Consider the following 56842-nt stretch of genomic DNA (forward strand, 5'->3'; position numbering starts at 1 on the left):
GCACCCGGAACTTTCTTTGAAAGAAAACTGCATTCATCTTTGATTCCGGCTCTTTATTCTTTCAAAATGTCAATGTTATAATTTGAAATGGGAATCAGATTGCTGCACTTGTCGGAATACTAATGGGCACAGTCTTGATAAATATGATATAGCGGGGTTGCAAAGTGAGCATTTCATTTATTTTATTTGGATTTTTTTTCGTTTTAAATATACTGTTGGCCGTCATCATGATTTTCAAAGAAAGACGCGATGCCAGCGCTTCATGGGCTTGGCTCTTGGTTCTTTTTTTTATTCCCATTTTAGGGTTTATTTTATACCTGTTATTCGGCCATAACCTGAGACGCAAGCATCTGTTTCAATGGGAAGACCGTAAAAAAATCGGGATAGAAAAGCTGCTGAAGTCTCAGCTGAAAGATCTGAAGTCGAGGCAATTCCAATTTAACAACAGAGCGACTGTGGATAATAAAGACCTCATCTATATGCTTGTCATGAACAACCACGCAGTCTTTACAGAGGATAATTCGGTGGAGATTTTGACGGACGGGCGCGATAAGTTCAAACGCTTAATGAAGGACATTTCCAATGCAAAAGATCACATTCACCTTCAATACTATATTTATAAAGGTGATGAACTGGGGAAAAAATTGCGCGATGCCTTAGTGAAAAAAGCACGGGAAGGCGTAAAAGTCAGAGTGTTATATGATGAACTCGGTTCAAGATCACTCAGAAAAAAATTCTTCAAACCGCTGCGGGACGCCGGCGGCCATGTGGAAGTCTTTTTTCCTTCCAGGCTTCGTCCGATTAATTTGCGGCTCAATTATCGGAATCACCGCAAGCTCGTCATCATTGACGGCGAAACCGGCTATGTCGGCGGCTTTAACGTCGGAGATGAATATCTCGGCCTGAATCCGAAATTCGGCTACTGGCGCGATACGCACCTCAGGCTTCAAGGCACGGCGGTGCACGCTATTCAGACACGGTTTATCCTCGATTGGAATCAAGCCTCCCATCATCATACGCTCACATACGTTCCGAATCATTTTCCGGAATGCGAGCCGAAGGGCAATGTCGGGATGCAGATTGTCACGAGCGGACCGGATTCAGAATGGGAACAAATTAAAAACGGCTATATCAAGATGATCTCAACGGCCAAACGGTCGATCCTGATTCAGACGCCTTACTTTATTCCTGACTCAAGTCTTTTAGATGCCCTCAGGATCGCCTGTCTGTCAGGCATCGACGTCAAAATCATGATTCCGAACAAGCCGGATCACGCTTTCGTTTACTGGGCGACTTTATCTTACATCGGCGATCTTTTGAAAGCCGGAGCCTCAGTCTACATTTACGATAACGGCTTTATTCATGCAAAAACGATTGTTGTTGATGATGAGACGGCTTCAGTCGGTACGGCGAATATCGACGTCAGAAGCTTCAGACTTAATTTTGAAGTCAACGCCTTTATTTATGACGTCACCATTGCGAAAAAACTCATTTCCTCATTTAAAGAAGATCTGCTCGTCTCCAGAAAATATACGTATGAAGAATATCAGGAGCGTTCGCTGCGGATCCGCATTAAAGAATCGATTTCAAGACTTCTTTCGCCGATTTTGTAATTCCCGGGGTGTTTCTCGGGAATTTTCTGATACAAAACGGACACGGCACGAAAAAACACATTTTATATTCAAAAGAATGACCCAATAGTGTATAAATGAAAAGTGAGTATTTTTTTGTAAAGGAGTGCCATAGTTTGAAACCTGAATCAGTGAATCGTTCGCTTATTGCTATTTCAAAATGGGGAAAAGCGACAGGTATTTTATTTATTATCGTGGGTGCGTTTGCGGCGCTGTCGGGCGCGTTTTTCTTTTTAATCGGAGCCATTCCCGGCGTTCTGCAGATCATTGCCGGCATTTTTCTGATGCGCTCGGCAAATGAAGCGGGACAGATGGCGGAGCAGTTCAATGAACTGACAGAGGAACATATGCTGGAGAATTATGCAAAGTTCGTGAAAATGCAGGGGATCTACCTGATTGTGACGGTCGGCTTGTCCGTTCTCGGTATCGTTCTCTTCATTGTCCTCATGACGCTCGGCATCGTGGACGGCGTGTTTAATAATATTGATGCCAATACATATTAAAAAGGAAAATCCCGGCGCATCCGCCCGGGATTTTTTCTTATTCCGCTTCTTCGATAACGGTAAAGCGTTCGTTTTTGTGCTTCGGATTATCCAATTCGTTCAATACGACGATGGCATAATGGCGCAGCTGATGCAGCTGTCTGCAAATATTCCTTCAGACATTCCGGCTTCAGCTCAAAAAAGTTTATTCAAATAAAAACTTTTCCTCAGAGTTTCAACTGAAATCACTCAATTGTTCGACTGTTCCTGATCAGGTTTAGAAGCAAGAATTGTGATTCTGCAAAATAAGGATAAAAGCCCTGATGGAACAAGACCACTCATCATACAGTTTTTTGGGTCTTTGTAATTAAATTACAATTGTTCTTAATATTCACTCATGTATTCATGCTATTATATTGAAAGGAACGATCAAAAGCGTTGGCGTTCGTTAAATATTTACGAGTGCTGCCTCATGTCAAAGTCAGAAAAAATAGTATAGGAGGTAACATATGTTTAAGTTTAAAAAGAAATTCTTAGTTGGATTAACGGCTGCTTTCATGAGTATCAGCATGTTTTCGGCAACCGCCTCTGCAGCTGGCACAGATTACTGGCAAAATTGGACTGATGGGGGCGGAACAGTCAACGCTGTCAATGGATCTGGCGGGAATTACAGTGTTAATTGGTCTAATACCGGAAATTTCGTTGTTGGTAAAGGCTGGACTACAGGCTCGCCATTTAGAACAATAAACTATAATGCCGGAGTCTGGGCGCCGAATGGCAATGGATATTTGACTTTATATGGCTGGACGAGAGCACCTCTCATCGAATATTATGTAGTGGATTCATGGGGTACTTACAGACCTACCGGAACGTATAAAGGTACTGTAAAGAGTGATGGAGGTACATATGACATATATACAACGACACGTTATAACGCACCTTCCATTGATGGCGATAACACTACTTTTACGCAGTACTGGAGTGTTCGCCAGTCGAAGAGACCAACCGGAAGCAACGCTGCAATCACTTTCAGCAATCATGTTAACGCCTGGAAGAGCCATGGAATGAATCTGGGCAGTAATTGGGCTTATCAAGTCTTAGCGACAGAAGGATATAAAAGCAGCGGAAGTTCTAATGTAACAGTGTGGTAACAGCTCATCTTTAATTAGGGGCAGCTAACGGGCTGCTGATCGTTCCTAAAGAAATTTTATAATGATTGTTAAGAGGCGAACGGTTTTGGCATTGCCGGAGGCAGGGTATCATTTTTTGTTTAACTTCACAGCTGACACCTTCACATAAGTCTTAAGCAAAATAAAAATATCCCGGTAACCACCTCCTTTAGTTCCGGAGGATTTCTTCATTAAACAGATCGCAATCCCGCATCCAGGCGTGTCTGAATATGGAGCCAAAACCGTGATTTCCTCATTATCCATTGTAACCATTTTTGTTACACCCCTAGCGGCATGAACCCATCTCTTTTTAACAAAAGAGATGATTCATTACATCATAAAGGGACTTGCTCGCAAGTTCATTCTCCATTGCCCGCTGTACGCTTCCGAACGTCTCATCGAGCGCGCGCTGAATATTTTTGCCGACCGGACAGTCGGGGTTCGGATTGTCGTGAACCGCAAAAAGCTCTTCCTTATTCTGCACCGCCCTGTAAACCTCTAAGAGGGTGATCTCCGACGGATCTTTTTTCAGGCTGGCTCCCGGAACACCCGCTCGGGATGTCAGAATACCCGCTTTTTTCAGCTGGCTGATCGTTCTCCGCACGACGACGGGATTGGTGTTTACGCTGCCCGCAATCATATCCGATGACGCCCGTTCATCCGTTGAGATCAGCGATAGAATGTGAATGGCCACAGCAAGACGGCTGTTAATCATGTTTTTCACCACCGTTGTAACCGCAATAGTTACATTTCATTTGTTTGTCAACTACTAATATACACTAAAACGGGCGGCAGGATGAAATCAAGTTGGCAATAGAGGTGTAAACAGGCCGGCGGGAAACCGGCCGAAGAGGGATTAAAATAAGAAATAACGCTGTCCGAGCGGAACATAGCTGACGGGCTGGCATGCCAGCTCTTCTCCGTCGGCGAACACCTGATAGGTTTTCGGATCGACTTGTATATTCGGCATCGCGTCATTCAGCTTCATGTCGAGCTTACTCAGCTTACGGATATTCCGTACGGGAGAAATCATTTTTTCAAGGCCGAGCTTTTCCGGCACACCGTTTGCGATACCGGCCTGGGACATAAATGTAATAGAGGTATTTCGGTTTGCTTTACCGTATGATGCGTACATCTGCCGCATAAACACGGGCTCAGGCGTCGGAATGGAAGCATTCGGATCTCCCATTTGGGCGCGGGCGATCATGCCGCCTTTGAGCACAAGTTCAGGTTTGACGCCGAAGAAAACCGGGTCCCATAGTACGAGGTCGGCGAGCTTTCCTTTTTCAACGGAACCGACTTCATGGCTCAGGCCGTGAGTGACGGCCGGGTTGATCGTGTATTTGGCGATATAGCGTTTGGCGCGCACATTGTCATTGCCGTTTTCTCCTGATAGAGCGCCGCGCTGTTTTTTCATTTTATCGGCCACCTGCCATGTCCGGATAATCACTTCTCCCACCCTGCCCATCGCCTGCGAGTCAGATGATGTCATGCTGATCGCGCCGATATCGTGCAGAATATCCTCCGCCGCAATGGTGGCCGCTCTGATGCGTGAATGACTGAACGCCACGTCTTCAGGCACTTTTGAATCTAAATGATGGCAGACCATCATCATATCAAGATGCTCGTCCATCGTGTTGACGGTATATGGAATCGTCGGCGTCGTAGAGGACGGCAGGATATTGGCGTAAGATGCGAGTTTCATAATATCCGGTGCGTGGCCTCCGCCGGCTCCCTCTATGTGATATGTATGGATAACCCGGTCGCCGATCGCATCAAGCGTATTTTCTAAAAAGCCCGCTTCATTTATCGTGTCTGTATGGATCGCCACCTGAATGTCCGCCTCATCCGCCGCTTCCATGCAAGCTTTAATGGCGCTTGGCGTTGATCCCCAATCTTCATGCAGCTTCAGGCCGATCGCGCCTGCTTCCACCTGCTCGATCAGCGGTGCTTTATCGGATGCATTCCCTTTTCCTAAGAAACCGACGTTGATCGGAAACTCCTCGGCCGCTTCCAGCATTCTCGACATGTACCATGCACCGGATGTACAAGTCGTCGCTTTACTTCCCGTCGCAGGACCCGTTCCGCCGCCGAGAAGCGTGGTCACGCCTGAAGAAAGCGCGACTTCCATCTGCTGCGGGCAGATAAAGTGGATATGCGTATCCACCCCGCCGGCCGTTACGATTTTCCCTTCGCCGGAAATGACTTCTGTTCCGGCACCGATAATCATGTGCGGGTCCACCCCATCCATAATATCAGGGTTGCCGCTTTTCCCGACGCCGACAATCCGGCCGTCCTTCACCCCGATATCCGCCTTGACGATTCCGGTATAATCCAGGATAACCGCGTTTGTAATGACCAGATCAAGCGCTCCGTCTTTCCCGGTGATACGCCCGTTCTGCCCCATGCCGTCCCGGATTGTTTTCCCTCCGCCGAAAATCATTTCTTCACCGTAATTCGTGAAATCTTTTTCGACTTCAATCCATAAATCCGTATCTCCGAGTCTGACTTTGTCTCCCGTTGTCGGTCCGAACAGTTCTGCGTATTGCTCACGTGACATTTTCATCGGATCGCCTCCTCCATCCATCCGGCTTTTTTAAGATTTGACAGAGTCTTCTCTTTTCCCCGCTCATCCATATACGTATCGGCCATGCCGTTGAGACCTCTGACCGTTTTTCGCCCTCCGATTTCCACGAGCGTGACGGTTTTCTCTTCTCCCGGTTCAAAACGGACAGATGTGCCTGACGGGATATCAAGGCGCATGCCGATTGCTTTGTCCCGATTGAAGGAAAGGGCGCCGTTGGCTTCGGCAAAATGAAAATGCGATCCTACCTGCACTGACCGTGTTCCGTTATTGGTGACTGACACCTCCAGCGTCTTCCGGCCTTCGTTAATGGTGATGATCCCCTTTGCGACTTGAATCGCTCCCGGCTTCATGACTTCACCTCCGCTTTGATCGGCTGATGAACGGTGACAAGCTTAACCCCGTCCGGGAACGTCGCTTCCACCTGAATGCTGTCCAGCATTTCCGGAACGCCTTCCATAACATCTTTTTCCGTCAATACATTGCGGCCGGATTCCATCAGCTCAGCAACGCTTTTTCCGTCTCTCGCGCCTTCCATCAGATAACAGGTCAAATATGCGGCGGCTTCGGGATAATTCAGCAGAACGCCGCGCGCCTTCCGCTGCTTAGCGAGCTCTCCCGCCGTAAAAATAAGCAATTTTTCTTGCTCAACCGGTGTCAGTTTCATCTGTATTCCCCCTTAGTGATAGTCAAACACAATCCGCATGGTCATACCGAAACGATGCAGGCGGCCGTCACCCCCTTCACCTCATGAAATGTTAAGTGATAAAAGTTATTCGACGGTGAACGGCCCGATTCCTTTTGCAGAAATTACCGATTTCTCATTTTTTTCTTCAACAAACGTTTAATCAAATGTGAAGAAAGGTTACATTCTATGTGAATATTATAAAGAAATCGCCGGGGAATTTATAGAATATTTAAAAATTTAGTGAATATTAACCAAATGAACTGGAATTTTTGTCATTTCTCATAACAAAAAGCCCAAAATATTTTGGGCTTTTGCTGTGTTTCACTATCAAATTAATCATCACTGAGTTTATCTTTCGTTTTGCCGACACCCTTTTGCAGGCTGCCTTTCGCTTTGTCTTTTTTACCTTCCGCTTTTAAGTCGGACTTGTCTGCCATGTCGCCTGCTTTGTCCTTAGCTTCCCCTTTCATTTTGTTCATTCCGCCTTTTACTTTGTCTTTTAAACCGTTATCTTGACTCATAATATCTTCAGCTCCTTTTGTTGTTGTGTACTTGTGTTCTTCCCTCTCAGCCTGATAGCAAACATTTCAACTCTCAATTATTGATTTCACAGCGTTCCCCGTAGCGGAGCACTTTGTAAACAGCCAATCCGTCTGACAGCTTATTATCCCCGTATTGCACCGGCAGAAGAGCAAAGAAAACATAATAAGTTGAAAAATAGACAAATTGGTAAAAAAATAAGTTTGGCTCGAGGACATCTTTCATGATCAGCAGATTTACTAAAAAGATAGAAGCGATATTAAACAGACAGCCTCCGGAATAGACGAGCGCGCTCGTCAGACGGTTATCTATCCGCAATTCGCCGAACTTGCAGAAAGAATCTATGAAGTAGATACGCCGAACCTGAATCGGCCCTACTTTTAAAAGACGTTTCCCCATTCCGATATCCAATGACGCCTTGCCTCCGAACAGCATGGCCATAAAGCTGTGCCCCGACACATGGATGACAGACACCATCGGCAGAATGATGAGAAAAGATACGAAAAACTTTATCATATCATTAAATCCGAACAACAAATCCCCCCCCCTCGCATATGCTTTTTCTCTCTTTTTCGATTTTTCCGTTTTTTTCTATGATCAAACGTTATAATGCGCATGAAAAAATAACCATCTGCTGATCAGATGGTTAAGAAAATTATATATCGTATAAACACTGTTCTTTTTGAATGTTTTCTCTCATGCGAATCGCTTTTTCATAAAAATACGCCGCTTCTTTATATTGCTCATGTGCGCTTGTGTAAACGGCGGCCTCCAAGGCGAAATCTTCAATATACACATACAGCGATTTTTCATTCATATAGTCAAACACTTCATGGATTAAATCCATATTGAGCGACTCCAAATAAAGCGCTTGTAAAAACTTATACTTCTCTAAACTGAATCGATCGCCCCGTTCTTTCGCGATCATGACCCCTCTTTCATAATAGGTAAGGGCCGCTTGGTCATCATGCAGCCTGAAAAGGGTGTGCGTTAAGCTGAACAGCGCCTTCGGAAGCTGTTCAAGCTGATGCTCTTCAAAAACGGGAACCGCTTTTCTAAAGTACCGGGCCGCTTCATCCAGATCCCGCTTTTCAGAATAACAATTCCCCAGATTGTAAAGCGAAGACCCGATCAGGCGGGGCTGTCCTTCAAGCAAAGAAAGGCGGAGGGCTTCGTCTAAATGCTCAAGCGCTTTGTCGTAGTTTTTGCAGTCGATGTAGTTTCCTGAGATGACGAAATGGCATTGAATTCTCCGCACTCTGTAGAAATCGTGTTTCATATACGTATCCAGCGCTTGAATCCCGTGATTCATGGAAAAATGAGTCTGCTTCATGACGTAAAACACTTCAGACATCTTGAAATGGAATTCCGCCCTCTCTATATCATCCTCGACAAATGAAAGGAGTTTTTCCGCTTTCCTGTAAAAAGAAATAGCCGCAACATAGTTATTGTGATCGAATTCATACATCCCTCTGAACAAATGGAAATAATACTCAGACAGTCCCGATATGCTGTCCGTGCTTTCGATCGTCTTTTGCAGCTCGCTGTACTGAATCTGTGATTGTTCGGTGCATTCCGGCTTGACGTAATCAAGCATAATATGATGGCGGTAGCTGATCAGCTGATAATATAACAGCAGCAGCTGGTCTTCCTCCATACGTTTTATATCCTCATCAATTTCCTCTTTCAGCTTTATGGCATCAGCCGCTTGAAACGCTAAAATGTGCTTGTACCATTTGTTGATCTTGACTCCAACTTGAGATGACGGAATCTCGTATGCGGTCATGCCCCTTTCACAACCTTTTCTAATTTCTATTGGTTATATTTTAACATATTGTATGGCTTTGGAATTGCATAACTTGATTGTCCTGCATCAAAATTCCTATCATATATTTCGGCTGTCACCGGTATTTTTTGAACAGACCGCTCTCATATTGTGAATAAAAAAGCCTGCCCTTGTCCGGGCAAGCTTTTCTTCATCCGCCTATATAAGACATTTCCACTTTCTTTTTCCCATCCGTTTTAGAAAGCGCGCGGTCAATTGAATACTGATCCGTGCGATTTCTCCAGACAGAAGCGATGGATTCCGTCAATTCATCATCGGTCAGACCGCCGCGCACGAGTTTCCGAACATCATAGCCGCTTGACGCAAACAGGCACGTAAACAGCTCGCCTCTCGCCGACAGGCGCGCTCTGTTGCAGGAGGCGCAGAATGCATCCGAGACGGAGGAAATCACGCCGATTTCGCCGGAACCGTCAAGATAGCGGAACCTGGAAGCGACCTCTCCTTTATAATTCGCTTCTATCGGCTCCGTCGGCATGTGCTGGTTGATCAGATCAATAATCTCTGCCTTCGTGATCACATCTTTTTTATTCCATTGATTCGTATTGCCTACATCCATAAATTCAATAAACCGGAGAATATGACCCTTTTCTTTAAAATAGCGGGCCATCGGCAGGATATCTTTTTCATTGACGCCCTTTTGAACAACCATATTGATTTTAACACCGAGTCCGGCCGCTTTTGCCGCCTCAATGCCCTCAAGCACCTTGTTCACCGAAACCCCGCGGCCGTTAATGGCCTTAAACCGCTCATCCTCTAAAGAATCGAGGCTGACTGTCACGCGATGCAGCCCCGCCTGCTTCAGTTTTTCCGCATACACGGGAAGCAGAGAGCCGTTTGTCGTCATCGCGATATCTTTAAGTCCGGGGATGCGCGCAAGTTTTTTGATCAATTCAGGCATATCTTTTCTCATGAGCGGCTCTCCGCCCGTCAGCCTGATTTTTTCAACGCCGAAGCGGCCGACAAACAGCTTCGCAAGCCGCTCAAGCTCCTCGAAGGAGAGCAATTCCGTCTTTTTTAAAAATGGATAATCCGGTCCGAATAATTCGGCTGGCATACAGTACGTGCATCTGAAGTTGCAGCGGTCGGTTACAGAGATACGAAGATCCCTGAGCGGCCTTTCCCTTTTGTCTGTCACCCGGCGCGTTTCTGTATTCATAAGCCCAAGACCCCTTTCTATTGTTCAACCCGTTCAGGATGTGTGTATACGTTAAATGATCCGTTTCTGACAAAACCTATCGCGGTTATGTTCAGCTCTTCCGCCATTTGCAGCGCGAGCTCCGTCGGCGCCGATTTTGAAATGACAATCGACACGCCGATTTTTGCGGCTTTTAATAAAACCTCCGAGGAAATCCGGCCGCTGAAGACGATCAGCTTGTCACGGACCGGCATTCCGTTTTTCAAACAGCAGCCGTACAGCTTATCCAGCGCGTTGTGGCGCCCGATGTCCGTCCTCATGAAGAGCAGCTTTTCCGTATCGCACAGCGCCGCATTATGGACGCCGCCCGTTTCCTGGAAGGTGCCGCTTCCTCTTTGCATCTCCTTCATCAGGCGAAGGCACGTCTCAGGAGTTATAGTGATACGGCTGACGGCGGTTTTGGCCGTTTTCACATCCTGCTGAAAGTAAAAATGGCGGCCTTTCCCGCAGCATGAACCGATGACCCTCTTCGTATAGTCTTTTTGCTCAAGCACTCCGGGATTCGTCAGTTCAACATATGCAAACCCGAGACTTTCATCTATAGTAAAGCTTTTGATTTCTTTTTCAAAACGAATGACGCCTTCTGATGCGAGAAATCCGATGACGAGTTCCTCTAAATGGTCAGGCGTGCAGACGAGCGTAACAAATTCCTGTCCGTTCACCATGACGGTCACCGGATACTCTGAAACCATCCGATCTGCCGTCTTTGTTAATACCCCTTTTTCATAGCGGTATATGTCTCTGACCGCTGTTGTTTTTTCATCCACTGTTTTCCCCTCCGCAGTATCCTTCTCTTTTATTCTTCCACAATCCCTGTATTTTGTCGAATTTGCGGTTTAAAAAAAGAGCCCTCTTAGGACTCTATGTTTCATTGCGATGATGTCTGCTCAGAATGGTGAATAAAATAACTGCGGCGATAATGGCCAATATACTGACGAATATGAAGGCGGCAAGCTTCAGAAAAATTCCCATCAGAACAAAAACGACTGCCGCCAGCACTAATATAATGCCTGCTCCTTTTAACAACAGCGTTCATCTCCTTTTATCCGTATCATTCCCGCGGTTCCGTTTTCTAAACAAAAAAGACGCCGCGCGGGCGTCCTTTTTTAACCTATTCTTTTGCTAAATCCTTTGCAGCGTCTTCCCAAGCCTGTTTGAACTCGTCCGCGCTGTCAGCTGAGACATATGTGCCGCCTCCCGCTTCCGCCGCTTTTTCAAGGCTTTCGCTTCCTTTCATGCCGAAGTTGAAGCCGATGATATTGACGATCGTGTTGACGTTCGCTTTACGGAGCTTTTGAATTTCGGCCTGAGGATTACCGCCGCATGTTTCTTCACCGTCTGTGATCAGATATACGACGTTTTTCCCCGTGGCGCCGGCCCGCTCAAATTCTTCACGCGTATCAGAGAGCGCTTTCGCAATCGGTGTCCAGCCGGTCGGTTTAATCTTGCTGAGTGATTGCTCAAATGGAGTCACGGCGTACGGCTGAAGGCCGTATAACGTTTCTGTCGCATTACATGATACGGCTTTGCCTGAGTTTTTATTATTGCCCTTATGCCCGAATACCCGAAGCATCAGATTCGTGTCTTCAGGAAGAACTTCCGCAAAAGAAGTGACAGACTCTTTCGCAACATCTATTTTACGCTCTCCCCCTGTTTTTTGTATCATGCTTCCGCTTGCATCAAACAGCACGGCAACGTTTGTTTCTTCGTGCTTTTTCTCAGCTGCAAAAACAGGTGATCCGAGTGAAAGCGTCAAAAGTCCGACAATCCCCGCAGTGAACATTTTTTTCATTTCCTTCATTCCTCTCCGTTTGTTTTTGGCCGATGGGCCCCCGGCTCTTCTCTATGCTAGATGAGGAGTATGCAAAAAGATATAGGGCGGGATTCCTTTTGTATAAGCGTCTGTACACCGTTAAAAATGAACAGAATTATGCGCATCATCCTAAAAAGATTGGATAAATGATGACAGATTTAATGCCTTTTTCGCCCTTTTTGTAATATAAGTCCGAAAACTGATTCTTTTTACAGTTTTCTCTTCATCTTTTCTTGAAATTTTTGTTAAATAAAAATAAAAAAAAGGGCCGCTAAACGGCACCTTTCTTATTCCGCTAATGAACTCGCTTCCAGGGTAAAGATGCGGTTCATATCTTTTTGGCTGTGAGCTTCGTAATATTTTCCTCCGCCCGCACCGGCAATTGCGTGAAGCTGTCCGTTGAAGCCTTCTTTAAAGTCAAAGCCGATCACGTTGACTTTAATATGATGTTTGCGAAGTTCTTTCGCTGTCTTAATAGGATCTCCTCCGCATGTCTCCTCACCGTCTGTCAACAGGTAAACGGATTTAAAGCCGAATTTATGAACGCCGTTAAAAGAAGCTTTCGCATCCTCTAATGCTTTTGCAATCGGTGTCCACCCCGTAGGCCCGATTCCGTTCAGAGAGTTGAGGAAGCTCTGTCTGTCAAACCTTTGGAATCCGTATACACCGCGAATGGATTCGCAAGATTGAACTTTTCCGGAGTTTTTATTATTGCCTTCCGAACCGAAAACCGTCATTCTGACCTGTGATGTAGACTTAATTCGATCCGCAAAACGGACAATTTCATCTTTTGCCATATTGTATTTAGAAACGCCGTCAATCCGTTTCGCCATACTGCCGCTCGCATCAAGCAAAATAGCGATATTGTTTTTAAATAAAAATGTCTTCTCGTTTGCATTCTCGGCAGCAAAAGCAGGAGATGCAGCAGTCAGCATCAATCCGAGCATGAGTATGAGTGAAAATGTTTTTTTCATTGCTTTTTCCCCTTTTCAATAGATTTACGTTCAACGCCGAACAATATTTATCGTAAATGAGATGAAAAGGGAAATAAATAGGACGGCGTTCCTCATTATTTTTGCGTATATTCACATAGAAGCGGCATTTTTATCAGTGATTTACACCCGGCGCTCAGCCTTCAATCGACATTTGTCAGCCTTTAGGCTTTCGTTATATGAGTCTGTTGGTTGCTTTACCGTTTATGGAATAGTTTTCAAAAAAACAGACGCTCATGAAAGCGTCTATTTTTTCGCCATATATTTGTTTAAAAATGAATCTGCTTCGGAAATGTCCACTCCCTGATAATAATGCTTGACGATGTCCGCCACTGATTTTCCCTGCTCCGCCATGTAATTGGCCCCGTACTGGCTCATGCCGACGCCGTGGCCGAATCCTTTTGTCGTAATGGTGATGCTGCTGCCGTTTCGTTTCCATTCAAAGTCGGCAGAACGGAGTCCGAGTTTTTCCCGGATGTCTCTTCCCTTCAGCTTTTTGCCGTTGATGACGGCCGTTGCCACTTGATGGCCCGGCGTTCTGGCTGTAATCTGTCCCACCGTGTTTTGTCCTGAGAGCTGTACGCCGAGCTTTTGCTGAAACTCCGGCACACTGAAGGTCTGGGTGGCAAGATATTTCGGCGATTGCTTATCCCACGGACTTTTCACGCTTTTTAAATAAGGAATGGCGCTTGTCCAATAGGCTTCCGCATTTTCCGTATACCCGTTGCTCGTAGAGAAGAAAGATGCCTCAATCGGCTTGTTATCGTACGTTAAAATCTTTCCTTGCGTGCCGGCCACCGCGTTTGTGATTTTCTTGAGGTTGTGTGCGTACTTAGAACCCCATTCTTTTTTCAGCTGGCTTTTGCTTTGATAGACTTGGAACATTTGCGTATCATCCACCAGTGATCCTTTCGGCGCCTGGACGGCTGAGTCAGCGACCATCAGTCTGACGATGAATGTCCGGGCGGCGAGCGCCTGGGCTTTTAAGGCCTCCGGTTTAAAGTTTGCGGGCATTTCGGAAGCCACGACACCGATCACGTACTCTTCAAGCGGAATGTTTTCTACAGAATGATTGGATGTCCGATAAACCGGAATGGATACAGGTGATTCTTTCAATGTTTCTGCTCCTTTTGTTTCTCGTGTGGTGTGTGCTGTTTTGTGTCCGGGTTCTCTGTTTACGGCTGCTCCTTTTTCTGCCTGAAACGGAAGGACGAGAATGGTGGGGACTAGAAGAATAAGTATACACAGCCCGGATAGTAGAAATACAATCGGTTTCATATATCAGCTGCCTCCTGCTTGGGATTCGACTCTACTTCATCTTATGGGCAGGGACAAGCTAATATGACTTCCTTTTGGACAGAATCTTTATTCCATTTTTCACGCGAAAAACGTATTCTTTTTTGGAAATCAGAGCATAATAATGATGATAAACCATAAAAAAACAGTATGCCAGATTGACATACTGTTTTTACAGCCATTATGCGTTTAGGTCAGTTACGACTTCTTTGCTTTCTTGTTCAGCGGCCGTTTCATCAACGACACGCTCGATGTCAGCGCCGAGAGCCGCAAGTTTTTTATGGAAATTCACATAACCGCGATCCAAGTGCTTCAGTTCCGTGACGCGTGTATGACCTTCAGCCACTAATCCCGCAAGAATCAGCGCCGCGCCCGCACGCAGGTCCGTAGCGGCAACTTCTGCGCCTTGCAGCTGTACAGGACCGTTAATGATCACAGAACGTCCTTCAATTTTAATGTCGCCATTCATCCGGCGGAATTCTTCAGCATGCATAAAACGGTTTTCAAACACAGTTTCAGTAATCATGCTTGTTCCGCTCGCACGGAGAAGCAGCGCCATCATTTGCGACTGCATATCAGTCGGGAATCCTGGGTGAGGCATCGTTTTAATGTCGATCGGCTTCAGCTGGGCAGGACCGATGACACGAAGGCCTTCTCCTTCATCCGTAATTTTGACTCCCATTTCTTCCATCTTCGCAATTAAAGACGTAAGATGCTCAGGAACCGCACCTTTCACTAATACATTTCCTTCCGTGATAGCCGCAGCCACCATGAAAGTACCCGCCTCAATACGGTCAGGAATGATGTTGTGTCTTACGCCGTGAAGCTTCTCGACACCTTCAATTTTAATGGTGCCTGTGCCGGCTCCGCGGATTTTTCCGCCCATCGCATTGATATAGTTCGCTAAGTCAACGATTTCAGGCTCTTTTGCCACGTTTTCAAGCGTTGTTGTTCCTTCAGCTAAAGCAGCTGCCATAATCAAGTTTTCTGTCGCACCCACACTTGGGAAATCTAAATAGATTTTTGCGCCCTGCAGACGGCCTTCTACTTCTGCTTCAATAAAGCCGTTGCCTACTTTGATTTTTGCACCCATTGCTTCAAAGCCTTTTAAATGCTGATCAATCGGTCTTGAGCCGATTGCGCAGCCGCCCGGAAGCGCTACTCTTGAATGACCCGTACGGGCTAACAGAGGGCCCATAACAAGCACTGACGCACGCATTTTGCGCACATATTCAAAAGGTGCTTCTGTTTCTAAAGCGTAAGAAGCGTTTACGGTAACTTCATTATTCTCAAAATGCACATCTGCTCCTAAATGACGCAACACTTCATTAATTGTATATACATCGGAGAGCGTAGGTACATCACATATTACGCTTTTTTCTTCACTTGCTAATAAAGATGCAGCGATAACTGGTAAAACGGCATTTTTTGCTCCTTCAACTTTCACTGTGCCGTTTAACTTCTGACCGCCGCGGACGATGATTTTTTCCAAGGTATTCCCCTCCGCGTCCCTATATTCTCTATATTAATATTCAGTCGTCACGATTGGTGTGCCAACCGTAACGGTATGTTTTTCGCCCATTCCCGCACTTCTAAGCGCAACTTGCACATTCATCTTATGTTTCGATGTCATGATGTAATCTGTCCACTTATATGTAAATGCAGAAACAGAAACGAAATGAGGCTCAACTACATGTTCAACTGGACTTGCTTCAAATTCTTTCATGAGCTGTTCTGCTTTTTTTTGCAAAACAATACTCATATTATCATTTAAATGACCCTTAAGACAAGTAAAAATAAATACTTTATTTTGAAATATGTCATGTGCCTGCCGTTCAAACTGTTCATATGTATCATTCCAGTTTTCCGGTTGCTCCGGGCTCATTTGCTCATATAATAAATACGAAGTTGGGTTCTGGTTTTTGAGGGTAGTGACGAGCTGCAGTTTAAAAGTTGTGTGATTTTTTTTGTCAGAATACGTGCCGACGGTCTTTACGATTTTATCTTCCCGCGCGGATTCCCAATGATATTGCGGATACTGCGTCTTCAGTTCTTTTACCTTGTCATCAAATTCACTCAGTGACAGGTTCAGATTTTCTTTCGCATGAAGCGTCCATTCATCTACAGTGACCTGCTGCCGCTCCATTCCTTCGGCAATCTGGGCAAGCGGAGACAGCTCACTTGCATGAATGGAATGAAATACCGCTATTAAGGCGCTTAAAAAAACAAAAAATAAGATGATGCGGCCTGCTCTTTTTTTCTTCATATCGATCTCTCCCCCTTACTCCCATTTTTGCCGGAGCCGGGGAAAGCAATACATGGAAAACTTCGTCAAAACTCGCCAAGCGGGTGAAGAAAAATTGGTTTCTCACCCAGCGATTCCCTTCATTCAACAGACGAAACTTCTTAAAATAAGTATGGAAGCTGTTTCGAATAGGTAAGATAATCTAAAAAGAAGTCAGCGACTGCCGTACCGATCGCAATGGTAAGAAGAATGATCAGCAGCCTCGCCTGCACTATTTTTCCTTTTCGGATCAGCGGATCAAAGTTGACGGCCTGAAGCGCCCACCATGTCACCGCAATGCATACCAGGTGAACCAGGATGCTGATTGCGGCCTGCTGCCCCAATACATTCACAAATCCCATCTCCTTTCATTTTTTCCGACCCTCATATCCTCTCTTATTATATAAGAAGAAGAGAGAAAGATGATCATTTTTACATCAGAATTTTTATCCAAAATTAGGGGCAATCCCCGCTTAAATGTCCGTTCTCCGGCATGATATACTTTTTTGGAAAGGAGATGGGAATATGAATCATTCCTTTTTTCATCCGGAAAAGCAGTATGGAGAAACACTTCCCGTATTTGACCACGAGTGGGAAGCGATAGCATTCTACTATGATTATAGACAGTCTCAAACAGAGGAACTGAAAGAATTATGTCAGTTTTTCAACATTTCTCTTGATTATTCACGCGGCAGCCTGCTGGAAGTGGAAGCTCTTTACTTCCGCAGCATACAAGAGCTGCTTTTGGCGGATTGGAACCTGCCGATTGACGAATTTGAGAAAATGCTCAGTGTGTATGTCATCGATTGCGCCATCAGACACCATGACGATGCCGAATGGGTCGTCAAACCTTATCCGTATACGGACGGCGCCTATACGACGGGTGTGCGGAGAGGAAACAAAACGTGGCACACCGACAACTGCTGCGAACATTTATATCTGCAAAAAGAAGAGGATCATCCGCTTATCGGCGTCTATGAATCTCTTATGCGTTAATATAGAAAAAGAATCCTTCTCAGACAGCCGAGAAGGATTCTTTTTTAGTTTCCTGCAACATCCAATCTGTTTACAGCCCGCTGTAGCGCAAGCTCAGCCCGACGAATGTCAGTATCATCTGATCGTTTGTTCAAACGGTCTTCCGCCCGCTTTTTCGCAGCAAGGGCGCGCTCTTTATCAATGCTTTCCGCTGTTTCAGCGGCTTGTGCAAGGATAGTGACCTGATCAGGACGGACTTCTAAAAATCCGCCGCTGACAGCCGCCAATTCGGTCTGCCCGTCTTTTTTAAGGCGGACAGCGCCGATTTTAAGCGGAGCCACGGTCGGAATATGGCCAGGCAAGATACCGAGATCACCGCTCTCGGCTCTTACACTTACCATTTCAATATCAGCATCATATACTGGGCCGTCGGGAGTAACGATATTGACTTTAACGGTCTTCATGCTTTTACCCTCCTAGGACCAGATTAAACTTCTACACCCATCTCTTTTGCATTCTCAATGACTTCTTCAATGCGTCCCACAAGACGGAATGCATCTTCCGGAAGATGGTCATATTTACCGGAAAGGATTTCTTTAAAGCCTCGTACCGTTTCTTTAACAGGCACGTAAGAACCCTTTTGTCCCGTAAACTGCTCAGCTACGTGGAAGTTTTGAGAAAGGAAGAACTGGATACGGCGTGCGCGGTGAACGACAAGCTTGTCTTCTTCACCTAATTCGTCCATACCGAGAATCGCGATAATATCCTGAAGTTCTTTGTAACGCTGAAGCGTTGACTGGACTTCACGCGCCACCGCATAATGCTCTTCTCCGACAATTTCCGGAGCAAGCGCGCGGGAAGTGGAAGCCAGCGGATCAACCGCAGGGTAGATACCCATTTCAGTTAATTTACGCTCAAGGTTAGTCGTCGCATCCAAGTGAGCGAACGTTGTCGCCGGAGCCGGGTCAGTATAGTCATCGGCAGGCACGTAGATCGCCTGGATAGATGTAACTGAACCAACGTTTGTAGACGTAATACGCTCTTGAAGCTGACCCATTTCTGTCGCAAGCGTCGGCTGATAACCAACCGCAGAAGGCATACGGCCGAGAAGCGCGGAAACCTCTGAACCCGCTTGTGTGAAACGGAAAATGTTATCGATAAAGAACAGTACGTCCTGTCCTTGTTTATCACGGAAATGCTCAGCCATTGTTAGACCCGTCAGTGCTACACGCATACGTGCGCCCGGCGGCTCGTTCATTTGTCCGAAGACCATGGCTGTTTTCTTGATAACGCCTGAATCGCTCATTTCGTAGAAAAGGTCGTTCCCCTCACGAGTACGCTCTCCTACACCGGCGAATACGGAAATACCGCCGTGCTCTTGCGCGATGTTGTTGATTAATTCCTGGATTAATACGGTTTTACCTACGCCGGCGCCGCCGAACAATCCGATTTTACCGCCCTTGATGTAAGGAGCGAGCAGGTCAACAACCTTAATTCCCGTTTCAAGAATTTCAACCTCAGTTGAAAGCTCATCGAATGAAGGAGCTGATCTGTGGATCGGGTCCTTTTGAGCATCCGCAGGCAGCGGTTCATTTAAATCAATTTTATCTCCCAGTACGTTAAATACGCGTCCGAGAGTCACATCACCGACAGGAACGGAAATCGGCGCACCTGTATCAACAGCTTCCATTCCGCGCTGAATTCCGTCCGTAGATGCCATGGCAATTGTACGGACTGTATCATCGCCTAAATGAAGAGCAACCTCTAGCGTTAGGTCGATGCCTACTTCATTTTCGCCTGTAGCTGGCTGTGAAACTTTAATCGCATTATAAATCGCAGGCAAGTGGCCGTCCTCGAAACGTACGTCGACAACCGGTCCAAGCACCTGACTTACGCGTCCTTTCTTCATCGCTATCCCTCCTGACAAAATCTTTCTATTCTAAAGCGGCTGCACCGCCGACAATTTCGGTAATTTCTTGTGTAATCGCCGCTTGACGCGCGCGGTTATATGAAAGCGAAAGTGAATCAATGAGTTCTTTCGCATTATCAGTCGCATTTTTCATTGCTGTCATTCTCGCAGCGTGTTCACTTGCTTTACTGTCAAGAAGCGCGCCGTAAATTAAGCTTTCCGCATATTGAGGAAGCAGCACTTCGAGCACCTCTTCTTCATCCGGTTCGAACTCGTAAGAAGCCGTGCGCTTCCCGCCGCTCGTTCCGAAATCCGTTAAAGGCAGCACTTTTTTCTCCGTCACTTCCTGTGAAATCGCACTGACGAAATGGTTATACACCAAATGCAGTTCATCAAAAGCGCCGTCGATAAACATTTGAACCGTCTGACGGGTCAAATCTTTAATCTGAGCAAAAGTGACCTCGTCGCCAAGCCCCACTAACTCAGACATAATCGGCATTTCCCGTTTTTTGAAGAAATCGCGGCCGACTCTGCCGATTGCAATCACCGTGTATTCATCTTTAGACTGATGGCGTTCTTGAATGGTGCGGTAAGCGTTTCGCAAAACCGAACTGTTAAACGCACCCGCAAGCCCGCGGTCAGACGTAATGACGAGATACGCCGTCTTTTTCACTTCTCTTGAGACAAGCATCGGGTGTTTCGCGTTTTTCGCGCCTTTTCCGACGTTAAACACAACCTCCTGGATCTTATCCATATACGGAGCAAATGACTTCGCGTTGGTTTCCGCACGGTTCAGCTTCGCAGCGGATACCATCTGCATGGCTTTTGTAATCTGGCTTGTTTTTTTCGTTGACGTGATCCTTGACTTAATATCGCGTAATGAGGCCAAAGATTTCACCACCTTTATTCTTCATTTGCGTAAAAAGAGAGAAAAAGAGAACCTTTTTCTCTCATCTTCTAAGGGTTAGTTGCTTGGTGCAAATGTGCGTTTGAAGCCTTCGATTGCAGCTTTGAAGTCTTCATCAGCAGGAAGGTTTCCTGTTTTCGCAATGCCGTCAAGCAGATCTTTATGGTTTTGATCAAGGTACATGTAGTACTCTTCTTCAAAACGTCTGATATCCGCAACCGGAATATCATCAAGATATCCTTTTGTCAGCGCATAAAGAATGGCTACCTGTTTTTCAACCGGAAGCGGTTTATTCAAGTCTTGCTTCAGCACTTCAACTGTACGCGCACCGCGGTTCAGTTTCGCCTGAGTCGCCTGGTCAAGATCAGATCCGAATTGGGCGAACGCTTCAAGTTCACGGTATGAAGCCAGGTCAAGACGCAATGTTCCCGCTACCTTTTTCATCGCTTTGATTTGGGCTGATCCGCCGACACGGGAAACGGATAATCCGGCATTGATCGCAGGACGCACGCCTGAGAAGAATAGGTCGGATTGAAGGAAAATCTGTCCGTCAGTAATGGAAATGACGTTTGTCGGGATATAAGCGGAGATATCTCCTGCTTGTGTTTCGACGAACGGCAGCGCCGTAATTGATCCTGCACCTTTTGCGTCACTCAGCTTGGCTGCGCGCTCAAGCAGACGGGAGTGAAGATAGAATACATCCCCAGGGAATGCTTCACGGCCCGGCGGACGGCGAAGAAGCAATGACAGCTCACGGTAAGCGGCCGCTTGTTTGGATAAATCATCATATACGACGAGAACGTGCTTGCCGTTGTACATGAATTCTTCACCCATTGTCACCCCTGCATACGGTGCAAGGTACAGAAGCGGAGCCGGCTGTGAAGCGGACGCCGTCACGACAATCGTGTAATCAAGCGCGCCATGCTTACGAAGTGTTTCCACTACGCCGCGCACTGTAGATTCTTTCTGGCCGATCGCTACGTACACACAGATCATGTCTTGATCTTTTTGGTTTAAGATTGTATCAATCGCAACAGATGTTTTACCTGTCTGACGGTCACCGATAATCAGCTCACGCTGTCCGCGGCCGATCGGAATTAACGCGTCGATCGCTTTGATACCCGTTTGCAGCGGCTCATGTACCGATTTACGGTCCATTACGCCTGGAGCCTGGCTTTCGATCGGACGTGTTTTGCTTGTCAGAATCGGACCCAGTCCGTCTACCGGCTGTCCGAGCGGGTTGACGATACGTCCGATTAATTCTTCACCTACAGGAACTTCCATGATGCGGCCCGTTCTTTTGACCTCATCACCTTCACGGATATCTCTGTAAGGTCCTAAGATAACGATACCTACGTTGGATTCTTCAAGGTTTTGAGCCATACCCAAAACGCCGTTTGAAAACTCAACAAGTTCACCGGCCATACAATTGTCAAGGCCGTGCACACGCGCAATACCGTCTCCGACTTGGATGACTGTACCTACGTCATGAACTTCAATTTCAGATTGGTAATTTTGAATTTGCTGCTTTATCAGCGTGCTAATCTCTTCAGCTTTGATGCTCACTTAGGTTTCACCCCTTCTATCGATTTCCTCCGGCAAGTTGACGTTCCATGCGCTCAAGCTTTCCGCTTACGCTTCCGTCATAAATCCGGTTTCCAATGCGGACTTTAATGCCGCCTATTAAATCCGTCTGCACTTCATTTCTGATTCTGAGCGAAGCGATTCCGGCTTTTTTTGCAAACACTTGAGACAATGATAACATTTCCGCTTCTGACAGCGGTTTTACTGAATAAACAACCGCGTCCTCTGTCTGACGAGCCTGATTGGCAAGTTTGATAAACTCGTCTGTGAGATCAGGCACAATCGAAGACCGGCGGCGGTCAATCAGAAGAAAAATCGTATGCAGCACAGACTCAGACAGTGCGCCGAACGATTGCTGAATCAGCTCTTTTTTCTTAGCGGCCGATACCTTCGGATGGCTTAACACTTCCTGTAATCCGGCTTCGTTCCGGAACACTTCTTTTAGTACGGTAAGCTCTTCTTCGATTTCATTGATTTGAGAAGTCTCAACGGCAATGTCGAAAAGCGCTGACGCGTATCGTTTAGAGACAGCAGATCCACTCATCGGCTTTCTCCTACCTCTTTAAGATAGTCCTGAATCAGTTGTTCCTGGGCTTGTTCATCAAGCTCTTTTTCAATCACTTTCGATGCGATTAAGACAGAAAGTGATGCGACTTGCTCGCGAAGTGCGGAAACCGCTTGTTCTTTTTCTTTGACAATTTCGGTTCTCGCCGCTTCTTTCAATCTTTCAGACTCGGCGCGTGCAGCCTGGATAATGTCTTCCTTCTGCTTTTCACCCAGTTTTTTCGCATTTTCAATGAGTGATTGTGATTCCTGTTTCGCTTCTTTTAAAAGAACGCGCTGCTCTTCAATCAGCTTCTGCGCTTCTTTATTTCTTTCTTCAGCGGACGTAATTTCGCCGGCGATATGATCTTCACGCTGTTTCATTATATTTAATAGCGGTCCAAGAGCGAATTTCTTGAGAAGCGCTAATAAAACTAACATAGCTAACAATTGGAATAGGATATCTCCGCCGTTAAACGACAGTCCTAATTCAAGAGGTAATTGAGACATCTACTACGGCAACTCCCTTCTGCAGGTTTTCTCTGCTGATAAAAAGCCGTTTCGGGACGGCGTGCTTATCAGACATAAAGCAATGGCGAAGGTTCTCTTAGAGTGATCTTCGCCATTTTTAGTTCATATAAGGCTTTTTTGCTTAGCCAAAGAACGCTAAGAACGCGATAACGACAGCGATAATCGGAAGGGCCTCAACCAATGCGATACCCATGAACATAAGAGTTCTAAGTTCTTTTCCTGCTTCCGGCTGACGGGCGATTCCCTCTACCGTACGTGAAACGATCAGACCGTTACCAATACCTGCACCAAGTGCACCTAAACCGATTGCAATTGCAGCTGCTATTAAATTCATGAAAAAGTTCCTCCTTTAAAATGTTATCCGAATGGATATATGATTTTAATGATCATGACTGATTTTGTGTGACATGTACACCATCGTCAGCATCGTAAAGATAAATGCCTGGATGGTACCGATGAACAAGCTGAACGCCTGCCATGCAAGCATCGGAAGAATGGCTCCGACTGTGCCGACCAAACCGAGAAAGAAGCTGTTTGAGTAGAAATTCGTCGCCAGATTCGCAAGCAGGCCAAGAAGAATTTCCCCGGCGAAAATGTTACCGTAAAGACGAAGTCCGAGTGTCAGCGTATTCGCAAACTCCTCAATGATCTTCATCGGGAACATAAGCGGAACCGGTCTGAGGTAATCCTTAGAGTATTCCTTCAAACCTTTCATCTTCACGCCGTAATAGTGCGTTAACGACACAACCATAACGGCTAGAGTCAGAGTAATAGCCGGATCGGCCGTCGGTGATTTCCACCAAAGCTCGTGTCCGACCGTTACAGAAAACGGCAGCCCCAGCATATTTGATACAAATATGTACATCAGCAAGGTTACACCAAGCGCCAAGAAGTTAGCCCCTGTTTTTAAATCCATTGTACTGCCTATAATATTGCGGACAAAATCAACAATCCATTCCATGAAGTTCTGGGCTTTTCCCGGACGGATGGACAGCGTTCTCGTAGTGAGAATCGCAATCAGCAGCACAATCACACTTGCCACAGTAATCATCAGAATGTTTGTCAGATTAAAAGTAAGACCAAACAAATCAATAGTTCTGTAATCGTGATTCAATGGGTTTTCACCTCTCTTCCATTGATGAACGTTTGAGCTGAATAATGGAATCTATCATAATGACGGGATAAATTGTCATTAATCCAATAATCACACTTGCCACACTGACTTTATCGGGATATTTAAAGGCGACAGCCATCGCAAGTATCGCATTGCACCAACGCGCTGCGCTCCCGAGTGATCGTATGGACTTTCCTTTCGCCACGGCCTTGTCAAAAGCATTCATTCTTCTGGTCAAGAGCCACAAATTAAACAAACTGAAAACAGTTCCCAAAAAGAGGCCTAGAAAAACAGTTTTATACGCCGTAAGACCATATCCCAGCAAATAGATTGCTAAGATCACAAATACATATCTCCGTTGTCTGCTGAATGTAAGATTGGGATCGTCCATCAACTATCTGTCTCCTGATGAAAATGTAATATAATTCCTGGATACGGCAAAACATGCGGTTAACCCTTTGCAGAAGGCCTTTTTTTGTCCCGCAAAACGGCCTGTTCGAAAAAACCACTCATCCTCCTGATGCCACGGGATGCTGTTTCATTCGCTTAGATAAATCCTCATATAACGGGTTTTTTTGGAGGATTTAAAATGAGGATGGATACTAGAAATGAAAGGAATGAAAACCTTCTCATAATACCCTCGTTTAGCATACAATAGCCCCTAACATGTGTCAATCTGTTTAAAGTTAAAAAACTTTTTATACCGGGAGCATACACAGAATGTTCACAATTTCACCTATAAATGTATGAACTCTGCCCATTCAGCAAATATCTGGATAAAAAAAGAAAACCCCTGAATGAGGTTTTCCGATTTATTTGGTTCCGTACAGTCGGTCACCCGCGTCACCGAGGCCCGGAACGATATAGCCTTTTTCATTCAGTTTTTCATCAAGGGCGGCGATGTAAATATCAACGTCAGAATGGTGTTTCTGCAGTTCTTCCACGCCTTCCGGAGCCGCTACAAGACACATAAAACGAATGTTTCTCGCGCCGCGCTTTTTCAGGCTGTTTATCGCTTCCACCGCAGAACCCCCCGTAGCAAGCATCGGATCCACGACAATAAATTCGCGTTCTTCTATATCAGAAGGAAGCTTGACATAGTATTCCACCGGTTTTAAGGTTTCCGGATCACGGTATAATCCGACATGTCCCACTTTAGCGGCCGGGATTAATTTCAGCATGCCGTCAACCATTCCGAGACCCGCTCTCAGGATCGGCACGATACCGAGTTTCTTCCCTGAAATCACTTTGGATGTCGCTGTTTGAACAGGTGTTTTCACTTCCACTTCTTTAAGAGGAAGATCACGTGTAATTTCAAACGCCATCAGAGACGCGACTTCGTCCACAAGGTCTCTGAAATCCTTTGTGCCTGTATTTTCATTCCGAATATATGTCAGCTTATGCTGGATTAAAGGATGATCAAATACGTAAACCTTTCCCATACTGTGTTCAGCTCCTTTTTTGTTGTCCGAGTGACTTTTTCACACTTCTATTGATTCTACAGAAAAAGACAAACAGTTTCAAGAAAATCATAAAAAAACCCGCCGGATTAAGGTTCCGGCGGGTTTCTTCCTTATTAATAGTCCAGTTCTTTATATAAAGGAAACTTTTCAGTCAAGACAGATACGCGCTGTCTCGCTTCTTCAAGTTTTGCTTCGTCTTCATGATGTTTCAGCGCGAGGCCGATGATGGCGCCGACTTCTTCAAGCGCGTCACCGTCAAAGCCGCGGCTTGTCACAGCTGCCGTACCGAGACGGATTCCGCTTGTGACGAACGGTTTTTCCGGATCGTAAGGGATCGCGTTTTTATTAGATGTAATGCCGATTTCATCAAGAACGTGTTCAGCGACTTTTCCGGTCAGTCCGAGAGAACGGAGGTCGACAAGCACAAGGTGGTTATCCGTTCCGCCTGATACGAGCTGAATGCCCTCTTTGTTCAGAGACTCAGCCAGGCGCTTCGCGTTCGAGATGACGTTTTGCGCATACGTTTTGAAATCATCTTCAAGCACTTCTCCGAAAGAAACGGCTTTGGCCGCGATGACATGCATAAGCGGTCCGCCTTGGATTCCCGGGAAAATGGATTTATCAATCTTTTTGCCGAACTCTTCACGGCAAAGGATCATTCCTCCGCGGGGGCCGCGAAGTGTTTTGTGAGTCGTTGTCGTTACAAAGTCAGCGTAAGGAACCGGATTCGGATGAAGACCGGCTGCGACAAGACCCGCGATATGCGCCATGTCTACCATGAAGTAAGCGCCGACTTCATCAGCGATTTCGCGGAATTTTTTAAAGTCGATCGTGCGGGGGTACGCGCTCGCTCCGGCAACGATGAGTTTCGGCTTATGCGCCAGCGCTTTTTCACGCACATCTTCATAATCTATATATTGCGTGTCTTTATCGACACCGTATTCTACAAAGTTGTATTGAACGCCGCTGAAATTAACCGGGCTTCCGTGTGTTAAGTGGCCGCCGTGGGAGAGGTTCATCCCGAGCACCGTGTCGCCGTGCTCTAAAATCGTGAAGTAAACAGCCATGTTCGCCTGAGCGCCTGAGTGCGGCTGAACGTTTACATGCTCAGCTCCGAAAATCTCTTTCGCGCGGTCGCGGGCGATGTCCTCAACGACATCAACATGCTCACAGCCGCCGTAGTAGCGTTTGCCGGGGTAGCCTTCAGCATATTTGTTTGTTAAAACAGAGCCTTGTGCTTCCATTACCGCTTCCGTCACGAAGTTTTCAGAAGCAATTAATTCGATCTTAGTCTGTTGACGCTTACGCTCATCTTTGATGGCGTTAAACACTTGTTTGTCTTGTACAGGTAAATGTTTCATCAGCGAGATCCTCTCCTATCCGTTTCCTGTTCTTTATTTTTACCACCCTTATTGTACATGGTTTTTCAGGTGAATGTAACAGCTTATTTAAAAAAATCACAAAATTTAATTAGAAAACACGAACATTATACAGGAAAAGCACTTTCATCATTCGTATTCATAAACGGCGCGAATTCCGCCTATCAGCTTCGGCCTTGTCCGGGCCATCGTCACATGTGCTTCTCCAAGCTCACGGCTTGATATCCGGACAGGGACGGCAACGGGTTTCAGATGCATGCCGATGAACGTATCGCCGATGTCAATCCCGGCATCAGCCTGAATCGATTCGGCGAGCACGGGAGAACGCATCTGCCGGTATGCATAAGAGGCCATTGCTCCGCCCGCTTTCGGGACGGGGACGGCTGAAACAATGGGGAGCCTGAACCGCTTTGCCGTTTCCGCTTCAATGACAAGCGCCCTGTTTAAATGCTCGCAGCATTGAAAAGCAAGATGCACACCCGTTTTTTCCTTAAACCGGTTAAGTCCGCCGTATATCAATTCAGCCCAATCCCCGCTTCCGGCGGTGCCGATCCGGCTTCCGGCGGCTTCACTTGTACTGCACCCGATCACCAGCAGACTGCCGTCCGTCAGTCCTGCCTGCCCTTGAAACTCAGTCAGCATGTCCGTCCATTTTTGCTTCATCTCTTCCATTGTCCAGCACCTCTTACAGATTTTTTTCTTCGTAATCTGCGATTTTGCCGATCCGCCGTTCGTGGCGGCCGCCCGTAAATTCAGTCGTCAGCCAGACTTTTGCGATTTCGCGCGCCAGCCCCGGGCCGATGACGCGTTCGCCCATCGCAAGAACATTCGTGTCATTGTGTTCACGCGTCGCTTTTGCGCTGAAGGTGTCATGGGCAAGCGCACAGCGTATGCCCTTTACCTTATTTGCGGAGATGCTCATGCCGATGCCTGTGCCGCAAATTAAAATTCCCCTGTCAGCTTCGCCGTTCACCACTTTTTCCGCTACCGGAAAAGCGTAGTCTGAATAATCGACAGAGCCGGCGCCGCATTCACAGCCCATATCAATGTATTCAATCTGCAATTCATCCAAAAGACTTTTTATTTCTTCGCGGATATGGACGCCGCCGTGATCTGACGCAATAGCTACTTTCATTCATTTACCTCCTAGGTGTGGCTGGGCGAAGACAGCCCAGTGTGCTTGTCCTTTTTATTACGAAATCCGTTGATTTCATTCTACTCTTTCACATTCGTTTTGCAAATGACCTGTTTGCAGATTTTCTGACAGATTACTTGCTTTTTCCGTCAAGCAATTGATCAGCCAAAAGGGTCAGCAGCTCCTCCAGTTCGTCCCGCGTCTGTTTATAAACATCAAGCGGACCGCCGAACGGGTCAGAGATATCGCCGTTTTCCCCCGTTACGTATTCTTTAATGGTAAAGACTTTGCCCTGACTGTTTTGATATCGGCCTTCAATCAGCTGTTTGTGCTGTTCCGTCATCGCCAGCACCAGATCAGCCGTCTCGATATGTTCTTCCGATAAGGGAGATGAACTGTGATTGAGAGCGATCCGTTTTTCAAACAGCGCTTCTACGGCATGGGCCGACGCTTTTCCGTGCGGAGACGCGAATACGCCGGCCGAACTTACGCTGACGTCCAGCCCTTTCGTTTCTGCAATGGATTTAAAAAGAGCCTCAGCCATAGGACTGCGGCACGTATTGCCTGTACATACAAAGATTATTTTCATGTCCGTCACCTCTTACTGCCTATTATAAATGAAGAAAAAAGAAACGGCATCTTCGTTTCTTTTTTTACGTATCTTATATCGGTAAAAGCAGTTTCAATCCGAATCCGATCAAAATGGCTCCGCCGAGCGCTTCGCTGTAGGAGCCGAGCCACGACTGCACCTTTCTTCCCGCCAAAAGGCCCGCCCATGTTAAAACGGTGCTGAAGACCCCGAACAGCGTAACGGCCAGAAACGGGTTGGAACCGTTCATCCCGAGACTGAGCCCGACAGAAAAGCTGTCCAGACTGACACCGACCGCAAACAGCAACAGTCCCGAGCCTGCCGGAGATATGAGCGGCCCGTCTGATTGTTTAAACGCGGCGATGATCATCTGCACCCCTAAAATGAAAAGAAGAGATCCGCCGATGTAAACGGCAAGCATCCCCAGAAAACCGGACAGCAGATGCCCGGCCGCCATTCCCGCAAGCGGCATCATGACATGAAACAGCCCGATGACAACCCCTATATGAAAAATCTGTTTTTTCTTCAGCTGAATCATTCCCATTCCGAGCCCGACGGAAAAGGCATCCGTCCCCAAAGCAAATGCCATGATGCTTAAGGAGACAAGTTCCCCGATGAATAGATTCGACATGAAATAAAAACCCCCTTGGACGTGCCCGCTTGTTTAGCTTATGCATGTCCGATAAGGGGTAGAACAAGTTAATGGATAACGGTGCCGCCTGCGGCTTTCATCAGCCTGTTCATAATGGCGAGCCCCACTCCGGTATCCGGAAAGGACTCAGAAATAATCATGTCCACTTCCGCTTCATCAAAGCTGCGGAGCGCATCGTATAAGGCGGACGCCACTGTTTCAAGGTCGGCGCGTCTGCCGCAGACCTTGATATAATCAGCCTGGTAACTATCGGCGTTCTCTTCTGTTGTCAAAATGCCGATTCGTTTTCCCCGGCTTTTATATGCGTCTGCCAGTTCTTGAATTCTCCGGGCGCCGCCGTCGGCAATAGCCATCGGCGCAGAAGGCGCGTAATGTGTATATTTCATACCGGGAGAAATAGGAACCTCATCTTCTTCGGTCAGCCCTTTATCCACAAGAACCGGACCGGCGGCGGATTCAATCTGCTCTTTTGTCACGCCGCCCGGACGAAGCAGCACGGGCTGTTTCCCCGTACAGGACAGAACGGTTGATTCCACTCCGATTCCCGTCGCGCCGCCGTCCACAATGCCGGCAATGCGGCCGTTTAAATCATGGGCTACATGCTCGGCCTTCGTCGGGCTCGGTTTTCCTGATAAATTGGCGCTCGGCGCGGCGATCGGCAGTCCGGCCGAGCTGATGAGGGCTAATGCTACCGGATGATCAGGCATTCTGACCGCTACCGTCTCAAGTCCCGCGGTGACACGGGGTGACAGCACACCGGGCTTACACGGCAGAACAAGGGTCAGCGCCCCCGGCCAGAATAGCTTCATCAGCTTTTTCGCCGTCTCAGGAATATGGCTGATAAAACGATCAAGCTGGCTGATATGGGATATATGCACAATCAGCGGGTTATCGCTCGGCCTTCCTTTCGCCTCATATATTTTCGTTACGGCTTCCGTATTTTCAGCGTTAGCGCCCAGTCCGTAAACGGTTTCTGTCGGAAAAGCCACAACCTCATTCTGCCGGAGCAATTCCGCGGCTTGTGTAATCTGGGGATCGGTTGTGGATAATTCTGCGGAACAATCCACAAACCATCTTCTTGTTTTCATGTATAACCAAACTCCTTATTTTAAAGCGGTAAAACTTTATTTTCTCTCGTGTATTCCTTTTGAAAGTATAAAAGATGTCCTTTAATAAAACAAGTGTTATCCACAAACTGTGGACAACACTTTTTAATAAGTGGATAACCTTGTGTATAAGTTAGATCAGGCAGAGGTTTTCACCATTAAAAACGAACCTTCTGTGCATAACGAGTTGCGGAAATGTTCGGACGTATACAGTTCATCAGGCGCATCGGCGCACGCTTCAAATCCCATCACATTCAGAAACTCAGCAGATGAGGGCTGATTGGCGACTAAGTAGACATCTTGAATCTCATGTTTTTTGCACAGCACATCCATACTTTGAAACAGTGTAACGATATGGCTTTGATTCAGCCTGTCCGACATGACGAGTGAACGGAGAAGCCCTTTTCCGCCGCTGAATTTTTCGATCCCGAGACAGGCGGCAATCATTTTTTCGCTGTCTTCCAGTACGATAAACCGGCTGGTCTGCTGATCGATTTCCGCATGTGCCGTATCAGCCTTTTTCAAAAAGGCCTCCAGCGCCTCCGTATCTTGATCTCTTGCCACTCTCAGCTGATAAAACATATATTTCCCTCCGTTTCGATCAACTCTTTCTTCCAATCTATGAATCGAATCCGGATTTATGCCTTTTACTTCAGGAAAATAGATCTGAAATCCAATCGACGAGGAAAAACTTCACTTCGGTATCATCGTCATCTTTATTTTCTTTATTTTCTTTCTTCGCTTTATCAGCCTTTGCTTTTACGTCATCCAGCACTTTTTTAGTCTGTTTCTGCGTTTCTTCCTGCTTCTGTCCGCCGTCTTCCTGATCTTTCACCGCTTCGCCGTTTGAGAAATCAAGGAAGCACAGCGGCGGAAACAAGACGCACCACCAGTTGGCGCCCTCGCCATTGCCGAGTGTAATTAAAATCGCTTCATATTTTCCGGCCGGATAGACCATATTGCCGTAAAGCTTTGTCGGAAACGAGATTTTATTGAATTGAACTGAAACGGATTGATGCGCACCCTTTTCTTTCATCGTCTGTTTGGCGATTTCTTTAATTTCAGGAAGCTTCGAACGAATGAGCCGCCGCGCTTCTTCAATGGAAGTGATATCTTTCACCCAGTCCGTGATTTGCTTGTTTACAGCATCTCTGATCTGGCGCTTGAGCTTTTGATCCTCATCGTTATCACTGTTGGCCAAAATTCTGAGCCGGATCGCTTCATCCGGTATGACGACGGGCTCATCGGCTGATGCCCGCGCCGTTTCTTCTTTTGTCAAACCCGCAAGCGCTCCTGATAATAAAAGAAAAATATATATGCAGATCATCATTGTCTGTTTCATCGGTCCCCACCGTTCCTCTCCGTGCTTTTTTTATCTAGTCCCATTATGGACATGACGGAAAAGGTTTAAACCGGCGGGAAGAAAAAAATCTAGCAAGCTGATAATCTGCATTGACAGATTCAAAATATGGTACGATATTATTTTGATAGGAGGTTTTCAGATGAAATATAATTACACCGTGCTGCTGTCGGCGGCATGTATGTCTGTCATTTATTCTATTTTGTATGTTCATCAATTCATTATCGCGGCTTTCATTTCGATGGCGTTTTATTTTTTGTTTCCTTATTTGATTTTTGCGCTGCCGCTTCAATACTTTCTGAATAAAAAGCCGAAAAGATTTCATCCGCTGTATTTTCTTTATTATTTAGGGATGTCATTTATTGCAAACGGGATTATCTTCGGTCTTTTGCAGCCGTCAGGCCAATCTCTGTTTTCTAATTCAGCCTTTTATATCTTTGCGGTTTTAACAGCCGTCGTCTATTGGGTATGGGATTCCGTATTGCTGCAAAGACAAAATCCGGCTACAGAAGCGTAATCAGCAGACAGCCGGCTGAAGGGAGAGCGGCGCAAAAGAAAACGGCAGCCATCTTTAAACGGGCGTGCCGTCCTTCTTCTGTTTCAGAATGATAATTGGCCCGCTGCTCCGCTCCGCTTACGGCCAACCCGGAAACGTTGATCGCTGTGACGATAAGAACAGCCGTAACGGCGCCGAAAATGATATCAACGCCAAACGGCAGAACAAACCCCGCCGCATAAGCTGCGGCGGCGAGTATACATCCGAAGGCGAACGCTTTTTTCAAGGCGGATGCCCCTTTCATTTTCTTTCCATTGTAACAAAAGCCCGCCGTGTGCGTCACCGGCGGGCTTTTTTCATGATGTGATGACCGCGGATACGGTTCTGTCTTTTCCGTTGATGTCCTGTACGACTTCCACTTCCGCATTCGGAAAGGAATGACGGAACAGGTCTTTCACGGCTTTCCCCTGATTATATCCGATTTCAAAGACGACAAGCGCTTTATCTTTCATGACAAGAGGCAGCTCCTCCATAAACCGCTTGTAGAATTTCAAACCGTCACCGCCGTCCGTAAGAGCATGAAGCGGCTCATGGAAACGGACGATATCCGACAAATCGGCCATTTCTTCTTCAGAAATATACGGCGGATTGGAAACAATAATATCCGCTTTTTTTCCTGATGAAATAAAAGGAGTTAACAGATCTCCCTGCAAAAAACAGACGTCCGCTCCGAGGTTTTGCGCATTTCTTTCCGCCACCTGCAGCGCTTCTTTTGAAATATCCGAAGCCGATACTGAAAAATGTCCGCATTCAAGGGCGAGCGTCACCGCAATGGCACCGCTCCCCGTACCGATATCAATGACGTTCAGGCGTTCTGCCTCGGAAAATGCCCGCTTCTGTCTGTCCAGCAGATGAAAGACGACTTCTTCCGTTTCCGGACGCGGAATGAGAACATCGTCATTCACAAAAAATTCCCTGCCGTAAAACTGTTCTTTCCCGATAATATATTGAATCGGAATACCTTCTTTATGCATCTCCACGTGCCGTCTGAATCGATAAAGCTCGTCCTCGCCGACGGGCTCCTGCAGACTTGCGAGAAGCTTGCTCCGATCCATTCCGGTATCATTTAACAGCAGCAGCTCGGCCGCGTTTTTTTCTCTTCCCGCTTCGGTTAAATAAGAAGAAGCCCAGCTTAGGGCTTCAAAAACGGTCTTCATCTTAATTTTCCGCCTGCTGGAGCTTGCTTGACTGGTCTTCTACGATTAACGCTTCAACCACTTCATCAAGCTTGCCTTCCAGGATTTGATCCAGCTTTTGAATCGTCAGGCCGATGCGGTGATCCGTCACACGGTTTTGCGGGAAATTGTATGTGCGGATACGCTCGGAACGGTCGCCTGAACCGACGGCTGATTTACGGGTCTGATCATATTCAGCCTGAGCTTCCTGCTGGAATTTGTCATAGATTCTGGCGCGGAGCACCTTCATCGCTTTTTCTTTGTTTTTAATCTGAGATTTTTCATCCTGACAGGAAACGACAACACCGGTCGGTAAATGCGTCAGGCGTACGGCCGACATCGTCGTGTTTACGCTTTGTCCGCCCGGTCCGCTTGATGCGAATGTATCGACGCGGATGTCTTTTTCGTGGATGTCCACTTCTACTTCTTCCGCTTCAGGAAGACACGCCACCGTCGCCGTGGATGTATGAATACGGCCGCCTGATTCCGTTTCCGGAACACGCTGTACGCGGTGCGCGCCATTTTCATACTTCAGCTTGGAGTATGCGCCTTTTCCCGTAATCATAAAGATGATTTCTTTGTAACCGCCCGTTCCGGTCACGTTTGCTTCCATGACTTCAGTCTTCCAGCCTTGAATTTCGGCGTAACGGGAGTACATTCTGTAGAGATTTCCCGCAAACAGCGCGGCTTCTTCTCCTCCCGCTGCTCCGCGGATCTCCATGATTACGTTTTTGTCATCGTTCGGGTCTTTCGGGATGAGGAGCACTTTCAAACGCTCTGATAAGGTTTCCGTCTCTCCCTGCAGTTCGGAGATTTCTTCCTTCACCATTTCTCTCATATCGGCATCAAGCTTTTCCTCAAGCATCGCTTTCGCATCGGCAAGCTGTTCTGATGCGTCTCTGTATTGTCTATAGACTTCAACGGTTTCTTGTATATCAGATTGCTCTTTCGAATATTCTCTAAGCTTTTTCGGATCGTTGACCACTTCCGGATCACTTAAAAGCTCATTTAATTTTTCGTATCGTTGTTCAATTGACTGTAAACGGTCTAACACGGTCTTCACCTCTGTTTTCCTGTGCGTAACATTCTCATTATAGTATAGGGCTTATCGCCAGTCAAAAGCAATTCGCCTCTGTTATACTGAAGCAAAAAAGGAGGGGCGGATATGCTGAAATCCATCCACCATATAGCAATCATATGCTCTGATTATGAAAAGTCGAAAGCTTTTTACACCGAGATTCTCGGCTTCGGCATTATAAAAGAAACATACCGAAAGGAACGGGAATCTTATAAACTTGATCTTGCGCTGGACGGCGCGTACGCGATTGAATTGTTTTCCTTTCCCGATCCGCCCGAACGGCCGACCAGACCGGAAGCCGCGGGTCTCCGGCATCTCGCTTTCACCGTAAACGATCTTGAAGCAGCCGTCAGGGAGTTAAAGGAAAAGGGCGTCGGCACAGAACCGATCAGAACCGATCCGCTGACGGGGAAACGGTTTACCTTTTTCTTCGATCCCGACAAGCTTCCGCTTGAATTGTATGAAGCGTAACGTTTTTTGAAGAAATGCCGCTTTCTTTGGCGAATTCCTTCTTGTTTTGTCTAACATGAAGGGAACGCCGCCTCATGGTCGAATACCTAGCAAAAAGGAGGTATGTGATCATGAATACAAACATGGCCGCGAAAGAGCTCGGCGTCTCCGCAAAAACGGTGCAAAGGTGGGTCAAGCAGCTGAATCTTCCGGCTGAACGGAATGAGCTCGGACATTATTCCTTTACACCTGAGGATCTTGATGTGCTGAAATCGGTCAAACGGCAAATTTCTGAAGGCACTGCCCTTCTGGACGTTCAAGTGCCCCGGCAGCCGAAAAAACGGACGGGCTTCATTTTGCAGCGTCCGAAAATCAATGTTGGCGCTGAACAAAGATTGGCAGAGCTGGAGCGCAAACTGGACATTCTCACGAAAGAGAAACAAGGTGAGAACCATCTGCTTTCAAGGATAGAGGAGCTTGAACGCCAGCTGAAACAAAAGGCGGATGAAGGGGTGTCTTATCAGCTTCTTCAGCACAGGCGGGAAATTGACGACCTCAATACCGAATTGCAGACATTGGCCTCCCGCATCCAGGAACTTGCCCAGACAGCTCCCCTCTCAGAAACAGCCGCTTCTTCAGAACATAAGAAACCCAGAAAAAAAACGAAATTTTCGCCTTTTAAATTTCAATTCTAATCAAAAAAGCTCCCTGAAACAGGGAGCTTTTCATTATGCAGTCAGCGCAATGATGATCGGCAGTGAGATGAGAGATAAAATCGCACTGATCACGAACGCGGACGCAGTTTCTTCCTCTTGTTTTTCGAAACGTGTGGCAATCATCGCCGCTACCGCAGATCCAGGGAATGCAACGAGCAATACCGCTTTAGTGATCTGGTCAGCCGGAAGTCCGACTGCAAGAGCGATCAAGTACATCAGCGCAGGCTGAACGGCAACTTTTAACAAAGCGATACCGAAAGCCGGCAGACTGAGCTTAATGTTGCGGATACCGACAGTTACACCGACGGCGAAGAGCGCAACACCTGATGTTGTGCTTCCGAGCTGATCAAGCATTTTTTCTCCCAAGCCAGGGAGTGTTACACCGCAGAGTACCAGAATGATACTGATAAGCGGTGCAGCCGCAAGCGGTTCGGAAAGACCGTGAAGAATAGACTTACCAGTCATTTTCCAGAAGTTCTCGTTTTCAGTGTCTTTTTTCTTAGATGACTCACCGACAGTAGCGATAATGATCGCTAGCGGGTCAAGGATGGCGTTAACCACGATACCCGTAACGGCGATAGGAATCGCTACTTCGCTTGCTCCGAATAAGCTTCCGAGTACGGGAATACCCATAAAAGCAAATGTCGGCTGTGCAGAGTTTAAAGAAAATACAGATGAATTCGTTAAATCATACTTGAAGATAAATTTGCAAACCAACAAAATGACGATAAAGAATCCGACAATCCCAATGATCAAAGCGACCATCAAAGGAACCTGTGATAAAAACGCACTTCTTGAAGTGGTTAAAATACTTGCGATAAAATGCGCCGGAAGCGCGTACTTCGTAACTAAGGTGCTTACCCCTTTTGCTGACTTCGCGTCATAACTTCCGAAGCGACCTGCGAACCATCCCAGCACGATCACGAAAAAGATCGGCGCCAGGAGGATTAAAATATCTAAGAAGCTCAAAATGTTCTCCTCCAAATCCTTAATGTCCGTATACTTTAGCCTTTATATAAAAGCTTTCCCTCGGACTGTAAAATTAATCGTAAAAATTATTTAGCGACAACTTGTTTATATTGCGGTTTCCACATTGCATCAAGAACGGCTTGTTCTACATTTTCAGGAATGCGGTTTGCCACGCCTTCTTTAATGGCAGTTTCCGCTACGGCGATCGCAACTTTAATTGAAACTTCTTGTAAGTCGCTCATGCTCGGCAGAAGGCCTGCACCCGGTGTTTCAAAATCAACGCTTTCTGCGATTGCGTCAGCAGTTGCCGCAAACATTGCAGGAGTAATCACTTTCGCTTCTACAACGATTGAACCGAGACCAAGTCCAGGGAACGCGAATGCGTTGTTAGATTGTCCGATTTCATGAGAAACGCCATTGTACTCTACATTGTCAAACGGGCTTCCTGTCGCCACAAGCACTTTGCCGTCAGTCCATTTGAAAAGATCGCTAGGAACGGCTTCAGCAAGCGGTGTCGGGTTAGACATCGGCATGATGACCGGACGCTCAACGTGTTTTGCCATTTCTTTGACGATTTCTTCACTGAACGCGCCGCTTTGGCCTGATGTACCGATTAAGATTGTCGGTTTCGCTTGACGGATCACTTCAATGAAAGGAATTTGTCCATTTTCATCGCGTTTCCAATCTTTAATTTCTTCAGCTGTGCGCAGGTACGGCTCTTGGAAATCAAGAATGTTTTCCATACCTTCAATTAACAAGCCTCTGTAGTCCATTGTGTAGAACGCTTTGTTGGCTTCTTCTTCAGAAAGACCGGCAAGCACCATAGTGTCGCGGATTTGGTCAGCGATTCCGATTCCGGCAGATCCCGCACCGAAGACAACCACACGCTGGTCTTTAATAGACGCGCCTGTTTTCTTCATAGCCGCAAGCACACCTGCAAGCGTAATCGCGCCTGTTCCTTGAATGTCATCGTTGAATGTAAGAATTTCATGGTTGTATTTCTTCATGATATTGCGCGCGTTTTTGTTTCCAAGGTCTTCCCAGTGAAGAAGAGCTTTAGGGAAATATTTAAGCGCAGCTTTTACATAAGCGTCAACGAAAGCTTCGTAACGTTCGCCTTGGATACGTTCATGGCGGTTACCGATGTATAAAGGATCGTTCAGAAGTTTTTCATTGTTCGTACCGACGTCAAGAACGACAGGAATAACACGGCTTGGGTCAATACCGGCAGCAGCTGTGTATACCGCTAATTTTCCGATGGCGATGTTGATACCGCCCACACCCCAGTCACCGATTCCGAGGATGCTTTCTGAGTCTGTCGCAACGATCAGATCAATATCTCCGGCAGTGGCATGAAGGTTTTCAAATGCCTCTTCGATTCCTTCCACGTTGTCGATAGAAAGGTAAATCCCTTGAGGTCTTCTGTACTCATGGCTGTATTCTTGAATCGCTTCACCGACAGTCGGTGTGTAAACAACCGGCAGCATTTCACGAAGATGGTTTTGAAGCAATTTAAAGAAAAGAACTTCGTTACGGTTTTGCAAATCATTCAAATACACGTTTTGGCGAAGGCGGTCCGGCTGAGCTTGAAACTGCTCGTATGCGCGTTTTGCCTGCTCATCAAGAGACAGAATTGTCGGAGGAAGCAGCCCGTCTAATCCAAGGCTTTTTCTTTCTTCTGCTGAAAACGCAACACCTTTATTTAAAGTAGGGATAGATAGAACTTCTTTTCCTCTTAAAGTAGTTTCTAAGTTGCCTTCCTTCGTTACTTTAATATTATTCAAGAAAATCTCCTTCTTTCTTCAAATAGTTAACAAAGTTAAGTAATTACCCATTTTGGCTAGTGTGATCGCGATCTGCTATATCTTTTTTTGACAATTATTCGAACAATGTCTCATAACTATTTACATTACTTAGTCATTTTATGCCTGTAAAAATGAAAATTCAAGAGATGAAAATTACTTAATTTTTTCATACTCTTTTTTAAGTTATTTAACTACAATTTTTGAAAAAACGTCAAAAAAACACCGGATTTTTTACCGATGTTTTCATGAAAAGGGTTATTTATCAGTCTGTTTTTTTCGGCACTTCGTGATGATGTCTGCATCTCGCTTCGTATGACTCCGACGCGCCGACTAAAATGACCGGATCATCATAGGAAGCGGGCTTCCCGTCAATCAAACGCTGCGTACGGCTTGCCGGCGACCCGCAAACGGAGCAGACCGCCTGCAGCTTCGTCACCGATTCGGCAACCGCCATCAGATTCGGCACCACGCCGAAAGGCTCTCCCCGGAAATCCATATCAAGTCCGGCAGCGATGACACGATAGCCTTTATCCGCAAGCGAGGATAAGTCGCCGATGATCGATTCGCCGAAAAACTGCACCTCATCTACCGCGATGACGTCCGTGCTTTCACTGATATGATCCCATATTTCAGCCGAAGACGAGATGACGTGGCTTGTCATGGATGTGCCGTTGTGAGAAACGACGGCCTCCTCACTGTAGCGATTATCAATGGCAGGTTTGAACACCTTGACCTCCTGCTTCGCATATGTCGCTCTTTTCACTCTGCGGATCAGCTCTTCTGATTTCCCAGAGAACATGCTGCCGCATATCAGCTCAAGCCATCCGCTTTGCTTCATTATGTACATAGGCTATCCGCTCCCCTTTTTTTCCTGTTTATGGACATAAAAAACAGGCAAGAAGCAATTCTTGCCTGCCTGTAAAATCTATTATTACTTAAGACCGTATTTTTTGTTAAAGCGATCAACACGACCATCAGCAGAAGCGAATTTTTGACGTCCAGTGTAGAATGGGTGGCATTCAGAGCAAATCTCAACGCGTACCTCTTCTTTTACTGAGCCTGTTTCAAATTCATTTCCGCAAGCGCATTTAACTGTTGCTTTTTTGAAATTAGGATGAATTCCTGCTTTCATTGTATCCATCTCCTTCCGCCCTGAATCCCGTGTGGAAACAGAGTTATTATTCCGGAGTAATCCGGAACGCATATGAGAGAATTATATCAGTCATTTACTGCATTTGCAAATACATTTTTTATCAGCGGCGAGCTGATGATGAAAGGTTTGCCTGCTTCCATTCTTGGTTGATCAGATCGAAGAATTCCTGATTCGTTTTTGTTTTTTTCATTTTTCTCATAAACTTCTCTGCGAAGTCCGGAGAATCAGACATCGATTTGCGGATCGCCCATAAACGGTCAAGATGCTCTTTCGGCACGAGCAGCTCTTCCTTCCGTGTGCCGGAGCGGCGGATATCGATCGCCGGGAAAATCCGTCTTTCCGCAAGAGAACGGTCAAGGTGAAGCTCCATGTTGCCCGTTCCTTTAAACTCTTCATAGATGACGTCATCCATCCGGGAGCCCGTGTCCACGAGCGCCGTCGCCAAAATGGTCAGGCTGCCGCCCTCTTCAATGTTTCGCGCGGCACCGAAAAAGCGCTTCGGACGATGGAACGCAGCCGGGTCAATCCCGCCGGAAAGCGTACGTCCGCTTGGCGGGATAACGAGGTTGTAGGCCCGTGCCAGGCGGGTAATGCTGTCCATCAGAATGATAACGTCTTTTTTGTGTTCAACGAGACGCATCGCCCGTTCAAGCACAAGCTCCGCTACCTTAATGTGATTTTCCGGCACTTCATCGAACGTCGAGCTGACGACATCGCCCGCTACGGAACGTTCAATATCCGTTACTTCTTCCGGTCTTTCATCAATTAAGAGAACGATCAATTCAGCGTCAGGTTGATTTGTCGTAATGCTGTTAGCGATTTCTTTTAACAGCATGGTTTTACCGGCTTTCGGCGGCGCCACGATCAGACCGCGCTGGCCGAAACCCACGGGAGCCATCATATCAAGAATTCTTGTTGAGAGATAATTCGGTTTCGTCTCAAGCACCATTTGGCGGTCCGGATAAAGCGGAGTCAGCGCAGGAAAATGGACGCGCTCTTTCGCAGATTCCGGATCATCTCCATTTACCGCTTCAACGTGCAAAAGTCCGTAATAGCGTTCGTTTTCTTTCGGCGGACGCACCTTGCCGGATACTTTGTCACCGTTTCTTAAATCAAAGCGGCGGATCTGAGAAGCAGAAATGTAGATGTCTTCTGAGCTTGGCGAGTAATTAATCGGTCTGAGGAAGCCGAATCCTTCCGATTGGATGATTTCGAGCACGCCTTCCATAAACAGAAGATCCTCCTGCTCGGCGTTGGCTTTCAGAATGGCAAAGATTAATTCTTTTTTAGTCAGTTTGCTGTAGTAGGAGATTTTATAATGTCTGGCCAGTTCATATAGTTCTTTTAATTTCATATTTTCCAAAGAGGAAATAGATACGTCTTTCATAAAAACACCACGCTTTTCATAGTCAATGTATTGCTGTTTTCATTCAAATCGGCTGCTTCGCATGATTCCGCCAAAGCACATTCTTTTATAAAACGTTCAGGAACTTCTATCGGTAACACTTCCACCCATGATCGGCGCTTTTTTAAAAAAGGAATGTCTTAATGAGTTTTGAAGGAAGCGAGGACAAAAACTTGAGAAGATCAATATTTATATCGTCTGTATGCGGTAGAATTTGAAAATTTCCCAGTACTCAAAAGAAGGAATGACACAGAAAAATCGCAGCACTCTTTATTTTTACCTCATTTCAAAAAATTATTCAACTTAAATAATGCTTTGACATATAAATGATAGGGTTGACTCTTTATTGCAAAAGAAAAGCGGGACTTTCCGTCCCGCTTTTCTCTATTTATGGCCGGATCACAAGATTTGGTTTTTTCTTCAGGCTGTGTCTTCCGTCAACGAATCGGACCGTTCCTGATTTCGCCCGGATGACCAGACTTTCAGTCGTGCCTACGGAGCCTTTGAACTGAACGCCTTTCAGCAGCTCTCCGTCCGTGACGCCCGTTGCGGCAAAAATGGCGTCATCCCCTCTCACAAGGTCCTCCATCCGGAGCACTTTGGATACATCAAGGCCCATTCGCTCACAGCGGGCCTGCTCTTCCGCACTTTGCGGCAGAAGCCTGCCGATGATTTCGCCGCCGAGCGCTTTTAACGCAACGGCAGACAGCACGCCTTCAGGAGCCCCGCCTGAACCGAAGAGAATGTCTACTCCCGTATGGTCAAAGGCCGTATTGATGGCGCCCGCGACATCACCGTCGTTGATCAGTTTGATTCTGGCGCCCGCCTCACGCAATTCAGAGATGATTTTTTCATGTCTGTCACGATTTAAAATGGTTGCCACGACATCTTCAATGTCTTTGTTTTTCGCTTTCGCAACGGCTTTTAAGTTATCAATGACAGGCGCTTCAATATCGATGCAGCCTACCGCTTCGGGACCGACCGCGATTTTTTCCATATACATATCCGGGGCGTTCAGCAGTGTTCCGTGGTCGGCGACCGCGATCACCGTCAGCGCATTCCAGCCGCCGCTCGCTACGATGTTTGTGCCTTCAAGAGGATCGACGGCGACATCGACGCGCGGGCCGTATCCGTTTCCGAGCTTTTCGCCGATGTAAAGCATCGGCGCTTCATCCATCTCGCCTTCCCCGATCACGACCGTGCCTTTCATCGGCACCGTGTCAAACACGTCACGCATTGCGCTTGTCGCCGCATCATCAGCTTCATCTTTTTTTCCGCGGCCCATCCATCTGGCAGATGCTAAAGCCGCCGCTTCAGTGACTCGAACCAATTCCATCGATAAGCTTCTTTCCATTTCAACACGATCTCCTCTCAAAAGTCCGCATTTCTATGAATTTTGGAGCTGTTCTATCTCTTCGTCCGTCAGCCTTTGCCGCCAGATTGTGGCGCCCAGACCTTCGAGTTTTTTCTCAAGATTGCTGTAGCCGCGGTCTAAATGCTCGAGACCGGTAATTTCGGTTACGCCGTCAGCCATGAGCCCGGCGACGACCAGACAAGCGCCTGCACGCAGATCGCTCGCCTTTACTTTTGCGCCCTGAAGCTCGGCCGGACCGGTGATAATGGCCGACCTGCCTTCCACTTTCATGTTGGCCCCCATCCGTCTCAGCTCATCTATATGTTTAAATCGGGCCGAGTAGATGGTGTCGGTTACGACGCTCGTGCCGCTGGCTCTCGTTAACAGAGATGTCATCGGCTGCTGAAGATCAGTCGGGAATCCCGGGTAAACAAGCGTTTTTACGTCGACCGGTTTTATCTGCTTCTGCCCGCCGAGCATAAGAAGCTGATCGTCACTCGTCTCAATGTGAAAACCCATTTCCCTGAGCTTCGCCGTTAAAGACTCCAGGTGAGTCGGTATGACATTATCAATAATGACTTCTTTCCCCATCGCGGCGCCGGCGATCATAAAGGTGCCCGCCTCAATTCTGTCCGGAATGATCGTATGCCTGCATCCGTGCAGCTCTTTTACGCCGTCGATTCTGATTACATTGGTTCCCGCGCCTTTGATCTTTGCGCCCATGCTGGTGAGCAATGTGGCAACATCAATAATCTCAGGTTCCTTGGCGGCGTTTTCTATCACGGTTTTACCTTCAGCCAGTACAGCGGCAAGCATGATATTGATCGTCGCTCCGACGCTGACGACATCTAAGTAAATCCGTGCGCCTCTCAGCCTCTCGGCGCGCAGATAAATCGCGCCTTGTTCATTGGTGACTTCCGCCCCAAGCGCTTCAAACCCTTTGATGTGCTGGTCAATCGGCCGCGGCCCGAGATGGCATCCGCCCGGCAGTCCGATGACCGCCTGTTTGAAGCGGCCCAGCATCGCGCCCATTAAGTAATAGGAAGCGCGGAGTTTTTTCACTTTGCCGTTGGGAAGCGGCATGCTGATCATCGGGGAAGGGTCGACGACCATTTCTCCTTTTTCAAAATGGACGTTTCCGCCGATTTCTTTCAGCAGGTCACGCAGCGTTTCAATATCTGAGATCTCCGGAAGCCCTTCAATCGTTACTTCGGAATTTGCCAGAATGGTTGCGGGTATCAATGCGACGGCGCTGTTTTTCGCACCGCTGATATGTACGGTTCCGTTTAACGGATCGCCGCCGGCAATATTCAACTTTTCCATGATAGTCTCCTTCCATAAGAAGATAGCTGCGGAGCGTAAATAAAATGGCATTTTATTCTGTCTCTGCAAATAAAGCTCTTGTCCAAAATGTAGCCAATTCGAAGAGAAAGAATACAAGGACATTATAAAATAACAGGAAGAAAATAGCGAAGCTTTGCGGGGCATTTTTAACACAGGATGCACAGAGGCCCGCCGGGTTCACATTCCGGGGAAACACACTCTTCACTTTGATACTGAAGGCCCGCTGCCAAACAGGAAAACATAAGGGTGCGGCAAACGGATCAACCGGTTTGCCGCCCTTTTCACCCTTATTTATTCCAGTCTGCCAAGAATTGCTCGATGCCTTTATCCGTTAACGGATGTTTCGCCAGCTGGTGAATGACTTTCAGCGGCATCGTACCGATATGCGCACCGCGTAAAGCGGCTTCAGTCACGTGCTGCGCATGACGGATGGAAGCTGCGATGATTTGTGTATCAATGTCATGAATGTCAAAAATCTGTCTTATTTCTGAAATCAGTTCAAGACCGTTATGGCCGATGTCATCCAGACGGCCTAAGAACGGAGATACATAAGTCGCCCCGGCTCTTGCCGCCAAAAGCGCTTGGTTGGCGCTGAAAATGAGCGTTACGTTTGTTTTAATGTTCAGGTCGCTCAGCGCTTTTACGGCTTTTAACCCTTCAGACGTCATCGGGATTTTCACCGTGATATTCGGTGCGATTTTCGCAAGTTCTTTACCTTCTTCAATCATTTCTTCAGCATTCAGGGAAATGACTTCCGCGCTTACTGATCCGCTCACGACTTCCGTAATCTCACGAAGTCTGTCATGGAAAGACACGTCAGCTTCTTTTGCCACTAAACTAGGGTTTGTCGTAACTCCGGCAAGAACGCCAAGTTCATAAGCTTCTTTAATCTCGTCAATGTTTGCTGTATCAATGAAAAATAACATAAGGAAAGCCTCCCCAGTAATAAATTTTCAGAACTGTAAAACATGATTGCGCTTTCTAAAGGTAAGACATAAAACCGCCTGTCAATGCTGTCAGGCGGTTTATGGATGTTACATTGGATTAAGCTTGGTTTGAAGAACCGAACTCACGCATTTTGCCGATAACCGTTTCTTTGATCGCTTCACGAGCAGGTCCAAGATATTTACGAGGATCGTATTCGTTCGGCTTAGCTGCCAATGTTTCGCGAACAGCTTTTGCAGAAGAAATTTGGTTTTCAGTGTTTACGTTGATTTTAGCCGTACCAAGTGAGATTGATTTTTTAATGTCGGCAGTCGGAATTCCTGTACCGCCGTGAAGTACTAACGGAAGGCCGGTTGATTTGCCGATATCTTCCATTTCTTTGAAACCGAGGTTCGGTTCGCCTTTGTAAGGGCCGTGAACAGAACCCAGTGCAGGTGCAAGGCAGTCGATGCCAGTGCGCTCTACAAGTTCTTGACACTCTTTAGGGTCAGCATAGATTACGCCTTCAGCGATCACGTCATCTTCCTGTCCGCCTACAGTTCCAAGCTCAGCTTCAACTGAAACGCCGTGGAAATGAGCAAGCTCAACCACTTTAGCTGTAGTTGCTACGTTTTCCTCAAACGGGTGGTGAGATGCGTCGATCATTACAGAAGTGAAGCCTGCATGAATCGCTTTCGCACAAGATTCAAAGCTTGAACCGTGGTCTAAGTGAATGGCGACAGGAACTGTCACTTTGTATTCTTCCATAAGAGCTTTAACCATGGCAACCACTGTTTTGAAGCCGCCCATGTAGCGTCCCGCGCCTTCTGAAACACCAAGAATAACCGGGGATTTTTCCTCTTCTGCTGCTTGTAAAATAGCTTGAGTGAACTCAAGGTTATTTAAGTTAAATTGTCCAACAGCATATCCTTTTTCTTTAGCTGTATTCAACATTTCCGTCATTGAAACTAAAGGCATGTCGAAAGTCCTCCTTATGTAGCCTGATTTGCTTCTTCTCGAAAAAAGCTTTCCACCTATAGCATGACCATAAAAACCTGTCATATGTAAAACAACAGATCGCTTTTTCTCCATCTCTAGGATACCAACTTTTCGACAAATCGGCAACACAATGACATAATTGTTTCTAATTTTATTAATTCGATTTTAGAGGTAAATATTTTTTCACCGCGTCTCTGATCTCATCAATGTCAAAAGGTTTCGCAAAATGGGTCAGCGCTCCGAGCTCTTTTGATTCCTTAATCATATCGAGTTCTCCGTAAGCGGTCATGATAATGACGCGGATAGATTCGTCGATCATCTTCATGCGCTTGAGAATTTCGATTCCGTCCATGCCGGGGATTTTCATATCTAAAAGCACGAGATCGGGCCGTTCTTTCGTTACGATGTCCAGCGCCTGTATGCCGTTGGCGGCCTGAAACGTCTGGTACCCTTCTTTATGAAACACTTCATTGAGCAATATGCGTATACCGTATTGGTCATCTACGATTAAAATCTTTTCATTCATCATTTTACACCCCAATATTATCATTTTCGTCAAAAGGAAGCAGTTGTTTATGTATTCTGTTTGATTTTCACATTTCCTTTAATTATAATAGTCTACTTTCCGACATTTTCTGAGCATTTTCTCTTTTGTTGTATACTGTTCTTGTATGTGTAAAGGAGGTTTCACTCATGTTAAAGATATTTACGACGCAGCTTGCAGGCATTTTTTCCCGCATTCAGGATAAGGAATCCGAAGCAATAGAAGACGGCGCGCGCCTGCTGGCGCAGGCAGCCGTCAGCGGCCATACCATTTATTTATACGGCGCAAATGAGATGCAGGGCATTCTGTGCGAAGCGGAACTCGGCTCAGAACCGATGCCTTCCGTCAAAGCGTTTCCGGATACAGCTGATTCGATTACAGAAAGCGACAGGGTGCTGATGTTTTGTTCAGGTCCGGGCACGGCTGAAGAACAGGCGCTGGCTCAAAAGCTTTATGAAAAAGGGATCGGCCTCGTTGGCGTATCTCCTGTCATCAAAGATCAAACCGGGATTGAGGAATTTTGTGATGTTCATATTGACAGCAAATTAAAAATGCCGCTTCTGCCTGATGAAGACGGGACAAGATACGGCTTTCCTTCATTAATGACAGGCCTGTATGTCTATCACGCACTGTCCTTTACGTTAAAGGAAATGATGCAGGAATATGCCTGATGCAGAAAAAAGACTTGCCGCTTTTAAAGGAGGCAAGTCTTTTTTTATTACTTCTGTTCTGCAGCTTGTACGGAAGCGCCGATAAAGTCTTTGAATAAAGGCTGAGGTCTTGTCGGTCTTGATTTGAACTCAGGGTGGAACTGGCAAGCGACATACCAAGGATGGTCTTTCAGCTCGATGATTTCCACAAGACGGCCGTCAGGGCTTGTTCCTGAGAACACAAAACCGTTCTCTTCCATTTGCTGTCTGTATTCGTTGTTGAATTCATAACGGTGGCGGTGGCGTTCGTATACCACTTCATCCGCATACGCTTCGAAGGCTTTCGTGTCTTCCTGAAGCTTACAAGGGTACAGTCCGAGACGAAGCGTTCCTCCAAGATCCTCGACATCTTTTTGTTCCGGCAGAAGGTCGATGATCGGATAAGGAGTGGACGGATCAATCTCCGCAGAGTGAGCCCCTTCCAGACCTAATACGTTTCGTGCATATTCAATGGATGCAATCTGCATACCGAGGCAGATGCCGAAGAACGGAATTTTATTCTCACGCGCATACTTGGCGGCGATGATTTTCCCTTCTACGCCGCGGTCTCCGAAACCGCCGGGCACGATGATTCCGTCTGTGCCGCTAGTCAGCTCTTGAATATTGCTTTCTGTCACTTCTTCGGCGTTAATCCATCTGATCTTCACATCAGCGTCAAACGCATAGCCGGCGTGGCGCAGTGATTCAACGACTGAAATGTAAGCGTCCTGAAGCTCGACGTATTTTCCGACGAGGCTGATTGTAATGGTTTTAGACAAGTTTTTCACTTTCGTGACAAGGTCTTTCCATTCCGTCATATCCGGATCTTTGCATTCTAATTTCATATGATCGCAGACAAGCTTATCGAGTCCCTGCTCCTGAAGGTTAAGCGGGATGGAGTAAAGGTTGTCCGCATCTTCGCACTCGATGACCGCTTTCGTGTCAATATCGCAGAAGAGCGCGATTTTATCTTTCATATCTTGAGAAATCGGCATTTCCGTGCGCACGACGATGATATTAGGCTGAATACCGAGGCTTCTCAGCTCTTTTACGCTGTGCTGCGTCGGTTTTGTTTTCAGCTCGCCCGCCGCTTTGATGTACGGAACAAGCGTACAGTGAATGTACATCACGTTTTCATGGCCGATGTCGCTTTTCATTTGACGGATGGCTTCAAGGAACGGAAGGGATTCGATGTCTCCCACTGTTCCGCCGATCTCAGTAATGACTACATCTGCGTTTGTTTCTTTGCCTGCACGGTACACGCGGTCTTTCAGTTCATTTGTGATGTGCGGAATGACCTGAACCGTTCCGCCGAGGTAGTCCCCGCGGCGCTCTTTTTTCAATACGGCAGAATAGATTTTACCGGTCGTCACGTTGCTGAATCTGTTCAGATTAATGTCAATGAACCGCTCATAATGCCCTAAGTCAAGGTCAGTCTCAGCGCCGTCATCGGTAACGAATACCTCACCGTGCTGGTACGGGCTCATCGTTCCCGGGTCAACGTTGATATAAGGGTCAAATTTTTGGATGGTGACGCTCATGCCTCTGTTTTTCAAAAGGCGGCCAAGTGATGCAGCCACAATTCCTTTTCCGAGTGATGATACAACTCCCCCGGTTACAAAAATATATTTCGTCATTTCGTTTGCTCCTCTCTTCGGTCTGCGCTACATTCCTTAAAATGTGCCGTTTTATAGAAAATCATTTCACTAAAAACAAATGATGTGTAAAAGAATTTGGGAGATGAAAATAAGAAAGCTCCCTTTCAATTTCTTGAAAGGGAGCGTAGCACTCTTATGAATTCTCTTCTTTTTGAAGAGCCCAAAATACATACTACATAGTTCGACAATGAAAGTCAAGATCGTTTTGCTGATATAAAATCAGTCTTTGCGATCCTCTTCCTCATCATCATAATCTTCCTCATCTTCTTCAATCATCTCGTCTTCGATCTCAAGCTCGTCGTCATCTTCTTCATCGATATCTTCGTCGTCAAAGCTGTCTGCTTCAAGGTCAATATCTTCTTCTATTTCATCGAGATCGATGTCATCTTCGTCAACTTCCTCGAATTCATCAAGGTCGAGATCTTCCTCAACGACTTTTTTCGCTTTTTTCTTTTTCGCTTTTACAGTCGGCTGTGTTTCTTCGTCCAGCTGATCGTACGGATACCAGCTGCGAAGCCCCCACGTCTGGTCTGACAGAGCAATAAAGCGGCCGTCAATGTTCAGGTCTGTATAAAATTGGGCGATACGGTCACCCAGTTCCTCTTTCGTAACACCGAGCAAGGAGATCATTTCATTCAGCAGCTCCTGGAACGGAACCGGTTTTTTATGTTCTGAGAAAATTTCGTGAGCGATTTCAACTAAAGCCATCTGCTTCAGCTGTTCCTGAGAATATTGTTTGATACTCAAGGTCGGACACTCCCTTTCTATTACTTATATGTATCTGTTTCTATCCTATAATAAGAACGAATTTGTATTGTTTTGTTCATAAACCATACCTCTCATTATAAACAAATTAAAACAGAATATGCTACCCTTAACAGCGTAATTTAAGAAATTTTAGAGCCGTCCCTTCATAAATCGGCTGATGTGCGAAAAACAAAGCCGCCGGCATATGCGCCGGCGGCCCGCTTCTTTCTATAAAGACTCTTGTTTTTCGGCGCCGAATACAGACATGGCGAGCAATTCACTGACATCATAAGTGCCGATCGCGTCTTCGGCTTCTTTCGCTTTCGTACCGTCACCGAGCATGGTCAGACAGTAAGGACAGCCGGAGCTGATGACCGTCGGACTGACAGAAAGCGCCTGCTCAGTCCGGGCCGTGTTGATTCTCGCTCCCGTTTCTTCTTCCATCCACATGAGCCCTCCTCCGGCGCCGCAGCACATCCCGTTTTCGCGGCTGCGCTCCATTTCCTTCAATTGAACGCCCGGAATGGCTTTTAAGATCGCTCTCGGCGGCTCATACACTTCATTGTATCTTCCTAAATAGCACGAGTCATGGAAGGTAATCGTTTCATTCACCGGGTGAAGCGGTTTTAGTTTCCCCTGTGACACAAGCTCGGCTAATAATTCAGTATGATGATAGACTTCGGCCCGGAATCCGAAATCAGGATATTCATTTTTGAACATATTATAGGCGTGCGGATCAATCGTGACGATTTTTTTGATCCCGTGTTTTTCAAATTCGCCGATGTTGTGTTCCGCCAGCTCTTGGAACAGAAACTCGTTGCCCAAACGGCGCGGCGTATCGCCTGAGTTTTTTTCCTTATTGCCGAGAATCGCAAAGGATACGCCCGCTTCATTAAGCAGCTTTGCAAATGAGACGGCAATCTTTTGGCTCCTGTTATCGTAGGAACCCATTGATCCGACCCAAAACAAATAGTCGAACTCTTTGTCTTGTTTTTTCATTTCTTTCACTGTCGGAATTTCTGTATCAGCCTGCTCCCGCCAGTTCTCCCGCTCTTTCCGGTTTAAGCCCCACGGGTTTCCCTGTCTTTCAATGCTAGTCATGGCCCGCTGCGCGTCGCTGTCCATCTTCCCTTCCGTAAGCACAAGATAACGTCGCAGATCGATAATTTTATCAACGTGTTCATTCATGACCGGACATTGATCTTCACAGTTGCGGCAAGTGGTGCACGCCCAAATCTCCTCTTCCGTGATGACCTCGCCGATTAAGCTCGGGTTGTAATCGATGGCTGCCGCCGCTTCACGCGATCCTCCCCCTGAGGAAGCCGCGGCGAGCTGATTCGCCTTCATGTGCTGAAAAACGGGCGCGGGCACCCACGGAGATTTTGACGTCACGGCAGCGCCTTTTTCCGTCAAATGGTCTCTGAGCTTTAAAATGAGGTCCATCGGCGAGAGCATCTTGCCCGTACCGGAGGCCGGACACATATTTGTACAGCGGCCGCATTCGACGCAGGCGTAAAGGTCGACAAGCTGAGAGCGGCGGAAGTCTTCAATCTTTCCGACGCCGTAGCTTTCTTTCGACTCATCGGTGAAATCGATTTTTTCCAGCTTTCCTTTTGAATCCAGCCTGCTGAGGAACACATTCGCCGGACCCGCAATTAAGTGCGCATGCTTTGATTGCGGCACGTACACTAAAAAGCTGAGCAAAAACAACAGATGAAGCCACCATGAAACATAAAACACGGCGGCGGCCGCCGGCGCTGAAAGACCGCCGAGCACAAACGCAATGGAGGAAGCGATCGGTTCCGTCCAAGACAGAGAATGATCGTGCCATAAAAGGTTCATGGCGTTCCCGAGAAGCACCGTCACCATCAGTCCGCCGATAAACAGCAGGACAAGCCCCGCTTTAAACCCGCGTTTCAGTCTGACGAGTTTTTCAATGTAGCGCCGGTAAAACGCCCAGACTACGGCGATTAAAATCAGAAACGTGACGATTTCCTGAAAAAAGGTAAACGCCGGATAAAGCGGACCGAACGGCAGATGACGGTCAGGAAGCAGCCCTTTCAGAATAAAATCAATTGCGCCGAACTGAACGAGTATAAAACCGTAAAAAAACAGAACGTGGATGATGCCGCTCTTTTTATCTTTCAGCAGTTTTTTTTGTCCGAACACATTCACCCATATCTTCTGAAGACGTTCTTTCAGGCGTTTATCAAATTCTTCCCTTTGGCCGAGCTTAATATAAGCGATCCTCGTTCTGATCAGGTAAACGAATAAATAAACGGCGTAAGCGGTTACAGCTGAAAACAGCAGCGCGTTTACCATGAGAAATGCGTTCATCTTGTCTCCCCCTTTGTTCTGATTTCCCTCTTCATTGTCATATCTTTACTTTATCATAAATAATGAATGAGTGTTCAGTCAATAATTAAATTCACATTCTCAGGGCACACTACGAATACTTCGGAAAGGAGCGTCGGTATGAAGGTCATTTTTGTGTTGCTTGTCATTTTTATCATATTGATCGCACTTATGCTGCTTGATATGCTGCTTGGCCGGGCGGCGTACAAAAAACAGGCGTATGAGCCCGTTTTCGACCCGAAAAAGAGTGATATCACACTCATTCACTGCGGCAGCGAGCTTGTGCGGCAGATGACGGCTGATATCCGCCAAGCTGTCTCTTCTATTCATATGATGTTTTTTATTATGAAGAACGACCAAGTCAGCCATGAGATGTTTCATTTATTGAAGGAAAAGGCCCAGGCCGGCGTCTCCGTATATCTGCTGCTCGATTGGGCGGGCAGCCGCCAAGTGAAAAAGCCTTCCATTCAAACGATGAAAAAAGCCGGCGTTCACGTTCATTTTCTAAATAAACCGGCATTTCCGTTTCTTTTTTTCAGGCTGCAAAAACGGAATCACCGGAAAGTGACCGTCATTGACGGCAAAATCGGCTATGTCGGCGGTTTTAATATCGCTGAAGAGTACCTCGGCAAAAAAGCGAAGTTCGGAAACTGGGAGGATTATCACCTGCGGATGACCGGCGAAGGCACGGCGGATCTTCAGACTCTTTTTGTAAGCGATCTGAAACGAAACACCGGAAAAGCACCCGGATCACCCGGGGTTTATCCGGCATTATCCGAAGGGAATATCTCTCATAGGACATATGCATCTGACGGTTTTTCGCTTGAATCGCATTATGAAAACTGCATCCGTAAGGCGGAGAAAAAAATCATTATCGGCACGCCTTATTATGTACCGAGCAAAAAGCTTCAGGAAGCGCTTATTTCAGCCTGCCGAAAAGGCGTCAAAGTCATCTTGATCGTGCCGATGAAGTCAGACCACCCGCTCGTTCGGGAAACAGCTTTTACCTATTATCCCGAGCTTCTGAAGGCCGGCTGCCTCATCTATCGGTATTATCAAGGCTTTTATCATGTCAAAGCTTTCATTATTGATGACCGCATCAGCATTATCGGCACGCCGAATTTTGATAAACGGAGCCTGTTCTGGAATGAAGAGGTGAATGTCATCATTCATGATGAAGCCTTTACAAAGGAAGTGCTTTCAACCATAAAGCAGGATATCGAAAAATCCGAGCTTCTCACATTAGAAAAAGTGAAACAGCGCTCCGTCAGACAGCTTCCTGCAGAATGGCTGGGAAAGGCCATATCTTACTTTTTATAAAGGAGAAACCATATGCTGTTCAGATTCGGATTCGTCGCAAACGCCATGTGCCTTTGGGACGCGTCCCCCGCAAAAACCTTAACATATGCGCGCTATACCAAGCTTTCCCGCAGTGAGCGGAAAGACGCCCTGCTTTCTGTGACGAAAGCAAATCTCACCAATACGCTGCGCACCATCCACTATGTGATCAGCCACGGCATCCCGCTGTACAGGTTCTCAAGCTCGATTGTGCCGCTCGCCACCCATCCGGATGTGCTGTGGGATTTTGTCACGCCGTTTCGCCAGGAGTTTCGTGAGATCGGCGGGCTGGTCAGAAAATATGATCTCAGAACGAGCTTTCATCCGAACCAATTCACGCTTTTTACAAGCCCGAAACAGGAGATTACCGCAAATGCGGTCAAGGATATGGCCTATCATTATGACATGCTGGACGCAATGGACATCGCGGACCGTTCCGTCATCAACATCCATGTCGGAGGCGCTTACGGTGACAAACAAAGCGCGCTTGGCCGGTTCCGCGTGAATCTGAAAGAACTTCCCGATGTCATCAAACAGCGGATGACTTTAGAAAACGATGATAAAACATACACGTCCGAGGAAACACTCAGTGTATGTGAGCAAGAAGGCATTCCGTTTGTGTTTGATTATCACCATTTTTACGCCAATCCGACCGATGACGCTGATTTAGATAACATTCTTCCGCGGATGATCAAAACATGGCAGCGGATCGGCTTAAAGCCGAAGGTCCATCTCTCCTCGCCAAAATCAGAATCAGCCATACGCAGTCATGCGGACTATGTGGATGCGAATTTTATTCTGCCGGTGCTGGAGCGGTTCAGACAATGGGATACGGACATCGATTTTATGATTGAGGCGAAAGAGAAAGACCGGGCGCTGCTCCGGCTCGCCGAAGAATTAAGCGCCATCCGCGGAGTCAAACGCCTGGCGGGCGGAGTGCTGAAGTGGAAGGCATAACCAGGTTTATCACCCGTTTATATGGGGAATTTCCGAAATAACAGACCATCAGACGGAGGAGAAAACATATGAAAAACATTACATCTTTGAAAATAGCCGCTAAGAAGTTCACTTTACGAAACATGCTTCAGCTTTATCAGCTTTGCCACACGGGAGGCCACGAGCTGTATATCTACTCTAAAAAAACGATGTGCAAAATCAAAGATATCATTGAGCTGGAAACGTTCAGAATGGCCCATAAAGAACAAGAATATTTAATTGTAGTGGAAGGCAAGAAAGCGGTGCAGCTTATTGACCGTTTCAAACATATCATCGAACCTGCGCAAAAAGAAGCCCATTAAATACAGACTACATAAAAAAGGATAGACAGGAGGCTGCCCGGCCCCCGCTCGTCTATCCTTTTTCTTTTATTAATGAATCAGCTCGCCGAATTGGGCCTGATGGAGTCTCTGGTACATGCCGCCGGATGCCAGCAGTTCCTTATGATGACCTTGTTCAGCGATGCCTTCTTTCGTGACGACGACGATCCTGTCCGCATCCTTAATCGTAGCCAGCCGATGGGCGATCACAAGCGTCGTGCGTCCTTCAGACAGCTCTTGCAGCGATTTTTGAATGGCGGCTTCCGTTTCTGTATCGAGGGCTGATGTAGCCTCGTCTAAAATTAAGATCGACGGGTTTTTCAAAAACATTCTGGCGATGGAAAGCCGCTGCTTCTGCCCGCCTGACAGCTTCACGCCGCGCTCGCCGATCACCGTGTTTAAACCGTCGGGATACCCGTTTACCAAGTCCTCTAAATGCGCCTGGCGGACGGCCTGCCAGATTTCTTCCTCAGACGCGTCGAGCCGCCCGTAAGCAATGTTTTCCCGCAATGTGCCGGAAAACAGAAAGACATCCTGCTGGACGACGCCGATTTGTCCGCGCAATGATGACAGCGTCATGTCCTTAATATCGATTCCGTCGATGGAAATCACGCCTTCAGACGGCTCATAAAAGCGCGGCAGCAGACTTGTCAGCGTTGATTTTCCCGCTCCCGAAGGCCCGACGAATGCGACTGTCTCCCCGGCATGAATGGACAAATTGATTCCCGACAGAACAGGACTGTTTTCTTCGTAACCGAACGACACACCATCATAACGGATATTCCCTTTTAAACCGGACACATGTCTCGCGTTCGGGGCGTCCTTGATATCAGGCTCCGTTTCCAGTATTTCTATAAAGCTTTTAAAACCGGCAATGCCTCTCGGATACATCTCAATAATCGCGTTGATTTTATCAATCGGACGGAACAGAACGTTCGTCAGCAGCACAAAAGCGACGAATTCCCCGTAAGATAACGATCCGCGGATCACGAACCATGTGCCGCACAATAAGACGAACAGCGTGACGAATCTTGTCAGCATGTAACTGATCGAGCCGTTTTTCGCCATGATTTTATATGACGTCAGCTTTGTTTTGCGGAAACGCTGATTGTTCACGTCAAACCGCTGCGTTTCAAACGCTTCATTGCTGAAAGCCTGAACAAGACGGATGCCGCCGATATTGTTTTCAACCCTCGCGCTGAAGTCCCCGACGTCTTTGTTCAGTTTTGTAAACGCAGAGGTCATTTTTTTATTGAAATACAAAGCAAGCCATATGACGACCGGCATAATGATAAAGGTCAACAGCGCGAGCTGCCAGTTAATGAACAGCATCACACCGAACGCGCCCAAAATCGTCATGATCGCGATAAACAGGTCTTCAGGCCCATGGTGGGCGGTTTCTCCGATATACATCAAATCATTGGTGAGCTTGGACATTAAACTGCCCGTTTTGTTGTTATCGTAAAATTTGAACGAAAGCTTTTGCAGATGGTCGAAAAGCTTTTTCCGCATATCCGTTTCAATGTTAATGCCGAGCATATGGCCCCAATACGTCACAACATACTGAAGTGCCGAGCTGAGGGCGTAGACCCCGAATAAAGCAGCGGAAGTCAAAATAATCAGACTCCAATCCCGCCCCGGGAGCAATGTATCGATAAAGTAATTGACAATCAGAGGAAAACTCAGCTCCATCAATCCGCCGGCGATGGCAGAAAAGAAGTCGAGAAAAAACAGCTTTTTGTACGGTTTATAATAAGAAAAAAATTGTCGCAGCACGATTCCGTCCTCCTTGTGCCTCGTTCTTAATGATAATATTTCTCAATTATACTATACACAAGGAGTTTTAAAAGCGTTTTTTATAAAACGCCGGAAAATAACCGTGCGAAGGATTCCTTTGTTCTTTCCCATAATGTGCGCTTATAGAAACGGACGGGGCTGATTTTTTCAGACTCCTTCATATCCTCCAGGTAATGCGCTTCAAGATCTTTGATCGCCTCTTGATCTGTAAAAAAGACATTGACTTCAAAGTTCAGCTGAAAGCTTCTCATGTCCATATTCGCCGTCCCGACAGAGGCGAGGTTTCCGTCAGTGATGAGCACCTTTTGATGCATAAAGCCTTTTTGATAAGAATAGACTTCGATTCCTTCGCGAAGAAGCTCGGGGAAATACGATCTCGTCGCGTACTGGGTTAAAAACCCGTCATTGGTTTCCGGCACCATGACACGCACCCGGACGCCTCTGGCAGCAGCCTCCTTTAGCGCTGTGCGGATCGGCTCATTCGGCACGAAATAAGGCGTCGCGATCCATACAGACGATTCGGCCGCCGCTATCATGGCATAATACAGATCGCTCATCCGCTCCTTCATATCGGGGCCTGTCGGAACGACTTGATAGACGCCGCCGCTTTCTGCCGCAACCGGGCGGGTATATGCTTTCTGATCAATCAGCACCTCATCCGAAACGTATTCCCAATCAAGCATAAAAATGCTGTGGAGTGTCT

64 protein-coding genes and 2 pseudogenes (1 of these 66 cut by a window edge) are annotated in these 56842 nt (G+C 46.7%); 11 read left to right on the forward strand and 55 right to left on the reverse strand.

Going from position 1 to position 56842, the window contains the following annotated elements; all coding sequences use genetic code 11:
* Window positions 1-164 precede the first annotated feature (164 nt).
* Window positions 165-1613 carry a cardiolipin synthase gene (gene cls, locus NYE62_RS18695; RefSeq protein ID WP_007407575.1) on the forward strand — a complete coding sequence of 483 codons (1449 nt, stop codon included), beginning with the start codon at window positions 165-167 and terminating at the stop codon, window positions 1611-1613.
* Window positions 1614-1747: 134 nt separating this feature from the next.
* The gene (locus NYE62_RS18700) at window positions 1748-2134 is read left to right on the forward strand and encodes a DUF5362 family protein (RefSeq protein WP_144463855.1); all 387 of its coding nucleotides are present in this window, start codon (window positions 1748-1750) and stop codon (window positions 2132-2134) included.
* 37 nt (window positions 2135-2171) lie between these two features.
* Here NYE62_RS18700 and NYE62_RS18705 read toward each other — a convergent pair.
* A pseudogene (locus tag NYE62_RS18705) lies at window positions 2172-2275 on the reverse strand (NAD(P)-dependent oxidoreductase); the annotation flags it as partial.
* Window positions 2276-2622: 347 nt separating this feature from the next.
* On the opposite strand from NYE62_RS18705, the gene xynA reads away from it, so the two are divergent.
* Window positions 2623-3264, forward strand: a complete 642-nt coding sequence (xynA, locus tag NYE62_RS18710) for an endo-1,4-beta-xylanase XynA (protein WP_007407578.1) — start codon at window positions 2623-2625, stop codon at window positions 3262-3264.
* 108 nt (window positions 3265-3372) lie between these two features.
* Here xynA and NYE62_RS18715 read toward each other — a convergent pair whose 3' ends face one another.
* The 17 genes from NYE62_RS18715 to NYE62_RS18795 all read right to left on the reverse strand — a co-directional run bounded on the left by NYE62_RS18715 (window position 3373) and on the right by NYE62_RS18795 (window position 16873).
* Complete coding sequence (locus NYE62_RS18715) at window positions 3373-3555, reverse strand: hypothetical protein (protein WP_144463853.1); 183 nt, start codon at window positions 3553-3555, stop codon at window positions 3373-3375.
* A 37-nt stretch (window positions 3556-3592) separates the two neighbouring features.
* Window positions 3593-3997, reverse strand: a complete 405-nt coding sequence (locus NYE62_RS18720; protein ID WP_003151203.1) for an Rrf2 family transcriptional regulator — start codon at window positions 3995-3997, stop codon at window positions 3593-3595.
* Between the two features lie 141 nt (window positions 3998-4138).
* On the reverse strand, window positions 4139-5848 hold the full coding sequence (gene ureC / locus NYE62_RS18725; protein WP_007407580.1) for an urease subunit alpha: 1710 nt from the start codon (window positions 5846-5848) through the stop codon (window positions 4139-4141).
* Window positions 5845-6219, reverse strand: a complete 375-nt coding sequence (gene ureB, locus NYE62_RS18730; protein WP_012118652.1) for an urease subunit beta — start codon at window positions 6217-6219, stop codon at window positions 5845-5847. The genes ureC and ureB overlap by 4 nt, the downstream gene beginning before the upstream one ends.
* The gene (gene ureA / locus NYE62_RS18735) at window positions 6216-6533 is read right to left on the reverse strand and encodes an urease subunit gamma (protein WP_007407581.1); all 318 of its coding nucleotides are present in this window, start codon (window positions 6531-6533) and stop codon (window positions 6216-6218) included. Before ureA ends, ureB begins: the two co-directional genes overlap by 4 nt.
* A gap of 353 nt (window positions 6534-6886) precedes the next feature.
* Window positions 6887-7075, reverse strand: coding sequence for a CsbD family protein (locus NYE62_RS18740; RefSeq protein WP_015418407.1), 189 nt, complete (start codon window positions 7073-7075; stop codon window positions 6887-6889).
* Window positions 7076-7148: 73 nt separating this feature from the next.
* Window positions 7149-7628: a hypothetical protein gene (locus NYE62_RS18745; RefSeq protein WP_025285407.1), complete on the reverse strand. Its 480-nt coding sequence runs from the start codon at window positions 7626-7628 to the stop codon at window positions 7149-7151.
* Window positions 7629-7749: 121 nt separating this feature from the next.
* Complete coding sequence (locus tag NYE62_RS18750) at window positions 7750-8880, reverse strand: tetratricopeptide repeat protein (RefSeq protein ID WP_033574399.1); 1131 nt, start codon at window positions 8878-8880, stop codon at window positions 7750-7752.
* A 190-nt stretch (window positions 8881-9070) separates the two neighbouring features.
* A complete protein-coding gene (moaA, locus tag NYE62_RS18755; protein WP_007407585.1) occupies window positions 9071-10096 on the reverse strand; it encodes a GTP 3',8-cyclase MoaA in 1026 nt (341 codons plus the stop codon).
* A 17-nt stretch (window positions 10097-10113) separates the two neighbouring features.
* On the reverse strand, window positions 10114-10902 hold the full coding sequence (gene fdhD / locus NYE62_RS18760; RefSeq protein ID WP_033574398.1) for a formate dehydrogenase accessory sulfurtransferase FdhD: 789 nt from the start codon (window positions 10900-10902) through the stop codon (window positions 10114-10116).
* A gap of 94 nt (window positions 10903-10996) precedes the next feature.
* The gene (locus NYE62_RS18765; RefSeq protein WP_007407587.1) at window positions 10997-11161 is read right to left on the reverse strand and encodes a hypothetical protein; all 165 of its coding nucleotides are present in this window, start codon (window positions 11159-11161) and stop codon (window positions 10997-10999) included.
* Between the two features lie 85 nt (window positions 11162-11246).
* Entirely contained in the window at window positions 11247-11927 is a 681-nt protein-coding gene (locus NYE62_RS18770) for a VWA domain-containing protein (RefSeq protein WP_012118657.1), read from the reverse strand.
* 308 nt (window positions 11928-12235) lie between these two features.
* A complete protein-coding gene (locus NYE62_RS18775) occupies window positions 12236-12922 on the reverse strand; it encodes a VWA domain-containing protein (protein WP_015418411.1) in 687 nt (228 codons plus the stop codon).
* Window positions 12923-13186: 264 nt separating this feature from the next.
* Window positions 13187-14218: a stage II sporulation protein D gene (gene spoIID, locus NYE62_RS18780; protein WP_144463851.1), complete on the reverse strand. Its 1032-nt coding sequence runs from the start codon at window positions 14216-14218 to the stop codon at window positions 13187-13189.
* A gap of 199 nt (window positions 14219-14417) precedes the next feature.
* Window positions 14418-15728 (reverse strand): UDP-N-acetylglucosamine 1-carboxyvinyltransferase, encoded by a 1311-nt coding sequence (gene murA, locus NYE62_RS18785; protein ID WP_007407592.1) that lies wholly within the window; start codon window positions 15726-15728, stop codon window positions 14418-14420.
* Window positions 15729-15761: 33 nt separating this feature from the next.
* Window positions 15762-16502 carry a YwmB family TATA-box binding protein gene (locus tag NYE62_RS18790; RefSeq protein WP_007407593.1) on the reverse strand — a complete coding sequence of 247 codons (741 nt, stop codon included), beginning with the start codon at window positions 16500-16502 and terminating at the stop codon, window positions 15762-15764.
* Window positions 16503-16642: 140 nt separating this feature from the next.
* Window positions 16643-16873, reverse strand: a complete 231-nt coding sequence (locus tag NYE62_RS18795; protein ID WP_007614366.1) for a DUF1146 family protein — start codon at window positions 16871-16873, stop codon at window positions 16643-16645.
* A 172-nt stretch (window positions 16874-17045) separates the two neighbouring features.
* On the opposite strand from NYE62_RS18795, the gene NYE62_RS18800 reads away from it, so the two are divergent.
* Window positions 17046-17516: a hypothetical protein gene (locus tag NYE62_RS18800; RefSeq protein ID WP_007407595.1), complete on the forward strand. Its 471-nt coding sequence runs from the start codon at window positions 17046-17048 to the stop codon at window positions 17514-17516.
* Window positions 17517-17560: 44 nt separating this feature from the next.
* Here NYE62_RS18800 and NYE62_RS18805 read toward each other — a convergent pair whose 3' ends face one another.
* The 18 genes from NYE62_RS18805 to spoIIR form a co-directional block, all read right to left on the reverse strand.
* On the reverse strand, window positions 17561-17959 hold the full coding sequence (locus NYE62_RS18805) for a F0F1 ATP synthase subunit epsilon (RefSeq protein ID WP_003151176.1): 399 nt from the start codon (window positions 17957-17959) through the stop codon (window positions 17561-17563).
* 23 nt (window positions 17960-17982) lie between these two features.
* Complete coding sequence (gene atpD / locus NYE62_RS18810; protein ID WP_003151173.1) at window positions 17983-19404, reverse strand: F0F1 ATP synthase subunit beta; 1422 nt, start codon at window positions 19402-19404, stop codon at window positions 17983-17985.
* Window positions 19405-19429: 25 nt separating this feature from the next.
* Window positions 19430-20293 (reverse strand): ATP synthase F1 subunit gamma, encoded by an 864-nt coding sequence (gene atpG / locus NYE62_RS18815; protein ID WP_144664836.1) that lies wholly within the window; start codon window positions 20291-20293, stop codon window positions 19430-19432.
* A gap of 75 nt (window positions 20294-20368) precedes the next feature.
* Entirely contained in the window at window positions 20369-21877 is a 1509-nt protein-coding gene (gene atpA / locus NYE62_RS18820; protein ID WP_003151170.1) for a F0F1 ATP synthase subunit alpha, read from the reverse strand.
* 16 nt (window positions 21878-21893) lie between these two features.
* Window positions 21894-22439, reverse strand: a complete 546-nt coding sequence (locus NYE62_RS18825) for a F0F1 ATP synthase subunit delta (RefSeq protein ID WP_003151169.1) — start codon at window positions 22437-22439, stop codon at window positions 21894-21896.
* Window positions 22436-22948, reverse strand: a complete 513-nt coding sequence (gene atpF / locus NYE62_RS18830; RefSeq protein WP_003151168.1) for a F0F1 ATP synthase subunit B — start codon at window positions 22946-22948, stop codon at window positions 22436-22438. Before atpF ends, NYE62_RS18825 begins: the two co-directional genes overlap by 4 nt.
* A 142-nt stretch (window positions 22949-23090) precedes the next feature.
* Window positions 23091-23303 (reverse strand): F0F1 ATP synthase subunit C, encoded by a 213-nt coding sequence (gene atpE, locus NYE62_RS18835; protein ID WP_003151167.1) that lies wholly within the window; start codon window positions 23301-23303, stop codon window positions 23091-23093.
* Between the two features lie 45 nt (window positions 23304-23348).
* Entirely contained in the window at window positions 23349-24083 is a 735-nt protein-coding gene (gene atpB / locus NYE62_RS18840) for a F0F1 ATP synthase subunit A (RefSeq protein ID WP_014419099.1), read from the reverse strand.
* Between the two features lie 7 nt (window positions 24084-24090).
* Window positions 24091-24474 (reverse strand): ATP synthase subunit I, encoded by a 384-nt coding sequence (gene atpI, locus NYE62_RS18845; protein WP_003151155.1) that lies wholly within the window; start codon window positions 24472-24474, stop codon window positions 24091-24093.
* Between the two features lie 421 nt (window positions 24475-24895).
* Window positions 24896-25525, reverse strand: coding sequence for a uracil phosphoribosyltransferase (gene upp / locus NYE62_RS18850; protein WP_033574393.1), 630 nt, complete (start codon window positions 25523-25525; stop codon window positions 24896-24898).
* Window positions 25526-25659: 134 nt separating this feature from the next.
* Window positions 25660-26907 carry a serine hydroxymethyltransferase gene (glyA, locus tag NYE62_RS18855; RefSeq protein WP_033574392.1) on the reverse strand — a complete coding sequence of 416 codons (1248 nt, stop codon included), beginning with the start codon at window positions 26905-26907 and terminating at the stop codon, window positions 25660-25662.
* A 147-nt stretch (window positions 26908-27054) separates the two neighbouring features.
* Entirely contained in the window at window positions 27055-27597 is a 543-nt protein-coding gene (locus tag NYE62_RS18860; protein WP_342497120.1) for a TIGR01440 family protein, read from the reverse strand.
* A gap of 13 nt (window positions 27598-27610) precedes the next feature.
* Window positions 27611-28060 carry a ribose 5-phosphate isomerase B gene (gene rpiB / locus NYE62_RS18865; protein ID WP_003151149.1) on the reverse strand — a complete coding sequence of 150 codons (450 nt, stop codon included), beginning with the start codon at window positions 28058-28060 and terminating at the stop codon, window positions 27611-27613.
* Window positions 28061-28193: 133 nt separating this feature from the next.
* Entirely contained in the window at window positions 28194-28649 is a 456-nt protein-coding gene (locus NYE62_RS18870) for a low molecular weight protein arginine phosphatase (RefSeq protein WP_003151148.1), read from the reverse strand.
* Window positions 28650-28722: 73 nt separating this feature from the next.
* The gene (locus NYE62_RS18875) at window positions 28723-29280 is read right to left on the reverse strand and encodes a manganese efflux pump MntP family protein (RefSeq protein WP_015418417.1); all 558 of its coding nucleotides are present in this window, start codon (window positions 29278-29280) and stop codon (window positions 28723-28725) included.
* 68 nt (window positions 29281-29348) lie between these two features.
* Window positions 29349-30389 carry an L-threonylcarbamoyladenylate synthase gene (locus NYE62_RS18880; RefSeq protein ID WP_007407602.1) on the reverse strand — a complete coding sequence of 347 codons (1041 nt, stop codon included), beginning with the start codon at window positions 30387-30389 and terminating at the stop codon, window positions 29349-29351.
* A 156-nt stretch (window positions 30390-30545) separates the two neighbouring features.
* Complete coding sequence (locus NYE62_RS18885) at window positions 30546-30989, reverse strand: hypothetical protein (protein WP_015418419.1); 444 nt, start codon at window positions 30987-30989, stop codon at window positions 30546-30548.
* A 70-nt stretch (window positions 30990-31059) separates the two neighbouring features.
* Window positions 31060-31749, reverse strand: a complete 690-nt coding sequence (gene spoIIR / locus NYE62_RS18890; protein WP_251257225.1) for a stage II sporulation protein R — start codon at window positions 31747-31749, stop codon at window positions 31060-31062.
* A 160-nt stretch (window positions 31750-31909) separates the two neighbouring features.
* Here spoIIR and NYE62_RS18895 point away from each other — a divergent pair, with 160 nt between their 5' ends.
* Window positions 31910-32284 (forward strand): UPF0715 family protein, encoded by a 375-nt coding sequence (locus tag NYE62_RS18895; protein WP_342497121.1) that lies wholly within the window; start codon window positions 31910-31912, stop codon window positions 32282-32284.
* Here the strand turns inward: NYE62_RS18895 and NYE62_RS18900 are convergent.
* From NYE62_RS18900 to prfA, 3 genes are all read right to left on the reverse strand, one after another.
* On the reverse strand, window positions 32271-32549 hold the full coding sequence (locus tag NYE62_RS18900; protein ID WP_061860954.1) for a DUF5316 family protein: 279 nt from the start codon (window positions 32547-32549) through the stop codon (window positions 32271-32273). The two genes, NYE62_RS18895 and NYE62_RS18900, sit on opposite strands and share 14 nt — an antisense overlap.
* A 70-nt stretch (window positions 32550-32619) precedes the next feature.
* Window positions 32620-33480: a peptide chain release factor N(5)-glutamine methyltransferase gene (gene prmC, locus NYE62_RS18905; protein WP_015240760.1), complete on the reverse strand. Its 861-nt coding sequence runs from the start codon at window positions 33478-33480 to the stop codon at window positions 32620-32622.
* A gap of 1 nt (window position 33481) precedes the next feature.
* Window positions 33482-34552: a peptide chain release factor 1 gene (gene prfA, locus NYE62_RS18910; RefSeq protein ID WP_003151139.1), complete on the reverse strand. Its 1071-nt coding sequence runs from the start codon at window positions 34550-34552 to the stop codon at window positions 33482-33484.
* A gap of 111 nt (window positions 34553-34663) precedes the next feature.
* Between prfA and NYE62_RS18915 the strand changes: the two genes are divergently transcribed.
* Both NYE62_RS18915 and racA read left to right on the forward strand, forming a co-directional pair.
* Window positions 34664-35047 (forward strand): VOC family protein, encoded by a 384-nt coding sequence (locus NYE62_RS18915; RefSeq protein WP_003151138.1) that lies wholly within the window; start codon window positions 34664-34666, stop codon window positions 35045-35047.
* 110 nt (window positions 35048-35157) lie between these two features.
* Complete coding sequence (gene racA / locus NYE62_RS18920) at window positions 35158-35721, forward strand: chromosome-anchoring protein RacA (RefSeq protein WP_342497122.1); 564 nt, start codon at window positions 35158-35160, stop codon at window positions 35719-35721.
* A gap of 33 nt (window positions 35722-35754) precedes the next feature.
* Here the strand turns inward: racA and NYE62_RS18925 are convergent, their stop codons facing one another.
* From NYE62_RS18925 to spo0F, 11 genes and pseudogenes are all read right to left on the reverse strand, one after another.
* On the reverse strand, window positions 35755-36711 hold the full coding sequence (locus tag NYE62_RS18925; protein ID WP_007407608.1) for an AEC family transporter: 957 nt from the start codon (window positions 36709-36711) through the stop codon (window positions 35755-35757).
* A gap of 86 nt (window positions 36712-36797) precedes the next feature.
* Complete coding sequence (malS, locus tag NYE62_RS18930; RefSeq protein WP_007407609.1) at window positions 36798-38495, reverse strand: oxaloacetate-decarboxylating malate dehydrogenase; 1698 nt, start codon at window positions 38493-38495, stop codon at window positions 36798-36800.
* 283 nt (window positions 38496-38778) lie between these two features.
* A complete protein-coding gene (locus NYE62_RS18935; protein WP_007614390.1) occupies window positions 38779-39363 on the reverse strand; it encodes a thymidine kinase in 585 nt (194 codons plus the stop codon).
* Window positions 39364-39447: 84 nt separating this feature from the next.
* Window positions 39448-39648, reverse strand: coding sequence for a 50S ribosomal protein L31 (gene rpmE / locus NYE62_RS18940; RefSeq protein WP_003151132.1), 201 nt, complete (start codon window positions 39646-39648; stop codon window positions 39448-39450).
* 121 nt (window positions 39649-39769) lie between these two features.
* Window positions 39770-41056, reverse strand: a complete 1287-nt coding sequence (gene rho / locus NYE62_RS18945; RefSeq protein WP_003151107.1) for a transcription termination factor Rho — start codon at window positions 41054-41056, stop codon at window positions 39770-39772.
* 99 nt (window positions 41057-41155) lie between these two features.
* A pseudogene (locus NYE62_RS18950) lies at window positions 41156-41261 on the reverse strand (hypothetical protein); the annotation flags it as partial.
* A gap of 201 nt (window positions 41262-41462) precedes the next feature.
* Complete coding sequence (gene glpX, locus NYE62_RS18955) at window positions 41463-42428, reverse strand: class II fructose-bisphosphatase (RefSeq protein ID WP_003151105.1); 966 nt, start codon at window positions 42426-42428, stop codon at window positions 41463-41465.
* 33 nt (window positions 42429-42461) lie between these two features.
* Window positions 42462-43751, reverse strand: a complete 1290-nt coding sequence (locus NYE62_RS18960) for a UDP-N-acetylglucosamine 1-carboxyvinyltransferase (RefSeq protein ID WP_007407612.1) — start codon at window positions 43749-43751, stop codon at window positions 42462-42464.
* 308 nt (window positions 43752-44059) lie between these two features.
* Complete coding sequence (gene fsa / locus NYE62_RS18965; RefSeq protein ID WP_007407613.1) at window positions 44060-44698, reverse strand: fructose-6-phosphate aldolase; 639 nt, start codon at window positions 44696-44698, stop codon at window positions 44060-44062.
* A gap of 118 nt (window positions 44699-44816) precedes the next feature.
* Window positions 44817-45674 (reverse strand): class II fructose-bisphosphate aldolase, encoded by an 858-nt coding sequence (locus NYE62_RS18970; RefSeq protein WP_003151102.1) that lies wholly within the window; start codon window positions 45672-45674, stop codon window positions 44817-44819.
* Window positions 45675-45849: 175 nt separating this feature from the next.
* Window positions 45850-46224: a sporulation initiation phosphotransferase Spo0F gene (gene spo0F / locus NYE62_RS18975; RefSeq protein ID WP_012118670.1), complete on the reverse strand. Its 375-nt coding sequence runs from the start codon at window positions 46222-46224 to the stop codon at window positions 45850-45852.
* A 164-nt stretch (window positions 46225-46388) separates the two neighbouring features.
* Here spo0F and NYE62_RS18980 point away from each other — a divergent pair, with 164 nt between their 5' ends.
* The gene (locus NYE62_RS18980) at window positions 46389-46910 is read left to right on the forward strand and encodes a DUF2529 domain-containing protein (RefSeq protein ID WP_007407614.1); all 522 of its coding nucleotides are present in this window, start codon (window positions 46389-46391) and stop codon (window positions 46908-46910) included.
* A 47-nt stretch (window positions 46911-46957) separates the two neighbouring features.
* Here NYE62_RS18980 and pyrG read toward each other — a convergent pair whose 3' ends face one another.
* From pyrG to NYE62_RS18995, 3 genes are all read right to left on the reverse strand, one after another.
* Window positions 46958-48565, reverse strand: a complete 1608-nt coding sequence (gene pyrG, locus NYE62_RS18985; RefSeq protein ID WP_033574388.1) for a CTP synthase (glutamine hydrolyzing) — start codon at window positions 48563-48565, stop codon at window positions 46958-46960.
* Between the two features lie 240 nt (window positions 48566-48805).
* Window positions 48806-49333 (reverse strand): DNA-directed RNA polymerase subunit delta, encoded by a 528-nt coding sequence (rpoE, locus tag NYE62_RS18990; protein WP_007407616.1) that lies wholly within the window; start codon window positions 49331-49333, stop codon window positions 48806-48808.
* Window positions 49334-49561: 228 nt separating this feature from the next.
* Window positions 49562-51670, reverse strand: a complete 2109-nt coding sequence (locus tag NYE62_RS18995) for a (Fe-S)-binding protein (protein ID WP_342497123.1) — start codon at window positions 51668-51670, stop codon at window positions 49562-49564.
* 138 nt (window positions 51671-51808) lie between these two features.
* Between NYE62_RS18995 and cls (NYE62_RS19000) the strand changes: the two genes are divergently transcribed.
* The 3 genes from cls (NYE62_RS19000) to NYE62_RS19010 all read left to right on the forward strand — a co-directional run bounded on the left by cls (NYE62_RS19000) (window position 51809) and on the right by NYE62_RS19010 (window position 54324).
* Window positions 51809-53008 carry a cardiolipin synthase gene (gene cls / locus NYE62_RS19000; RefSeq protein ID WP_020954350.1) on the forward strand — a complete coding sequence of 400 codons (1200 nt, stop codon included), beginning with the start codon at window positions 51809-51811 and terminating at the stop codon, window positions 53006-53008.
* A gap of 12 nt (window positions 53009-53020) precedes the next feature.
* Window positions 53021-53983, forward strand: a complete 963-nt coding sequence (gene uvsE, locus NYE62_RS19005; RefSeq protein ID WP_144664831.1) for a UV DNA damage repair endonuclease UvsE — start codon at window positions 53021-53023, stop codon at window positions 53981-53983.
* Between the two features lie 68 nt (window positions 53984-54051).
* The gene (locus NYE62_RS19010) at window positions 54052-54324 is read left to right on the forward strand and encodes a hypothetical protein (RefSeq protein ID WP_007407620.1); all 273 of its coding nucleotides are present in this window, start codon (window positions 54052-54054) and stop codon (window positions 54322-54324) included.
* 69 nt (window positions 54325-54393) lie between these two features.
* Here the strand turns inward: NYE62_RS19010 and NYE62_RS19015 are convergent, their stop codons facing one another.
* Window positions 54394-56118 (reverse strand): ABC transporter ATP-binding protein, encoded by a 1725-nt coding sequence (locus NYE62_RS19015; RefSeq protein ID WP_020956475.1) that lies wholly within the window; start codon window positions 56116-56118, stop codon window positions 54394-54396.
* Window positions 56119-56198: 80 nt separating this feature from the next.
* Window positions 56199-56842 carry the 3' end of a cardiolipin synthase gene (gene cls / locus NYE62_RS19020; RefSeq protein WP_021494799.1) on the reverse strand. The gene runs 859 nt beyond the window's last position, so 644 of the gene's 1503 nt are visible here — the last part of the coding sequence; its start codon lies beyond the right edge, outside the window; it ends in the stop codon at window positions 56199-56201.

Origin of the sequence: Bacillus sp. FSL K6-2861 (genome assembly GCF_038630725.1) — a bacterium.
Classification (GTDB): Bacteria; Bacillota; Bacilli; order Bacillales; family Bacillaceae; genus Bacillus; species Bacillus velezensis.

Bases quoted from the DNA above. Each gene is read 5' to 3' on its own strand.
- prmC (WP_015240760.1), bottom strand. From the start codon at position 33,480: ATGAAGACCGTTTTTGAAGCCCTAAGCTGGGCTTCTTCTTATTTAACC.
- NYE62_RS19010 (WP_007407620.1), top strand. From the start codon at position 54,052: ATGAAAAACATTACATCTTTGAAAATAGCCGCTAAGAAGTTCACTTTA.
- NYE62_RS18825 (WP_003151169.1), bottom strand. From the start codon at position 22,439: ATGAGTGGATCTGCTGTCTCTAAACGATACGCGTCAGCGCTTTTCGAC.
- ureA (WP_007407581.1), bottom strand. From the start codon at position 6,533: ATGAAACTGACACCGGTTGAGCAAGAAAAATTGCTTATTTTTACGGCG.
- NYE62_RS18775 (WP_015418411.1), bottom strand. From the start codon at position 12,922: ATGAAAAAAACATTTTCACTCATACTCATGCTCGGATTGATGCTGACT.
- NYE62_RS18805 (WP_003151176.1), bottom strand. From the start codon at position 17,959: ATGAAGACCGTTAAAGTCAATATCGTTACTCCCGACGGCCCAGTATAT.
- NYE62_RS18885 (WP_015418419.1), bottom strand. From the start codon at position 30,989: ATGTTTTATCAGCTGAGAGTGGCAAGAGATCAAGATACGGAGGCGCTG.
- NYE62_RS18740 (WP_015418407.1), bottom strand. From the start codon at position 7,075: ATGAGTCAAGATAACGGTTTAAAAGACAAAGTAAAAGGCGGAATGAAC.
- rpmE (WP_003151132.1), bottom strand. From the start codon at position 39,648: ATGAAAGCAGGAATTCATCCTAATTTCAAAAAAGCAACAGTTAAATGC.
- uvsE (WP_144664831.1), top strand. From the start codon at position 53,021: ATGCTGTTCAGATTCGGATTCGTCGCAAACGCCATGTGCCTTTGGGAC.
- NYE62_RS18970 (WP_003151102.1), bottom strand. From the start codon at position 45,674: ATGCCTTTAGTTTCAATGACGGAAATGTTGAATACAGCTAAAGAAAAA.
- xynA (WP_007407578.1), top strand. From the start codon at position 2,623: ATGTTTAAGTTTAAAAAGAAATTCTTAGTTGGATTAACGGCTGCTTTC.
- NYE62_RS18960 (WP_007407612.1), bottom strand. From the start codon at position 43,751: ATGGAAAAGTTGAATATTGCCGGCGGCGATCCGTTAAACGGAACCGTA.
- NYE62_RS18980 (WP_007407614.1), top strand. From the start codon at position 46,389: ATGTTAAAGATATTTACGACGCAGCTTGCAGGCATTTTTTCCCGCATT.
- NYE62_RS18800 (WP_007407595.1), top strand. From the start codon at position 17,046: ATGAATCATTCCTTTTTTCATCCGGAAAAGCAGTATGGAGAAACACTT.
- atpE (WP_003151167.1), bottom strand. From the start codon at position 23,303: ATGAATTTAATAGCAGCTGCAATTGCAATCGGTTTAGGTGCACTTGGT.
- moaA (WP_007407585.1), bottom strand. From the start codon at position 10,096: ATGAATACAGAAACGCGCCGGGTGACAGACAAAAGGGAAAGGCCGCTC.
- atpF (WP_003151168.1), bottom strand. From the start codon at position 22,948: ATGTCTCAATTACCTCTTGAATTAGGACTGTCGTTTAACGGCGGAGAT.
- NYE62_RS18915 (WP_003151138.1), top strand. From the start codon at position 34,664: ATGCTGAAATCCATCCACCATATAGCAATCATATGCTCTGATTATGAA.
- glyA (WP_033574392.1), bottom strand. From the start codon at position 26,907: ATGAAACATTTACCTGTACAAGACAAACAAGTGTTTAACGCCATCAAA.
- NYE62_RS18880 (WP_007407602.1), bottom strand. From the start codon at position 30,389: ATGAAAACAAGAAGATGGTTTGTGGATTGTTCCGCAGAATTATCCACA.
- pyrG (WP_033574388.1), bottom strand. From the start codon at position 48,565: ATGACGAAATATATTTTTGTAACCGGGGGAGTTGTATCATCACTCGGA.
- NYE62_RS18715 (WP_144463853.1), bottom strand. From the start codon at position 3,555: ATGGTTACAATGGATAATGAGGAAATCACGGTTTTGGCTCCATATTCA.
- glpX (WP_003151105.1), bottom strand. From the start codon at position 42,428: ATGGAAAGAAGCTTATCGATGGAATTGGTTCGAGTCACTGAAGCGGCG.
- spo0F (WP_012118670.1), bottom strand. From the start codon at position 46,224: ATGATGAATGAAAAGATTTTAATCGTAGATGACCAATACGGTATACGC.
- NYE62_RS18860 (WP_342497120.1), bottom strand. From the start codon at position 27,597: ATGGAAGAGATGAAGCAAAAATGGACGGACATGCTGACTGAGTTTCAA.
- atpI (WP_003151155.1), bottom strand. From the start codon at position 24,474: ATGGACGATCCCAATCTTACATTCAGCAGACAACGGAGATATGTATTT.
- ureB (WP_012118652.1), bottom strand. From the start codon at position 6,219: ATGAAGCCGGGAGCGATTCAAGTCGCAAAGGGGATCATCACCATTAAC.
- fsa (WP_007407613.1), bottom strand. From the start codon at position 44,698: ATGTTATTTTTCATTGATACAGCAAACATTGACGAGATTAAAGAAGCT.
- atpD (WP_003151173.1), bottom strand. From the start codon at position 19,404: ATGAAGAAAGGACGCGTAAGTCAGGTGCTTGGACCGGTTGTCGACGTA.
- NYE62_RS18770 (WP_012118657.1), bottom strand. From the start codon at position 11,927: ATGAAAAAAATGTTCACTGCGGGGATTGTCGGACTTTTGACGCTTTCA.
- NYE62_RS18870 (WP_003151148.1), bottom strand. From the start codon at position 28,649: ATGAAAATAATCTTTGTATGTACAGGCAATACGTGCCGCAGTCCTATG.
- NYE62_RS18750 (WP_033574399.1), bottom strand. From the start codon at position 8,880: ATGACCGCATACGAGATTCCGTCATCTCAAGTTGGAGTCAAGATCAAC.
- rpiB (WP_003151149.1), bottom strand. From the start codon at position 28,060: ATGAAAGTAGCTATTGCGTCAGATCACGGCGGCGTCCATATCCGCGAA.
- spoIID (WP_144463851.1), bottom strand. From the start codon at position 14,218: ATGAAACCGATTGTATTTCTACTATCCGGGCTGTGTATACTTATTCTT.
- NYE62_RS18995 (WP_342497123.1), bottom strand. From the start codon at position 51,670: ATGAACGCATTTCTCATGGTAAACGCGCTGCTGTTTTCAGCTGTAACC.
- rho (WP_003151107.1), bottom strand. From the start codon at position 41,056: ATGAAAGACGTATCTATTTCCTCTTTGGAAAATATGAAATTAAAAGAA.
- cls (WP_020954350.1), top strand. From the start codon at position 51,809: ATGAAGGTCATTTTTGTGTTGCTTGTCATTTTTATCATATTGATCGCA.
- NYE62_RS18720 (WP_003151203.1), bottom strand. From the start codon at position 3,997: ATGATTAACAGCCGTCTTGCTGTGGCCATTCACATTCTATCGCTGATC.
- upp (WP_033574393.1), bottom strand. From the start codon at position 25,525: ATGGGAAAGGTTTACGTATTTGATCATCCTTTAATCCAGCATAAGCTG.
- NYE62_RS18935 (WP_007614390.1), bottom strand. From the start codon at position 39,363: ATGTACATAATGAAGCAAAGCGGATGGCTTGAGCTGATATGCGGCAGC.
- ureC (WP_007407580.1), bottom strand. From the start codon at position 5,848: ATGAAAATGTCACGTGAGCAATACGCAGAACTGTTCGGACCGACAACG.
- spoIIR (WP_251257225.1), bottom strand. From the start codon at position 31,749: ATGAAACAGACAATGATGATCTGCATATATATTTTTCTTTTATTATCA.
- NYE62_RS18895 (WP_342497121.1), top strand. From the start codon at position 31,910: ATGAAATATAATTACACCGTGCTGCTGTCGGCGGCATGTATGTCTGTC.
- NYE62_RS18790 (WP_007407593.1), bottom strand. From the start codon at position 16,502: ATGAAGAAAAAAAGAGCAGGCCGCATCATCTTATTTTTTGTTTTTTTA.
- NYE62_RS18875 (WP_015418417.1), bottom strand. From the start codon at position 29,280: ATGTCGAATCTATTCATCGGGGAACTTGTCTCCTTAAGCATCATGGCA.
- racA (WP_342497122.1), top strand. From the start codon at position 35,158: ATGAATACAAACATGGCCGCGAAAGAGCTCGGCGTCTCCGCAAAAACG.